Annotated in this window: 39 protein-coding genes and 1 tRNA gene (1 of these 40 running past the window's edge); 8 read left to right on the forward strand and 32 right to left on the reverse strand. The window is 49.1% G+C overall.

Going from position 1 to position 41293, the window contains the following annotated elements; genetic code table 11:
• Positions 1-5604 carry the 5' end (the start) of an SDR family NAD(P)-dependent oxidoreductase gene (locus tag V3O24_RS09295; RefSeq protein WP_331307044.1) on the reverse strand. The gene continues 9363 nt to the left of window position 1, outside the view, so only the first 5604 of its 14967 coding nucleotides appear in the window; the start codon lies at positions 5602-5604; its stop codon lies off the left edge, out of view.
• A 727-nt stretch (positions 5605-6331) separates the two neighbouring features.
• Between V3O24_RS09295 and V3O24_RS09300 the strand changes: the two genes are divergently transcribed.
• The 3 genes from V3O24_RS09300 (at position 6332) to V3O24_RS09310 (ending at position 9046) form a co-directional block, all read left to right on the forward strand.
• Positions 6332-7936: an NAD-binding protein gene (locus V3O24_RS09300; protein WP_331307045.1), complete on the forward strand. Its 1605-nt coding sequence runs from the start codon at positions 6332-6334 to the stop codon at positions 7934-7936.
• Complete coding sequence (locus V3O24_RS09305; protein ID WP_331307046.1) at positions 7933-8625, forward strand: NAD-binding protein; 693 nt, start codon at positions 7933-7935, stop codon at positions 8623-8625. The genes V3O24_RS09300 and V3O24_RS09305 overlap by 4 nt, the downstream gene beginning before the upstream one ends.
• A gap of 130 nt (positions 8626-8755) precedes the next feature.
• On the forward strand, positions 8756-9046 hold the full coding sequence (locus V3O24_RS09310; RefSeq protein WP_104425057.1) for a cupin domain-containing protein: 291 nt from the start codon (positions 8756-8758) through the stop codon (positions 9044-9046).
• A gap of 162 nt (positions 9047-9208) precedes the next feature.
• On the opposite strand, the gene V3O24_RS09315 is transcribed toward V3O24_RS09310, so the two are convergent.
• From V3O24_RS09315 to V3O24_RS09330, 4 genes are all read right to left on the reverse strand, one after another.
• Positions 9209-9697 (reverse strand): hypothetical protein, encoded by a 489-nt coding sequence (locus tag V3O24_RS09315; RefSeq protein ID WP_331307047.1) that lies wholly within the window; start codon positions 9695-9697, stop codon positions 9209-9211.
• Between the two features lie 29 nt (positions 9698-9726).
• Complete coding sequence (locus V3O24_RS09320) at positions 9727-11019, reverse strand: Hsp70 family protein (RefSeq protein WP_331307048.1); 1293 nt, start codon at positions 11017-11019, stop codon at positions 9727-9729.
• 159 nt (positions 11020-11178) lie between these two features.
• Positions 11179-13527, reverse strand: coding sequence for a dynamin family protein (locus tag V3O24_RS09325; RefSeq protein ID WP_331307049.1), 2349 nt, complete (start codon positions 13525-13527; stop codon positions 11179-11181).
• Positions 13528-13787: 260 nt separating this feature from the next.
• Entirely contained in the window at positions 13788-14294 is a 507-nt protein-coding gene (locus tag V3O24_RS09330) for a DUF1993 family protein (protein ID WP_331307050.1), read from the reverse strand.
• 260 nt (positions 14295-14554) lie between these two features.
• Between V3O24_RS09330 and V3O24_RS09335 the strand changes: the two genes are divergently transcribed.
• Positions 14555-15550 (forward strand): tetratricopeptide repeat protein, encoded by a 996-nt coding sequence (locus tag V3O24_RS09335; RefSeq protein ID WP_331307051.1) that lies wholly within the window; start codon positions 14555-14557, stop codon positions 15548-15550.
• A 61-nt stretch (positions 15551-15611) separates the two neighbouring features.
• Here V3O24_RS09335 and V3O24_RS09340 read toward each other — a convergent pair whose 3' ends face one another.
• The 10 genes from V3O24_RS09340 to V3O24_RS09385 all read right to left on the reverse strand — a co-directional run bounded on the left by V3O24_RS09340 (position 15612) and on the right by V3O24_RS09385 (position 25589).
• The gene (locus tag V3O24_RS09340) at positions 15612-16286 is read right to left on the reverse strand and encodes an amino acid ABC transporter permease (RefSeq protein WP_104425050.1); all 675 of its coding nucleotides are present in this window, start codon (positions 16284-16286) and stop codon (positions 15612-15614) included.
• Entirely contained in the window at positions 16286-17020 is a 735-nt protein-coding gene (locus tag V3O24_RS09345; protein WP_104425049.1) for an amino acid ABC transporter ATP-binding protein, read from the reverse strand. Before V3O24_RS09345 ends, V3O24_RS09340 begins: the two co-directional genes overlap by 1 nt.
• Before the next feature lie 13 nt (positions 17021-17033).
• Positions 17034-17702, reverse strand: coding sequence for an amino acid ABC transporter permease (locus V3O24_RS09350; RefSeq protein WP_331307052.1), 669 nt, complete (start codon positions 17700-17702; stop codon positions 17034-17036).
• 18 nt (positions 17703-17720) lie between these two features.
• Entirely contained in the window at positions 17721-18479 is a 759-nt protein-coding gene (locus V3O24_RS09355) for a transporter substrate-binding domain-containing protein (RefSeq protein WP_219820897.1), read from the reverse strand.
• Between the two features lie 121 nt (positions 18480-18600).
• On the reverse strand, positions 18601-18933 hold the full coding sequence (locus V3O24_RS09360; RefSeq protein WP_104425046.1) for a HipA family kinase: 333 nt from the start codon (positions 18931-18933) through the stop codon (positions 18601-18603).
• 3 nt (positions 18934-18936) lie between these two features.
• Positions 18937-21594 carry a DEAD/DEAH box helicase family protein gene (locus V3O24_RS09365; RefSeq protein ID WP_331307053.1) on the reverse strand — a complete coding sequence of 886 codons (2658 nt, stop codon included), beginning with the start codon at positions 21592-21594 and terminating at the stop codon, positions 18937-18939.
• Positions 21595-21599: 5 nt separating this feature from the next.
• Entirely contained in the window at positions 21600-21980 is a 381-nt protein-coding gene (locus tag V3O24_RS09370; RefSeq protein WP_104425044.1) for an endonuclease domain-containing protein, read from the reverse strand.
• A gap of 260 nt (positions 21981-22240) precedes the next feature.
• Positions 22241-23809, reverse strand: coding sequence for a site-specific DNA-methyltransferase (locus V3O24_RS09375; RefSeq protein ID WP_331307072.1), 1569 nt, complete (start codon positions 23807-23809; stop codon positions 22241-22243).
• Between the two features lie 134 nt (positions 23810-23943).
• Complete coding sequence (locus tag V3O24_RS09380; protein ID WP_331307054.1) at positions 23944-24588, reverse strand: hypothetical protein; 645 nt, start codon at positions 24586-24588, stop codon at positions 23944-23946.
• Positions 24585-25589: an ImmA/IrrE family metallo-endopeptidase gene (locus V3O24_RS09385; RefSeq protein ID WP_331307055.1), complete on the reverse strand. Its 1005-nt coding sequence runs from the start codon at positions 25587-25589 to the stop codon at positions 24585-24587. Before V3O24_RS09385 ends, V3O24_RS09380 begins: the two co-directional genes overlap by 4 nt.
• A gap of 421 nt (positions 25590-26010) precedes the next feature.
• Here V3O24_RS09385 and V3O24_RS09390 point away from each other — a divergent pair, with 421 nt between their 5' ends.
• The 4 genes from V3O24_RS09390 to V3O24_RS09405 are packed head-to-tail and all read left to right on the forward strand — an operon-like array spanning position 26011 to position 27304.
• A complete protein-coding gene (locus tag V3O24_RS09390) occupies positions 26011-26253 on the forward strand; it encodes an Arc family DNA-binding protein (protein ID WP_331307056.1) in 243 nt (80 codons plus the stop codon).
• On the forward strand, positions 26250-26663 hold the full coding sequence (locus tag V3O24_RS09395) for a type II toxin-antitoxin system VapC family toxin (RefSeq protein ID WP_331307057.1): 414 nt from the start codon (positions 26250-26252) through the stop codon (positions 26661-26663). The genes V3O24_RS09390 and V3O24_RS09395 overlap by 4 nt, the downstream gene beginning before the upstream one ends.
• A 37-nt stretch (positions 26664-26700) precedes the next feature.
• Positions 26701-26979 (forward strand): hypothetical protein, encoded by a 279-nt coding sequence (locus tag V3O24_RS09400; RefSeq protein WP_331307058.1) that lies wholly within the window; start codon positions 26701-26703, stop codon positions 26977-26979.
• Complete coding sequence (locus V3O24_RS09405) at positions 26963-27304, forward strand: DUF6868 family protein (protein ID WP_331307059.1); 342 nt, start codon at positions 26963-26965, stop codon at positions 27302-27304. The genes V3O24_RS09400 and V3O24_RS09405 overlap by 17 nt, the downstream gene beginning before the upstream one ends.
• A gap of 89 nt (positions 27305-27393) precedes the next feature.
• On the opposite strand, the gene V3O24_RS09410 is transcribed toward V3O24_RS09405, so the two are convergent.
• The 17 genes from V3O24_RS09410 to V3O24_RS09490 all read right to left on the reverse strand — a co-directional run bounded on the left by V3O24_RS09410 (position 27394) and on the right by V3O24_RS09490 (position 40979).
• Positions 27394-27469: transfer RNA gene (locus V3O24_RS09410), tRNA-Lys, on the reverse strand.
• Positions 27470-27518: 49 nt separating this feature from the next.
• Positions 27519-28196, reverse strand: coding sequence for a 7-cyano-7-deazaguanine synthase QueC (gene queC / locus V3O24_RS09415; protein ID WP_331307060.1), 678 nt, complete (start codon positions 28194-28196; stop codon positions 27519-27521).
• 6 nt (positions 28197-28202) lie between these two features.
• Complete coding sequence (gene queE / locus V3O24_RS09420; RefSeq protein WP_104425438.1) at positions 28203-28844, reverse strand: 7-carboxy-7-deazaguanine synthase QueE; 642 nt, start codon at positions 28842-28844, stop codon at positions 28203-28205.
• A 9-nt stretch (positions 28845-28853) separates the two neighbouring features.
• Positions 28854-29696, reverse strand: coding sequence for a tol-pal system protein YbgF (ybgF, locus tag V3O24_RS09425; protein ID WP_331307061.1), 843 nt, complete (start codon positions 29694-29696; stop codon positions 28854-28856).
• On the reverse strand, positions 29697-30272 hold the full coding sequence (gene pal, locus V3O24_RS09430) for a peptidoglycan-associated lipoprotein Pal (RefSeq protein WP_331307062.1): 576 nt from the start codon (positions 30270-30272) through the stop codon (positions 29697-29699).
• A 65-nt stretch (positions 30273-30337) separates the two neighbouring features.
• A complete protein-coding gene (gene tolB / locus V3O24_RS09435; RefSeq protein ID WP_331307063.1) occupies positions 30338-31621 on the reverse strand; it encodes a Tol-Pal system beta propeller repeat protein TolB in 1284 nt (427 codons plus the stop codon).
• Positions 31622-31702: 81 nt separating this feature from the next.
• On the reverse strand, positions 31703-32983 hold the full coding sequence (gene tolA, locus V3O24_RS09440; RefSeq protein ID WP_331307064.1) for a cell envelope integrity protein TolA: 1281 nt from the start codon (positions 32981-32983) through the stop codon (positions 31703-31705).
• Between the two features lie 6 nt (positions 32984-32989).
• Complete coding sequence (gene tolR, locus V3O24_RS09445; protein ID WP_027147837.1) at positions 32990-33418, reverse strand: protein TolR; 429 nt, start codon at positions 33416-33418, stop codon at positions 32990-32992.
• A gap of 11 nt (positions 33419-33429) precedes the next feature.
• Positions 33430-34107, reverse strand: a complete 678-nt coding sequence (gene tolQ, locus V3O24_RS09450; RefSeq protein WP_104425443.1) for a protein TolQ — start codon at positions 34105-34107, stop codon at positions 33430-33432.
• Positions 34097-34519 carry a tol-pal system-associated acyl-CoA thioesterase gene (gene ybgC, locus V3O24_RS09455; protein ID WP_331307066.1) on the reverse strand — a complete coding sequence of 141 codons (423 nt, stop codon included), beginning with the start codon at positions 34517-34519 and terminating at the stop codon, positions 34097-34099. The genes tolQ and ybgC overlap by 11 nt, the downstream gene beginning before the upstream one ends.
• A 13-nt stretch (positions 34520-34532) precedes the next feature.
• Entirely contained in the window at positions 34533-35564 is a 1032-nt protein-coding gene (gene ruvB / locus V3O24_RS09460) for a Holliday junction branch migration DNA helicase RuvB (protein ID WP_331307073.1), read from the reverse strand.
• Positions 35564-36172, reverse strand: a complete 609-nt coding sequence (ruvA, locus tag V3O24_RS09465; protein WP_331307067.1) for a Holliday junction branch migration protein RuvA — start codon at positions 36170-36172, stop codon at positions 35564-35566. Before ruvA ends, ruvB begins: the two co-directional genes overlap by 1 nt.
• Positions 36169-36666 (reverse strand): crossover junction endodeoxyribonuclease RuvC, encoded by a 498-nt coding sequence (gene ruvC / locus V3O24_RS09470; RefSeq protein WP_331307068.1) that lies wholly within the window; start codon positions 36664-36666, stop codon positions 36169-36171. Before ruvC ends, ruvA begins: the two co-directional genes overlap by 4 nt.
• Before the next feature lie 16 nt (positions 36667-36682).
• Entirely contained in the window at positions 36683-37429 is a 747-nt protein-coding gene (locus tag V3O24_RS09475) for a YebC/PmpR family DNA-binding transcriptional regulator (RefSeq protein ID WP_331307069.1), read from the reverse strand.
• 158 nt (positions 37430-37587) lie between these two features.
• Positions 37588-38229 (reverse strand): HAD-IB family phosphatase, encoded by a 642-nt coding sequence (locus V3O24_RS09480; RefSeq protein WP_331307070.1) that lies wholly within the window; start codon positions 38227-38229, stop codon positions 37588-37590.
• Positions 38226-39809, reverse strand: a complete 1584-nt coding sequence (gene serA / locus V3O24_RS09485; RefSeq protein WP_331307071.1) for a phosphoglycerate dehydrogenase — start codon at positions 39807-39809, stop codon at positions 38226-38228. The genes V3O24_RS09480 and serA overlap by 4 nt, the downstream gene beginning before the upstream one ends.
• A gap of 102 nt (positions 39810-39911) precedes the next feature.
• Entirely contained in the window at positions 39912-40979 is a 1068-nt protein-coding gene (locus V3O24_RS09490; RefSeq protein ID WP_104425457.1) for a L,D-transpeptidase family protein, read from the reverse strand.
• Between the last annotated feature and the right edge of the window lie 314 nt (positions 40980-41293).

Below are 41293 nucleotides of genomic sequence, written 5' to 3' on the forward strand. Positions count from 1 at the left end.
CGTTTTTTGCTGCCGGACAACCCCGTCGCTTTCCGCAACGATGACCTGCTGCCCGAGTACATGCGCATCCGGCGCCGGAAACAGCACGTTGGCAAAGCCTTCCTGCCCCAGAACCTGCTTCCAGGTTTCAGGATACAATCCGGGCGCATCGGGAATGCGCAACGGCTGGTCTTCCGACAGCCACCATCCTTCCAGCAAACCGAACGTCAGGTGCGCGAACAGCGACTTGCCGCTGATTTCATTCAGCAGCAACAGACCGTTTTTGCGTAACGCCGCCTTGGCGTTCGACAAGGTCTGCCGGATATTTCGCGTGGCATGCAGCACATTGGTGGCTATCACCAGATCGTAGTGCTGCGCGGCTATGTCCTGTCCGGCAAGCGGTTTTTCGACATCGAACAGTTTCGGGCGGACATACGGATAGTCCTTAACAAACTGTTCTTCGGCATGAAACAGAAACGCCTTGGACACATCGGTATAGGCATACTCCGCAATATGCTGCCGGTACGGAGCCAACAGCGGCAGGATCATCGCGGTAGTGCCGCCCGCGCCCGCTCCGATTTCCAGGATGCGCAACTGTGCATCCGGGTCTTTTTGCAAGCGGATCCCGATGGCCGCAACCAGGGATTCGCCCAGAATGCGGTTGAAATAATCGGCAACCGCGTTGTTCCGGTAAATGCCTTCGACGCGCCGCATCGATGAGTCGGGAAACAGAATATCGGTCGCGCGCCTGCGGCCGGACAGAATATCCGGCAGCGCCCGCAAACAGGCTTCCGCCAGCTCGATCGCGGCCGTTAAGTCGGCATTACCGAAACTATCCCGCTTGGCCTTTTCCCATTCCTGCCATAATTGCTCGGGATTGCCTGATGCACCCCGGCTAAGCCTCTGTTCGGCCAGTATTTTTCGGCTTGCCTCCAGCCACTGACTGTAAAAACCGTGCGGACTTTCGCCGGACTCGTCAAGCAGACCCAGCGACTGCAACGCATCGGCAAACAAAGGCAATAACTGCGCTTCCAATTCCGCGTTGTTGAAAATACTTAACGGTTTAAGCGTTTCAACCCGCTTGTTCAGTTCTTCTGAAACCGGCGGAATCAGGTCAACACATTGGGGAACGGTTTCCGCGTAGATACTCAGATTTTGATCCGGGTCGATCATCGGTAGTACATCGAGCCGTGAAGTTTTCAACAAGGCCAGCTGGTTTACCGGTGCGGTCAGCAGTCCCTGCAACACGGACATGGCCTCGTCCGGTTGTATTGGAATAATGCCGCTGAGTTGCAGACGGATTTTCGTGGCCGCGGAAATGGCATCGCCGGTGCCGATATCCCAATGCCCCCAGTTAATGACTTTAACCGCGCAAGTCCGTTGTTTGGCCAGATGCAATGCAAACGCATCTTCAAATGCGCCGCCAGCGGCATAACCGCTGAGGCCGCCGTTTTTCTCCAATGCCACGACGGAGGAAAAATACAGCATGAAATCCAGCGGTTCGTACTTGAACACCTGCGCCAGATTCACGCTGATGTCGATTTTGGCCGAAAGAATGTCCCTGAACCGCTGTTCGTCCATCTCGACCAGACTATGATCGAACAGCCCTACCGCAGAATGGATGACCCCGTGAATGACCGGCCAGCGTTGCTTGATTGTTGCATAGGCTGCCCGCAACGACTCAGGGCTCGACGCATCTGCAACCACATAGACCGGCGCAGGGCCGAAGTCGGCCAGCGCATCCAGCTTCGCCTGAATCGCAGCATCCGGCCGGCGTCTACCTATCCAGATAACCTGCGCCTGATAATGCTGTATCACATGACGCGTCCACGCCTCGCCTATGCCTCCGGCTCCACCGGCCACCACATAAACGCCGCGCTGCCGATAAACAGGTGTCGATTCCGGCAGTTTTTCGACAGGACTCAGGAAACGCTTGAACCACTGCCCGCCGCGACAGGCCAGCACATCGCCCTGCCGGTCGGCCGGTAAGCTCATCAACTCGCGCACGGGCCAATCCAGATGATTTTCCATATCCAACGTCCGAATCGACCAGCGGGGATATTCCTTCGCCAGCGCACCGGCCAAGCCATGCACACCCGCATGCGCGGGATCCGGCGCATCTTCGTTGAACACCGATTGCGTCCGGCAGGTTATCAGCGTCCAGTTCAGATCCCTGTTACCGTATGACTGGGCCAGCAAGGCCTTGACCAGTTTAAAAACATACAACAGCCCGGAATTTTGCTGCTCGACCAGCGTCTCGTTAAACTCGGATGCGGCATCCGGCTTTGGCGCTATCCAGATAATATGATCCAGATTGCCAAGCTGCCGGAGTTGACGGCTTAATGACTCGATGGTGACCGCAGGATCGATGGCTATCGATTGCGCAGCCGTATAAACCGACCGTATGGCCTGTTGTTGCTCTAAGCTTCCGCCGATAATCAGCACGCCGTCGTCATGATTGGGGAACAAGCCTGCATTTTTACTGTCGATAACAGGACGCCACAGCGGAGCCAGTACGGTTGGAAGCACGTTTTCAACTGCCGCCTCAACCCAGGCTTTACCGGCAGTATTGCGTTCCTGCGGTAACTCGGCATTCGGCAGCCAGTAGGCATGCTTCGCAAAAGGATAGGTGGGCGCTGCAATCCGCCGCGGCTGCCTGCCCCCGACAGCTTGATCACCATCCAGCAACGACCAGTCCACTTCAACGCCGGACAGCCAAAGCAATGCAATTCTGTCCCAGTCGCGCTGCGCGACCAGCGAGCGGATAAACGCCCGCCCTGCATCGCCTTCGGTCAGTTCCCTGAATTGGGCGGGAACCGTCTTGCTGTTGAACTGGTAAACCTGGGCATCACGCTCCTGATTTAAGCAGAATGCAGCCAGCTTGCCGATCAGATCCTGACGATCCGTAATCACCAGCGCTAGGCGCTCCTCCATAGCCTGACGGCCTGTCTGCAAGGTATAAACCAGATCGGTCATCGATACCGACCGGCTGCTGACATCGCTCAGCCAGTCGATATATTTCTGCGCATAAACCTGCAATTGCGGCCTCGTCTTGGCCGACAGCACAAACACCAGCGGCCTAGCCACATCGTCGGCAACTGCGTCAACATCCAACGGGGACTCCGCCAGAACCGCATGCGCATTGGCGCCGCCGGAACCGAAACTGCTGACTGCGGCGATTCTCGGCCCACCATCTGTCGGAGGCGTCCAGGGTTGCAAGCGGTCAACCACATATAAGCAGGAATCGGATAATTCAATATGTTCATTAAGCTGATGGAAATGCAAGGAGGCAGGCAACTGGCGATGTTGCAGGCACAGTACCGTTTTCAACAACCCGGTGATTCCGGCCGCCGCTTCCAGATGTCCCAGATTGGTTTTTACCGAGCCCAAACCGCAGCTTTTTTCGGCTTGCATGCCGGACTGTGCAAAAGCCTGTTTCAGGCCTTGAACTTCAATCGGATCGCCCAGCGAAGTGCCTGTGCCGTGCGCTTCAATGTATCCCAACGAGCGTGGGTTGATTTTTGCCGACTGCCACGCGGTTTGCAATAGCTTGGCTTGCTGCTCGGGGTTGGGAACGGTCAGTCCGCCAGCCTGCCCGCCGTGGTTACAAGCCGTGCCTTTAATCACGGCGTAGATTCTGTCGTGATCGGACACCGCCGAGGCCAGCGGTTTCAGCAGCAGCATGACCGCGCCTTCGCTACGCACATAACCGTTGGCCTGTTGGTCGAAGGTTTTGCAGCGGCCGTCTTTCGACAGCATGCCGGCCTTATAATAAGCGATACTGTTGGCCGGATGGCAGATCAGGTTGATGCCGCCGACCAAGGCCTGCGATGACTCTCCGGTCTGTATCGACTGCACCGCCTTATGCACCGCCACCAGCGAACTGGAACAGGCAGTATCCAGCAACAGGCTGGGGCCATGAAAATCGTAAAAATAGGAAATCCGGTTAGCCAGCACCGCCATTGAATTGCCGGTGCCGTAATGCGCATCGACCGGGCTGCGGGACTGATCCAAAAGCCGGGCGTAATCGGAACCGCTGGCGCCGATAAAAACCCCGGTATTGCTCCCTGCCAGCAAATCCGGCGCATACCCTGCCTGTTCGATCGCCTGCCAGCCAAGCTCCAGCAAGATACGCTGCTGGGGATCCATGGATTCGGCTTCCGCGGGCGATATACGGAAAAAAGGCGCATCGAATGCCGCCACGTTATCCAGAAAACCGCCCCGGTCAATACCCTGATGCTTATGCGCCGGATCGATTTCGTCGGGCCACTGCCAACGCCCTGCCGGTAACTCGCCAACAACTGAAGCGCCGGTCTGCAAACACCGCCAAAACTCCTCGGGCGTGTCGATGCCGCCGGGCAACCGGCAGGCCATGCCGACGATTGCGACATCCTGCGTACTGGCCTGGCCCTGCGGTTTTGTTACTACACATTTTGCCTGCTGCGCTTCGCGCTTATGATCCTGCTTTTGCTCCGGGACAACATGCTCACAGAGATACCCGGCTATTTTGTCGGCCGTGTTGTACTGAAAGAAAAAGGCCGGGGTTAGCGGCAGTTGGTACCTGAACGCGATTTTCTCGTTCAGCTCAAGCAGGTCGGCGGAATCCAGGCCCATCTCCATCAGCGGCCTGTCGAACGAAAACGCCGATTTCCGTTGTTCGCCCAGGCAATCGCTAAGCGCATTTTGCAGATAGCCGCGAATTTCGGAGCGCGTAAATCGTGTGTTTTTTGCAGCATCAATGCGCATGTCATTACGGCTTCGATGATGAATATCGTAGCTGACCAGCACGCCGCAGCCTTCGTTTTTGTGGTCGTGGGGCCTGTAGCCCGGCATCACCCGCTGAATTGCCGCGCCATGCAGCTCATGGAAGCGCAAAATAGGATCCGACAGCACGCCATGCTCGTTACGCTGCCGAATATAGTCTTCAAGCGCAAGCCCGGCGGTCCGGTCGAAGTTTTTGCACAACGTAATCGCCACCACGGCTTGCACGTCTTTTTGCAGACTGCGGTAGATCAGCATAAATTCCAGCAGCTGATCGCCCAGGTTTTGCTGTTGCATGTCCGGCAGGATATTGACCGCGAGCAGTTGCACTACCCTTGCCTCTGGATTATGCAGCGAATCAACCTGTGCGACGGCTATTCCATCTAACGCATCTGCACTATCGATGCGTTGGGAATAAATGACGCCGACAACCGCATCACCGACTGTCAGCACCAACTGTCCTTGCGGGTAGCGGGCGATTCTTTGTGTTAAAACATCTTCAGGCGTGCGCAGCTGTCCGGCCCAGCAACGCTCCTCCAGTAACAGCAATGCCGGCAAGTCATCGGACTGTGCGGCTCGAATGCAGTATCCCCTGCGCTCCAGATGCTGTAATAGGTATTGATTGCAGGATATGCCGTCGAAAAAATGCGCAGGCGGCTGGTGAGAAGGGACCAACCCTGCGGCTGAAGCGGCCATCAAGCAGTCAGCAGGGGCTATGGCTGAATGTTGCAATAACCGGCTGATATCATGTTCAGCCGTGGACGCAACGCCGGTCGAAATAAAGCAATCTGCAAACCGCGTCTGACCGCGCTTTATCATTTCAATAGAACACTGTTTAAACAGCTCTGATAAGTTGTCGATCATGATCTGTTCGGAGGTTTCCCTGGTCGATGGTTATCGTAATAAACAGCATTTTTGTCTGTCCGATTTATGCACGACCAACATTCGGAACTCAACCGAAGCCAATCGCTCTTCCTTTGTTAGAAACTAACACGAAACAGCCACCACACTCAAGGTAAAGGGTATAAAAAATCGGTGTAAAACGCCGCCGCATAAAGTCAGGCTTTCTGTTCCGATACATTATCAGGGCTGAGAGAACCCTCTTTATATAACAGGGTTCATGCTTATAGAGACCGTTTGTAGCAGACTTTCAGCTTTCAACGCACTTGTTCGCAAATGTCGCAGCATCACGGCTTCGTCATCAAATCCGACACAACCCACGAGAAATTCTGGCTGGTGTTGCCTTTTACTGAAGGCTTCGATTAAGCTACGAGCTCAAGCCGAAGCGCTTTGGGAGTTTTGCGTAGTTCCCCGTTAAGCCAAGGAAATAACGCGGGATGAACCGTCGAGATGATTTTCGTGATACGGCGCCGGTTGTATCCTGCACCGGCCCTGAATTCCCGCAAATCTTCCCGTTCTAACCAACGTTACCTTAACGTCAAGCCTGAAATCAGTACGCCTCATGAGTGAATTACATCTGCGAGACAACTGCTTGATCCCATTGTTTCTGGATGGGGTCTACTGCAAGGAAGTTAAAGCCGCGCCCTATTACACAATCATTAATCATTGAACAACACTTGCAGGCGACAAAATGTTTACACGACTGATTGTTTATTTTGCTTACTTCCTGAAAACATCAAAGCGTTACCAACGCGCCAAGCTGTTTTTCTATGATTTGCTGGAGAATCCAAACAGCCGGCTTAAATCCTATTTTGATGTTTTTATGATTTGCCTGGTAATGCTCAGCGTTTTTCTGCTGATTTACGAAGTGGATCATAAGTTGGATGCCGGCGCAGTGCTGTTCGAACACTGTGTAATCAGTCTGTTTATCGCTGAATACCTGTTGCGGGGCTGGTTGTACAGCGACAATCATAAGATCATTCTCGAACATTATGAAAAGGCCGACTATTTAAACCTCTCTTTTCGTCCGGGCAAAGTCGCCATGATCATTCTTGCCAAAAAAATCGAGTATGTTTTTACGCCTCTGGCCTTGATTGATTTGCTCGCTATTTTGCCTACATACAGGCTGTTGCGGGTCATGCGGATATTGCTTCTTTTCCGATTGTTTAAGCTTTTCCGTTATTTTAATAGCATTAAACTGTTTGCCAACATATTAGCCAGTAAACGTTTCGAACTCATTACGCTGGGCATTTTTCTCGGTTTCCTGGTGTTTGTCGGCAGTACAGCGATTTATTTATTTGAAAATCCCGCCAATGGCGGACAAGTTAAAAACCTGTTCGATAGTTTTTACTGGGCGATAGTGACTGTGGCAACCGTCGGTTATGGCGATATATCGCCGCAGACGACCGGTGGCCGAATCGTTGCGATGGTATTGATCTTGGCCGGTCTGGGCGTATTGTCTTTTCTTGTTTCCATCATTGTCACCGCATTTAACGAGGAGATTGAAGCGTTGCGTGAAAACAGCATCTATACCGAACTGAACCGGTTTGATCACTTTATTATCATTTGCGGTTTTGGCCGGGTTGGGCAGCATATCGCCCGGCAACTTGAAAAAGACAAACAAAATTTTGTTGTCATTGATCCCAGAGAATCGTACATCTTGAAAGCAAAGCGGCTGGGTTTCCTGTTCATTCACGCGGATGCCAGCAAGAATGACGTGATGCATAATGCGGGCATCAATAATGGCGCAACAACTGTTATTTGTGCGACCGGCGATGATGTGATCAATGTTTATATCACGCTGACCAGTCGGCATTTAAACCCGGAGATCAGAATTATCTCCCGTGCTAACAACCAGGATAACGTAAAGAAACTCTACCAAGCCGGCGCCAGCAATGTGATTCAGCCGTTTGAAATCGCCGGGATGGCGGTCGCCGAATACATCGGCCAGCCTGTGGCTTTTGAGGCTATTTTGGGCATTATCCGCGAGGAAAGCCATATCATCATGGAAACATTGTGCGTACATCCCGGTTCATTGATCGAGGGGATGAACATAGCCGAGGTTGGCTTTGAACAACGGAAATTAATGTTGATGGGTATTGTCAGCGCCAATCCGGTACATCAAAAACATAAGAACAGCTATCCGATAAAGAATCAACATTTTTACTTTAATCCCGAGCCGCACTTTGTATTGCGGGACGGCGATCTGTTGGTCGTTATCGGCAGGGAGTACGCCATCGACTATTTTCGCGATCAAATAGAAAAGAGCCGGCTAAAAAACGGGAGAAAACAATGAAGCGCATTGCCGTATTCGGTTACAGCGTGATGTCTTTGGAAGCGATGAATCGATTGAATCCAGAGCAATACAGCATTATCTTTATAGCAAAAGACGATGCCGAAGCCTCGCTGGTCGCGGAAAAAGGTTTTGATACCAAAGTCATCGATTTTCGCAATGATGATGCGCTCAGATCAGTCGGCATAGGCACGGATATCGACACCCTATTCTGTTTTTATCCCAGGGATTTCGACAATGTATTTTTAACTATTTCGGCGCGGGCGATTGATAAAAATCTTACCATTGTCGCGATTGTCGACGACCCGGAGTCGGCTGAGAAATTATTGGCCGCAGGCGCTAACAAGATCATTGACCCTTATGAAATTTGCGGCAGAAAAACCCACGAAATGTTAACCAAACCGGATATTACCAACATTCTGGATAATACGGTTTTCGGTCGGCATGACTTGAATATGGCGCAAATAGAAATCCCTAAAGGCTCTTGTCTGGAAAACACCAGAACCAGTGATTTAAAGTTGAATGAAAAGCACAATCTGATTCTGATCGGTGTTGTAGACAGGGAATTAGGCGATCAACTGCATTTTGCAATCGGAGAAAAAGAGCACTGCTTGAATGCGGGCGATGTGCTGGTGGTCATGGGACCTGCCAGGGAAATAAAAGCGTTCAAAAAAGAAGTCGAGCAATGTTGATGTCGGTGTAAAGCCTGAATTTATATCAATAGGCGGTTAACCCGCTATTTTTCCGGTAAGTTTTGCATGGCGATTAACAGAGCTGATGCTAAAATCGCTGCTCCAACACGTTTAATTTTTTAGGAACAACATGAGCAAAATTACCATCGAACACAATCCGAGTGAAGAACGCTTACAACAACTGGGGGTTTCCAACTGGGAAATCTGGGAAAAAGAAGTTTCAAAATTCCCAATCGATTTTGATGAAACTGAATGCGCCTATATCCTGGAAGGCGAGATTTTGGTAACCCCGGCAGAAGGCGAGCCGGTACGCATTCTGCCGGGCGATCTGGTAGCGTTCCATGCAGGCCTGGACAGTCAATGGGAAGTGGTCAAGCCGCTGCGCAAGCATTACAGCTACGATTTTCCCAACGGCATTTAGCCGGTGGCTGCGCCTCGCAAAAGCACTCGATAGAAGCGGCTTGGAATAAAAAACCGATAGGCTGAATTTGACCCGACAGATGCTTCTGTTAACACGGTATCTGTCGGGTTAAGTCTAAACTGCAATCTCGTTTTTCAGCTCTGGAAAACAATACATTATCCGTCAATTAAGCCAATGGTATCCATGCGCCCCTGCCACGGCGCCGAAAACCGTCAGCAAGCTAAGCGCCAGTAAAACCTTGTGTATTTGATGAACCAGGGCAAAAGCTTTGATGCTGTTTTTTTCCGCCTGTTGATGAAACCAACGATGCAAAAACAATGGCTCCAGCACAAATAAAACAAGCGTGAATAAAAACCAGATTAACGTCATCAGGTGCATCCACCAATATTCCAGCTGCTGATAACGCTCCCAAGCGTTCATAACGTCCAGCATGTAGAAGCCGGAAATTCCGGTAATCACTGTTGCCAGCTTTGCCTGAACGGCAAATTCCCCTTCAATTTGTTCGAACAGCTCCAGCTTGTTAGTTGAATCCGTTCTTTTTTTCAGTGCGGGAATCAGCACGGTCGTGACAAACGCCATACCGCCGATCCATAACACCACTCCAATGACGTGAAAAGAACGGGCAAAGATAAAATAATTGAAATTTTCCATAGTCGTTTCCCGATAGACCCTTAATGAAGTCAATTAAGCCCTAAATAATACCGTCTGGCGTCGCACGCCAAACCGAAGCCAACGCTGGACAAGCGATTGCCGTCAGAAATTCCGGCCTGTGGAAATATCCGTCGAGTGATTTTTTGGATCAGCGGAATAGCGGTGCCGCCGCCGGTCAGGATGACCAGGGCAACGTCGTCCGCTTTCACCCCCGCCATCATAATGCAATCGTTGATAGTTGTTTGAATGCTTTCAAGACTCCCATGCAGACTATCCTCAAATTGCGCCCTATCGGCATGCGATTGCAACCCGGCTTCAATGAAGGAAAGGTCGGCCGTTGTCCGCTCGCATGAACTCAGGTTAATTTTGCTTTCCTCAACGGCTGCCATCAAGGCATGCCCCTGCTCTTCCTCTACGATGGACAGCAATCTATGGGTCAGAATCTTGTCATTCGATTGAGCGATTAACGCTCTTAAATCCCGCTTATATTTTTGCGTATACATGTACTGAATTTTGCTCAATTCCGACAGGTCAAAGAAAGGCGTTACCGGAAAACCCAGCCCTTTGGAACCCCAAAGCGAACCCAGCCCCAATAACGGCATAAAGCATTTCAAACTCAATGCCCGGTCAAAATCATTACCGCCGATTCGAATCCCGGCATTAGACAGAATGTCCTCATGACGGTCGGGCTTGTTGATATAGCGCTCCGATAACCGCATGATCGTAAAGTCGGATGTGCCGCCGCCAATGTCCATAACGACCGCTAAACGCTCTGTATCGCCCATATTTAATTCATGGGCAAACGCGGCGGCAATCGGTTCATATTGGAAGCGTATGTTTTTAAACCCGGCGGCTGAAAATATAGCTTCGAGCTGGCTTTGCGCCTCTTTATCCGCTTTGTCATTGCCGTCGACAAAATGTACCGGCCTGCCCGCAACGACATTGTGGATGTCCCGGTCTGCCGATAACTCTGCTTTATTTTTTATATCCTCAATAAAATGGCCAATGATATTCTCGAATTTTGTTTTTCTTCCGCCGATATGGGTTCCTTCTTTCATCAGCGAAGTGCCAAGCACCCGCTTAAAACTCCTCATAAACCGGCCATCTTCTTGGGCGATATGGGCGTTAATCGCTTTACGGCCGAAAACAACAGCCGGGCTTTCTGCCGGAAAGAAAATGGTCGAAGGAATGGTTAAATGCTCGTCTTCGACCGGAACCAAGGTTATTTGATCGTCATTCTGCCGGGCAATCGCCACCGTTGTGTTCGAGGTGCCAAAATCGATGCCGCACGCAATCGATCCATGCATTGTAGGTGTTTTCATACTGAGTTTTATCGTGAACGAGCGGCCGCTGTTGAACAGCAGCTTGGGATTGAACGGGGAAGTTTGATATTGGGGAATTAAATAACTGGAGCAGCAGCTCGGCTTTGCTCCAGTCTATTCATTTAAAGATGCAGGCTTATAGCTTAGCCTTATGATAATTTAGAAGACATTCGTGCATGTATCTCGTACTTCTTTAAGCTCCAGGGCAATTTCTCTACGCATACGAAAATCGCGGCGCGTGTGCGCAATACTGTATGGAATATTTGGATTTCTTTCATATTTAACAGCCGTGCGAATAATGCCGATCCATTGCCGGTCATTGTCTTCCATTTCTTTAAACCGGTTGCGGATGCGCTCCAGCTCCTGATTACAGTAGGTGATAAACCCTGCGGCATAAAATACGCTGTTTTTCAGATAGTCTTGCAGCGCGTCTATATCGCCGGTGATCTCCTCGACTACTGATTCAAAATTAGCCGGCTCCAACATTTTTTCCGATCCTTCCTGCACTTTTTTAATCGGCGCCGCTTCTTGAGCCGGAGTTTTAGCGCCAGGTTTTTCCTGTGCTCTAGTGCGGCTAATATCGGCATCGGTATTCGCCGCGGGTTCCGTCCAGACGCCATGACGCAAGTAACAGGTCAGGCCGCCCTCGCGTTTGACCTTATCGCTGCCTTGATAAAACGCTTCCAACGTCTTGATTTCCGCCGACCGTTCGTTCAACAAGCGCTCTCTTGCCTGCAAAGGCTTAGCGATAAACGCTTCTACGGCTCCGCGGCTAAAGCGCAAAAAAAGCACTTGGAAGCCGTTGCGTATCCGCGCCTGTTCCAAAGCTTCGTCCGCGTCTGAGTGCAGCAGGGTTTTGCGCACTTCTTCGGTCTCCCAAAGCAGAGTTTGAGTTTTACGGGCGATTTGATCAATCAAGGTTTGCAGCGCCAAGGCCAGTTGGTCGGTCAATTCAGTTTCAAATTTTTTCTGGATTTCCCGAAACAGCTCTTCCCGGATTTTATAATTGCCTTCCCGAGGATCGGGCATGGAAATGGTGCCTCCGGCCGTATAGATGCGCTTCAGCTCATCGGGTTTGGCTGTCTGGAGGTTCGATAATATCGCTTCGATCTTTTCGTCATAAGCCGCGCGCAACGCAATCAGCTCTTCATGCTCGGAGCCTGCGGCATCGGCTTCTTTGCGCCCTTGGATGACTTCGGCATACCAGGTATCGAAATCCTTTTTAATGCGTTGCCACTCCCGCCCCCACCATTGATTAAACTCTTTGCCGAGCAGATCGTCTTCATGCAGCTCGGTTTCATCAAATACGCCGTAGATCGGTTCCAGCTTGAATAAAACTTCATTGGCAATCTGGCGTATGGCGCCGACCAACGCATCGCAACGGCGTTCCAGCACGCCTGCTCGCTCATTGTCGATGTAATAGTTGATCGATTCTTTTAAAATCGCCATGCCGTCGGTAATGCCCAGCTTTTTCATCTTGGCTTTATCGTCAGCGCTTTTGGTGCGTCTGAGCGTGTCTTCGGACGGTATGCCAAACTCGACTAAATGAGCGCGGGCGCAGACCGGAATCATGCGGCGTTCAGGAACGGAAGGCCAGTAACTGCGATGCTTGTCATAGGTGTCTTTGAAGTCGATTTGATCATCCATCGCATCGGCTTGTGTCAGCACCACAAACACTTTATCGGAGACTTTAACACTGGGGTCTTCGGAATCGGCAATGGCCAGCATTTCTTTTTCCGGGCCGGTCACCGAGGGTTGTTTCATTTCTTTGGCGTAAATAATCGCATCGCAGTTTTTCAGCCGCTCGATGGCCTGTTCCGCATGCATCAATATCCCGGAGTTAAAACCGGGAACATCGTGAAAAATAATGTCGCGGTCGCTACGCAAGCGTACTGTTTTTAACTGGATGCGTTTAATCGCTAACGATTGGGCGCGGTTTTTAAATACCGCCGATTGCAGTTGCTCGCTGATTTCGCCTATATCGATAAACTTCTGAGTAAAGCCGGCTTTTTGTTTGCCGAACTCTAAGATTTTGCTTAGGTGTTTTTCGGTGTCGTCAAAATCTTCCTGAATTTCCTTGCGCTCGCGCTCGCTCAAAGTGCCCAGCAACGCATCGCGGCGTTGTAATTGCAGCTTGCTGATTTCTTCTTTGCTGTAGTACTGGATAAAAAGCGCTTGGTCCTGCTCGGTTTGCGCCGACCAAATTTCGGTGCTGGTAAACGTGCAACGCTCTCTTGCCGAGGGCAAAATTTCCTGTTCCAACCACGCATTGAGTAACGCGCTTTTACCTGCTTTTTCCAGTCCGATGACCGCCACCTCGAAACGATTGGCATGCAGCCTGTCTAATTGCCGATTCAGGCGGGGCCTTTCAATATTGAGCCGATTTAATAAATCAGAAGGAATATCAACTCCGGTTTTATTAGCCAAAGTAATCAGCTTATCGGCCAGCACCGAGGTTTTCTCCAGCCTGAGCAATTGTTGTTGACAGGTTTCTAACCAAGTAGTCATAAGTATTCCGACGTTATAAACAAAAATAGGTAATTTTACTGCATTGTTATACTTAGCGCCTAAACAAAAAACGATTCGTCATAACCGTCCAACAGCGTTAAGCCATTTTAAATCAATATGTTGAAATATCACCAATTTGCAGGCCATCCCATGCGGTTTGTAAGCAAATGATTTTTAAGATTTACTTAAATAATTATTAAATCATTCCTTTAACAGTCAATATGCGTTGGCTTCATTTGCAGTGACCGATTGAAAAATAATCAGTAATCGCCGGTATAATCCTTTTTCCCTATTTCCACGCCATTATGCCGGAGTATCGCGTAAGCGGTGGTCAGGTGGAAATGGAAATTGGGCAGTACAAAATCAAGCAGGTAAGCTTGGCCTAAAAGGTTGAGTTCCCTGCTGCCGAATTTGAGGGTGATTTTGCGATCTTTAGAACCGTCGATTTGCTCAGCGCTCACACTTTGTAAAAATGCTTTAGTCTTCGCGATACGCGCTTGCAACTCGGCAAAGGTGGTTTCGTTATCTTCATACCGAGGTACTTCGATGCCTGCCAGCCGGGCTGCGCAACCTTTAACCATATCGGTCGCAATTTGTACTTGGCGGCTAAGCGGATACATGTCCGGCGTTAGACGCGCATTGACGAAGATGGCCGGATCGATTTTCTTCGCTTCGGCGTGAGCGGCCGCTTTATCGAGTATCGCGGATAAATTTCCCAGCATACGCACAAAAACAGGGATAGAGGCTTGGTACATGGTCAGTGACATAATGATTGCTCCAGTGAATGATGAAATATTGCGGCAAATATTGGCAAGCGATAGCAGAAAATGTCAGGCGGTTACACGTTAACCGGGTTCAGTCATCAGAGCGTTGTTGAAAAAGGAATCAAGCAAATCCTGATAACGCCACTTGGACGGGATCATTATAAAACCAACTTCAAAACGCAAACCAACTACTGACAAGCTATTTTTACAATATGTTATTATTTATCCCATATTTTTAAGCAAATGACTTTTTCGTGGTGAGTATGCGCAGTTCATTACCGGTTGTGGTTCTCTCAGCCTTCTTATTCATATTGTTCGCCGGTCACGCCGGCGCTGAGCCAAACGCCGTTGAAAATATAGAGCGGCAAATACGCATCAAGGCGGAACAGGGCGATGCATCGGCTCAAACCGATCTTGGTGTGATGTATGCCAGCGGCAACGGCGTGATCCAAGACGATAAACAGGCCGCGTTTTGGTTCCGCAAGGCGGCTGAACAAGGTTATGCGAAGTCGCAACTGATCCTCGGCTTGATGTATAACGAAGGCCAAGGCGGCGTAGCCCAAGACTACAGTCAGGCCGTCTCATTGTTCCGTAAGGCGGCGGAGCAAGGTTTGGCTACGGCGCAATATAATCTCGGCGTGATGTATGCCAGAGGCGAAGGCGTAACGCAAGATAACGAACAAGCCGTTGCTTGGTATCGCAAGGCCGCCGAACAGGGCGAAGCTATCGCTCAAAATAACCTCGGTGCAATGTACGCCAATGGCGAAGGCGTGGCGCAAGATGAGAAACAAGCCGCAATTTGGTATCGCAAAGCCGCAGAACAAGGCTTGCCAACGGCTCAAAACAACCTCGGCGCGATGTATGTCAAGGGCGAAGGCGTGGTGCAAAATGATAAACAGGCGGCCGAGTGGTATTGCAAAGCTGCGGAACAGGGCGATGCAGAGGCGCAAAACAATCTCGGTGTGATGTATGCCAATGGCAAGGGCGTCGCGCAAGACGAAAAACAAGCCGTGTTTTGGTTTCGCAAGGCCGCCGATCAAAACGAAGCTATGGCGCAACTCAACCTCGGCCAGATGTATTTCAACGGCACAGGCGTGCCGCAGGACTATGCTCAAGCTTATATATGGACCGACCTCGCCGCGGCGCAAGGTTTAGAAAAAGCGGTTAAGGCTAGGGACAGCTTGGCCAACATGTTGACACCGGCGCAAATCGAAGAAGGGCAAAAGCTCGTCCGTGAGTGGGTAGCCACACACCCATAAACAGGGCAATAATTCCAGATATTACAAAGTCCTTAAATTTCACCCCTGGACCTGTAGCCGATTATGAAGTAAATCCCGGAATGACAAGGCGTTTCTCTATCAGACGGGCTGCAATCACAATCACCGACACCAAGGCGAGATAGACAATGGCTGCCAATAAATACGCCTTAAAGAACTGAAAGTTGGTGGCAGCCAGCTCTTGTATCCGGGCAAAAAATTCAGTGTACTGAATCAGGAATGCCACCGAACTGTCTTTCAAATTACCAATCACCTGATTTGTCAGCGCCGGTACTGACAAGCGCATGACTTGCGGCAAGGTGATCAATTTAAAAATTTGCCGGGGACTGAATCCCTGGGCTCTGGCGGCCTCCATTTGTGCGTGATCCAGGCCGTTATAAGCGCTGGTCAGGTAGGCCGCGTTATAGGCTGCGACATTCAAGCTGAAGCCAAACACGGCGACCTGAAAAGGAGACAGCTTAATTCCCCACTGAGGCAAGCCAAAATAGATTAGAAACAGCAATACAATCAGCGGCATGCCGATAAAAAACGAAATATAGGCATTGATAAAACAACGTAGCGTATTGTTCCGGCTTAAGGAAGCATAAAAAATCACAATGCCCAAAAGCAGACCGCTCAAACTAATGATTGCCGTCAGCTGTAAGGTTTTAGTCAGCCCCATCAGAATTAGCGGACTCTGCTCAAGCAAATCGCTGTGGAATGTCGCCCATCCGTTCATTAATAATCCGCCTCACGACCAAAGAAAGCGCGAATACGCTCATCGGCATGATCCTGGGAAAGCGTTTCTATCGAAGCTTCGGCCCGCACAACGCCTTTATCCAAAAACACCACTTTATCCGATATTTGTCCGGCCAGTTTCAGGTCGTGTGTCACGCAAAGCATGGTAACCCCCTCATCGTGAAGACGATTCATCATGTCCGCCACTTCACGCGTCATCAAAGGATCGAGCGCCGAGGTAGGCTCATCAAAAAAAACCACCGCCGGGTCCATGGCCAAGGCACGCGCAATAGCAACCCGCTGTTTTTGTCCCCCCGACAACTGACTGGGATATTTACCGGCATGGGAAGCCATATTAAGACGCTCTAATTCGGCCAGCGCTTTATCTTTCGCTTCCGCAGCCGGCAATTTCTTAAGCTTACGCAAGGCCAAAGTGACATTTTCTAAAACAGAAAGATGGCGATAAAGCGCAAACTGCTGAAACACAAAGCCTATGCTTTGTCTCAGCGCCCTTACGTCGACATCCGCAGCCATAATATTTTCACCGCGAAAAACAATCTTGCCGCCGGTAGGTTCTTCAAGGCGGTTCAGGCAACGCAGTAAAGTTGACTTTCCGGAGCCTGATGATCCCATCACGACTTTCAAATCGCCTTCGTAAATATCGAGATTCACGCCGTTAAGGATAACCTGGTCGCCGAATTTCTTGACTAAGTCGCGCACCTCGATTAATGCCATGACAAATTCTCCATTAGATACTGCTGCGCTGCTCCAATACCAGCCCAGGGATGCGATACCGCTTCTCAATAAATTGCACGGCAAACAATAAGATACGGAAGGTCAAAAAATATAAAACCCCCACCGCAAAATAGATTTCAACGCCGTGCAGCGTCACCGCTGAAAGCGTCATCGCTTGTTTGGTAATTTCAGGAATACCAACCGTGTACGCGAACGGAGAATATTTCAAAACCGTCGTAAATTCATTGATCATTCCCGGCAGGGAAAAGCGCAACATCTGCGGCAGCTCGATACAATTAAAAACCTGGAGTCGGCTCAGTCCTATCGCCTCGGCGGCCAGAATTTCATCAGCATCGACAGAATTTAAGGCGCCACGAAATACTTCCGAGAGGTAAGCGGCGGAAATCAACCCCAAACTAAGCACCATGGCTAATAAGGGGGTGACTTTCAGCCCGATGCTGGGAAAGCCGAAATAAACGATGAACAGCAACACCAGAACCGGAATGCCGCGAAAAATATAGGCATAGGCGTCCAATAATGGCCTGAGCCAGTAAAAACCTATCCTGCGAATACAGGCAATGACCAGCCCCGCCAATACCCCTGTCACGCTACAACATAAGGTAACAAGGAGTGTATAGCCGAGGCCGCGCCCAAGCTGAATGACTATATCGAGAAAACTCAAAGGTAATTAACCGATCCTTTATTTCATCCATTTATCCATGATGGCTTTGATTTTTTCCGGGCCAAGTTGGTTAAGATAAAGATCAAAATCCTCCCGCATCTTTGAACCTTTAGCAAAAGCAAAACCGTATTTGTCGAAACCGGTAAAAACATAGCTGCTTTCAAAGGGCAAATTCAGCTTGGATTTATAGTTGGCCAGAACCGGTTCTTCAATAAAGGCAAGATCAAGGTTGCCGTTTTGAAGATCGGCCGCCACTTCGGTGTAAGTAGGATAGAGCTTGACTTGGCTGAGGCTGTAATAGCCTTTAGGCTCCAGCTCATTTTTAATCAAGTCGTTATAAGCCATTCCCCTGGGATAACCGATTGAATATTTCTTAAGCTCTGCAAGATCGTTAATTTTAATATTGCGGCTTTTAAGGCTAACCAGATGCCAGGCATTGTCGTAATAGGGTTGTGAAAAATCCATCGCCTCTTTGCGTTTATCGGTAATAGAGATGCCGGAAAATGCAACATCGGCCTGTCCGCTGGAAACCGCACCCAGCATGCCCTGCCAATCATAAGCGGTCACCTGCATGGCAAGTCCCTTGGACTGACAATAACCATCAAAAATTTCCAGATCGGAACCTTTGATGACACCATTTTCCTCATAGAGCATAGGGGGTGACGTCGATGAAACCGCCACCTTAACTATATTCGTTTGTTCCTGCGGCTGTTCACAACCGATTAATGCCAAAACGCAAAGACTCAGCAAACCCATCAGCCAATATTTCTTATTCAACCCAAACACTCCAATCCAAAAATGATTTATCCCGCTCAAATTCTAAAATTCGCACCAGATTTATACCAAAATAGCACCGCATAGCCCATATAGCAAACGCTACTGCTCATGAATCTCACGATCAGTGATTTAAAAATCGGCTTTTCACACCGAACACAGCGGCTGAGTAAGTATTTCCAAAGAGGACTTTCAGAAAATCAGGATTTATGACGCATTCACGCATAGTTCGCCAAAATGATTCCTTATCTAATTTTTCTACAGCATCGTATTGTTTATTGATGAGCACGGATTTAAAGGCCTGCGCTAAATAGGCGCCCAACCACTCCTTCATCAATCCGGCAACTGAAGCCGCATAGCCTTTGACATAGTAAGCATTACCATCGGATGCATTGCATAGAAAAGGAGTGGTTCTGCCTTGGTCGGCTGGTCTGATAATTTCTTCGATTTCCAGCATTTACTAGCCGATCTGCTCATCAATCTGCTGAAAAACGCCCTTCCCTTGAGCATTATTCTTTTCCGCCATTAAAAACAGACATTGACCACCGCTTTTCTTGGCCCACAATTCGCCAACGGCGCGTTTTTCTCTGGAATCGTCATTCGTTGCATACACCTTGCCTTTGTACTCAACGACCAATAACCTGCCGTCAACCAACTCCACGACAAAATCAGGATAAAACCAACCTTTAGCCAAAGGCAAACGGAACGCCGCGCCATCCCGATTCACTAAATTTCTAATCCAGTATTTAACTTTAGGATGACTGTTGATTAACTTGGCGCATTCAAATTCTTCGCCGCTTTCCTTCAAATCCTCAATCACCGGATAAAAATGCTTGTCCAATTGATAACGGCCCTGATAAAAAGGCGGCCTAGCCGGATAATAACCGGGGGAAAACTCAAACACATGATCGAACCGCGTTTCCAGATCATCCGTTTCCTCGAACAATGCATATTGAAAACCCTTATCCGCCGCTTGTTGCCGATAGTTTTCAATTTGTTCGCGAACCGCCCGCGCCAACACATATTTACTGCGTACTAACCCTGTCAACGGTAATCCGCGCGATTTAGTCAGATTGGGAATCAGCTTAGCCAAGAATCCGCGTAACTGTGATGGAATCAACCCAATTTGTCGAACTTGAGGCTCCAACCAAAACAGTAAATCGTTTTCGGTATAACCGCTTTCCACCCAATCCAGGTTATAGGCTTGATTTTGGTCGGCCAGCCGATAACTCAATTTTTTGCCGTCCATATCAACTTCAAAGGTATGCGCGGTTTGAACCAAGTTAAAATTCGGCAACTCAGCCGGAAAATCCAGTAACGACCATTCCCCGCGCCAATGCAAGAAAGCATCGGTATCAAGCAACTCCCACAATTCACCTTGTTTGCAACAAAGTTGCGGCAATGGCGCAAAGAATTTACCCGATTGAGACGGCGCACGAGCCACCGCTACCCGTAAATTATGATGCTCAATTTGCGCACTCAGTTGTTGTTTTTGTGTGCCGGTGACGGTTTTCAGTAATTGCGTCTTGGTTTCGGGCGAAACTTCGCCTTTGATCTCAATACTGAACGTGTTGTGCGCTGTGGGCGTGATAATTACGTTGGTTGAGGTTGCTAACGTTAAATCCGGCTTTGCTTCCACTTCAAAATGAATGGTCGGCTCTGTCCGTACAACAACGTCGTCTTGGCCGTCAAACACATCGCTTTGATTCGGATTACCTTGCGTAATGTTTGCAGCGGCTTCCATTGCCTCAAAACCCATTTCAATCAATTTATCGGTAAGCTGTTTGGCAACCACAGCAAAATCCGGTGAAGCCAAATGTGCATAAGCGCGATTCAACGCATCACTGGTGCGCCGCTTGGCGTGAGGCATCCGTAACACCCGCCCTAATAACTGCTCGGCATCCTTGCTGGATCGAACGTCTTTCACCGAACAAAACACATAGGCAAACGAACAATCCCAACCTTCTTTTAACGCTTCGATGGTAATGATGTATTTGATTGGGCAGGTTGGAGAAAACAGATTCAACCCGTCCAATTCGCGTTGCTTGCCGGTGGCTATGGCTATTTCCCGTTCATCGACATGCAGTTGCCCGATTAAATGCGTTTTTAACACCTCAACCGGCACTTCGCCGTTTTTGGCGTCGGCCTGAAACAACACAATAGGCCGCACAAAGTCGCTTTCTTTTTGTGCTTCCAAGGCCAGTTTTTTACCGGTTAACACTGCATCGCGCACGGCGGCTTGCCAATCCTTGTGCTCGGTCAACACAATCGGCAGTTTAATCATATTTTCGGCTTTTAATTCCGAAGCCGAACAACGGTAAAGGATATTTGAGGCTGACGTAAGGCTGCTGTCCGGCGTTGCGGTGAACTCCACGATACAAGCCGGATGCAATCGTTTTAAGGTATCAAAGGTCAGCTTCGTCCGGGCGTTATGCGCCTCGTCCATAATCACCAACGGTTGATGCAAGGCCAGCAAATTAGCGAACGAGGCTTTGATTTTGCCTATGTCCTCGCGCCGCAAACCGTTTTCCTGTAAATCCTTTTCGCCGATTCGTTCCAACCGACAGTCCGGGTCGGTAATACCGACAAAATGCGGTTCAAAGTCTTCATGATGCACATACACTTTACGGCCGCTGGTATCTTCCACCCGTAACGCGGCCAAGGTGCCGACGATAACCAAGGTCTTGCGGCCTATATCTTGGCGGCGAATCTGGGGAACCTCCCCGACATCAAACACCCGTAGACGATCCAAGCCGAATTCGTTTTCCAACGCCTGCCGGTACGGATGCCCCACGGTTTTCAACGCCTCCAAAGTTTGCTCACGGATAGTATTGGTTGGCACCAGCCATAGCACCACCGGATAATCCTGTTCCAGATAAGCTTTTTGCACCACACTGACAGAATAAGAAGCCAGCACGGTTTTGCCGCCGCCTGTCGGCAAACGCATACAAACATAAGGCATTTCACCAAAATCATAATGACGGTAAGGAATCGGCGGCAATTGTTGTTCGAGATAGCTTTGCTTAAACGCCTCTTCAACCGTGCCGCTGCGGGCTTCGGTTAAGAAATGCGACAAGGCGGCCAAGGCGCGGGTTTGATAGTCTTTTAATGTGAACATAATTCTCAAAATGTAGGCCCAACTCCCTCTCCCTCCGGGAGAGGGCTGGGGTGAGGGGATAAATCAATAACAGCCAACCGAATGGCTTCCAAAACAGCTTCCGTTTCTTGCAACACTTCGTTATTCCAAAAGCGCAATACCCGATAGCCGACAGACTGCAAATACCGACTGCGTTGCTCGTCATATTCCTGTTGCTCCCAATGCTGGCTTCCATCAAGCTCGATAATTATCTTCGGCTCCATGCACAGAAAATCGGCAATATAAGATCCAATCACCTGCTGCCTACGGAATTTGCAACCCAGCATCTGCCGGTTTCTGAGTCGGCCCCACATTACCTGTTCGGCATCGGTTTGGTTTCTGCGTAATGATCTGGCTAATTCTTTCATTGGATGGACTCCTGTTTGCAGCCCCCTCACCCCAACCCTCTCCCGGAGGGAGAGGGAGTTTTATTCGTGCCATAGTTTTTCTCTCCACAAGATGAATCTAGCGGCACTAAATTCCTTCTCCCTCAGAGAAACGGAGTTTCATTCGCAGCACCGTTTTTCTCTCCACAAAATGAATGCAATCGCAGCACATTCCCTCTCCCTCCGGGAGAGGGTTAGGGTGAGGGTGAGGGAATCAAATAAAGGATTCTTCCTCATTAATTTCACACCGCCCTTACATCATAAGGAATTTGCTTGAACACGATATTTTCCGCTTCCAGACGCGGCTTACCGAAACGGCTGGCTTCGCCGTAAATGATCTTGCGCCCGTTATGCTTCGGCAAGCTGTCCAGCACGGCTTGAGTCAGCACATTGCCGCTTTGCGGCCTGCGGTCGCCGAGAATGCCGTTATACAGCAGGTAATAGGCGGTATCGTTATGAATACCCAGCAACGGCGAATCGGCGCGACTTGCCAACGGTGCGCGGGTTTCGCAAAACCAGATATGCGCGGCTAACGCGGCAAATTTCACGTTGTGATGGATCGAACCGACTTCATCGAAAATCGTCTCGCCCAAGCGGAAATAATGGAAGCCGCCACCACCTTGCCAGTTAACCGCCTTGGAAATTCCGCCCTGTTCGCCTTCGACGACTTTTTTTAAGCGCGGCTGGCAGTGGGTTTTTGCATGATCGCCCATTTCTATGCCGATGTAACGGCGGTTCATTTTGTGAGCGACTGCTGCGGTTGTGCCTGAGCCTAGAAAGCTGTCAAGAACAAGATCATTTTCGTTGGTGCTTAACAGTAAGATTTTCTGAATTAGCGCTTCTGGCTTTTTACCATTTGGAAACCTTACATCCCCTTCTTTTGTCAGATTATTCAATGCCAACCCTTGCCAGTATGTCCCAGTCTTTTCTTTCTTAAACAGCAATTTGCCTCTTTTTTCGGCAGTATCTTTAAGCCAAATTATTCTGCGTATTGATGGACTGATATAGAAATGAGCAACTTCTGTATTTTTTTCACGTCCTGATTTTGGGACATACGAAGCCACAAGTAATTCGTCTTTTTCTAAAGACTTAAATTCATCAATAATACGGGTTCTGATGCTAGTTTGCGCATTGGTGTCGGAAAACAGGTTTTCGTAATTATCTATGTAAATGTCATCTCTGTTTTGCCCGTTTTTTGTAAAATCATTGACCGTCGTCCTTTTCAGACCTTTGTATTTCTTAATTCTAATTGGTTCGCCTGATCCGTCCATTATTATTCTTTCTTCTATGAATGTTCCTTTATCGAGCAAAATACTTGTGTATTTCCAGCTTTGCTCATTTGCTTCCATTTCATCAATTAGATCGAATAAATTTTCTTCTTCATAAACATCATTAAATTTCTTGAAACCGTTATCATAGTTTTTTGCATACGCAATTAGGGACTCTATATTTTTCTTTAATTTTTTGTCTTCTCCACCACCACTTGCGCCAGCAGTGAGCTTCATTTTCACACTAACCTGATTGATGAAATTTTTTCTACCAAATATTTCGTCCATGATAACTTTAAGATAATGCCCCTCATTGTCATCAATGGACACCCAGATACTGCCGTCTTCAGTCAGCAATTCCCTGAGCAGTTCCAGACGCGCATATATCAAGCTCAACCACAGCGAATGTTCCAGATTATCGTCATAATATTCAAATGCTGAACGTGTGTTGTAAGGCGGATCGATATAAATACACTTCACCTTACCGGCATACAACGGCAACAACGCTTTCAAGGCTTGCAGGTTGTCGCCTTGTATCAGCATGTTTTCCGTGTTGCTGTCGCCCGCGCTAAACTCCGGCACGGCCTCCAGCAAACGATACGGCACTTTCTGTACGGTGCGCACGGCATCCGATTTGTTTAACCAATCGAGTAAGGGCATGACTTAGGTTTAATCCTTTAGTTTTGATTTAGTTGTACTGGCAAATACTGTTTAAAAGCCAATAGCGGCGCGATTTCTTTGGAAAACGAACATAAGCCTTCGACAAAGTCTGCCTCTCCGGTTTCGCTTTTCAGCACCAACCGCAACATGCCGTCGGGCTTGGGTGAGCCAAGTAATTTTTGTTTGACGATAGCAAAACCGAATTTGTGCATTGCCAATAAAATCGCACTTTCAAAAGTAACCACGGCATTCTGCAACGCTGAAAAGACGGTGGGCAATTGATCTTGATGTTCCAGTAAAGCCCGTAACGCTCTTTTGTCGCCGGTTATCAGCAAGGGATTTTCGGTTTCAACGGCGGCGGCAAATAAGAATTTTTCGCCGCCGTCTATGCCGTCAATGTCTTCAAGTTGGGCTAATAACGCGGTATCGTTAACGGCTGGTAAGGTTTGTGTTGTTTCGAGAAAAGCCTTAAGCCTCGCCAGGGTTTCTTCATTGCCGCATTTGCTCAGGGCTTTGGCAGGATTTTTAGGCAGCAATTGGTATTTTGCCGTGTCGGTGATAAAAACTTCCGTCCATTCCTGACCTAGACTATCCGGCAGAACCTCTAACAAGTCACATTGCGCCAACTTGAGTATGATGTCGTTATCGGCAAGAACGATCAATCAACTTTCCCTTGTAGGTGGGTTTGTAGCAAGGTGTAGTCGTCTTCGTTCAGGTCATCCAACTCTAGCGATTGCAATAAGGCGGCGCGTAGAATTTCTTGGTCAGTTAGCGCATTTTTGGCGATTTTATTAATCGCGACATTAGCTGCACCCCAATGATTTTTTGAGTAGGCATAATTTAAGACAATGTGTAACGGGTCGATTTTGTTTTTTTCACCGTAATGTAGGGCCGAGGTTGCTAATTCATCGCCATTAAGGTTTCGTCCCGTTGGAACAATTTTACATTCGGGATCGCCGGTTAATAGCTCCAGTGCAAAACGGTTAGCTGCACGTTCGTCCTCATCGTCGGCTTCGGCATCAATTTTTTGATCGACGATGGAATGTTCGGCAGTGACATGACCTAGGGTAATATGTCCCAGCTCATGCGCCAAATCGAACAATGCGTAGCCGTGCGGGTGATTTTGAGTCAGTACGATGACCGGACGACCACTTTGCTCAAACGCCAAACCTTCCATTTTTTTAGCTTTTTTGGGTAAATGATGGAGATGAATAACAGGAATGCCATCATCAAGGCAATATGTCAGCACATCTTCAAAGGTAATCCACTTTTTGCCGACAAGAAGCTGTTTACGCAATTCACTGGCATCAAGATAAAAACCAGACTGTGGTTTAGCAGGGAAAGCTTTTAAGACAATACTAGCAAGTGAACGCGCTACCGCACAGGCAACGTTCAAATCATCATCAGCGATATTTTCACGATGCTTAAAACGAATGCCTTGCGGTAATTTTAAGGCGGGTTCTGCGCTTTCTGTCCACAATGTTTCGGCGCGAACGCCAAACGTTTGCCCTAAAATCAGACTGGCTTGTTGCAATCCGGCGGGTGTTTCAGCTATCTCGTTATCCCACCAATCAGGCAGCAACGATTTAATGTATTTTGGATTGTAGCCGACTGTTTGTAACTTACTATACAGGCGTTTCATTTGAGGATTTGTTACCGTCATGATTCACCCCGCTGTATGTTTATGATTATTGAAGTTTATCTTCCCTATCCGGCAAAGTTCTAAAGCCGATTTTTGGTGCGAATTATAGTCTTTAAGCACCCTGAAAGCTATCACGCAAGTTTTCAAGCATCTCATTGTTCGAGGACGATTACTTTTTATAATCGATGTGTCGTGGCGTTCCGTTTTTGGTGTCGGAATAACATCGTCAGGCCTTTATCGAAGTCTATGTCATGCCAACAGTTCACCTTTACGCATCCCGGTCGTGAACGCCATCAGGGCTTTTAGATAAAACTTGCCGCCAATGTCTTTAGCCGCTTTAATTTTCTGCGTCTGATAAATAATATTCTTGTTGTTATCGCATATTGCTCAGATTGCAATAAGCAACCATAATGCAACCCTAGTTATTTTCCGAGGTCAAATTATGCCAGCCCTGACGATCAAAAATATCCCAGACTCTCTATATGAACAATTGAAATCCGCTGCTGATTTGCATCGTCGCAGTATTAACAGCGAAGTTTTAGTTTGTCTTGAAAAGGCGTTGGTTGCTAAGAAAACCAGCCCAAATGACCGTTTACAGCGAATAGAACAGCTACGTGCCGGCATTAAGCCCAATAACATTACAGTAGATGACGTCGATCAAGCTATCGATAATGGGCGTCCATGATCGTTGCCGACACCAATATCATTAGCTACTTGTTCTTGCCGACGCGTTATTCCGAGAAAGCAAGTCAGTTGTATCGAGTTGATCCAGAGTGGGCGGCACCTGAACTTTGGCGGAGCGAGTTTCGTAATGTGCTTGCGCTTTATATTAGGCAGAACATTGTTTCCTTGACCGAGGCACTGGCTTTGCAAGATGAAGCCGAATCGTTGATGGCCGACCAGGAGTTTACTATGCCCTCTGCCGCTGTCATGAATCTCGTCGCCAGTAGCTCTTGTTCTGCTTATGACTGTGAATTTGCGGCTCTGGCTCGACAGCTATCCGTTAAGCTGGTCACGCAAGACAAAAAGCTATTAAAGGAATTTCCAGAAACGGCGGTGAGTCTCGACGAATTTTTATTCCGAGCAAATTCGTAGTAATCGTAGCGTACTATTTCAGCCTTTGATCTTGCCCATGTTCAAAATTTACAAACGAACCATTCATATCGGTACATTGCAAAATCCTCAAGGGCGACTCGAATATCATGTCGAAGAAAGTTCGGGTTCCAGTCTTTCTAAAATCATGGCTATTCCGGCGATGATTGCCGGCGCTATCGTTGGCACGCTGGTCTTTTCCGTATTTTTTGCCGTTCTGTTGATTCCATTGGGGATTGTTGGCTACAAAGCATGGCGATTGATGAAAACGGCGCAGCAACAAAACGTCCGTCAAACAGACAGTGAAGTATTTTATTAGCGATAAAAAAGCTGCAAACGTAATCCAAGAATCAGCGTCAGTCGCCGCAATTCAAAGCTTTCTAATTTACAGCACGTTGCTGAATTACAGTATAGTGGCTGTCTGTTTTTTAGTCTTTCGCTTCGTACACAGTTGGTTGTATCAACTACATAGCCGCTGGTTCTCTGTATCGGCAGAGACATTTGATGTGATTCGTTATGCGGGAATGGCTGTCTACAAAGTAGGCATTCTCTATTATTTAACCTTGCCCCATATTTGGCTCTATGCCTTGATGCAATTGCGTCAATGTGCAATTCGGAATCGGCCAAAGCAGGACGCGGCATAACGAGCCATTACGCTAAGTCGCGTAAATCTCGCGTAACGAAATTTCAGGAATAAAAAAACCAGCTAAGTGCTGGTTATTTATAGTCTTTGTGGTGGGTCGTGCGCGATTCGAACGCGCGACCATCGCATTAAAAGTGCGGTGCTCTACCGGCTGAGCTAACGACCCAACAAAGACTGCCTATTATAATGACTAATTTAATAACGTCAACTTTTTTTTAATTTGATTGGTATTGCGTTGGATCTTTTATTCCCGCATCCATAAATCCGGCCGCCCTCAAACGACAAGCATCACATACTCGACATGCGCACCCCCGCTCATCAGCGGAATAACAGGAGACTGTGCGCCGGTAATCGACGCCTAATTCAACGCCTTGCTTAATGATTTCCGCCTTGCTGAGCGCGATCAGCGGGGTATGTATGGTGAAATACTCGCCTTCTACACCCGCCTTAGTAGCCAGGTTTGCTAATTGCTGAAATGCTTTGATAAATTCAGGCCTGCAATCCGGATAGCCGGAATAATCTACGGCATTAACACCGATAAAGATGTCAGTTAACTTTAAAACTTCCGCCCAGCCTAAGGCAAAGGACAGAAAAATCGTGTTTCTTGCCGGCACATAGGTTACCGGTATGCCTTCCTGTGGGGCGTTGGGTACCGCAATATGCTCATCGGTCAGTGCGGACCCGCCAATCGAACTTAAGCCCAGCTTGATGATTTTATGATCTTCGACTTGATAATCCGCCGCTATCTGCGTAGCGGCTATAAGCTCGGCATTATGCCGCTGACCGTAATCAAAGCTTAAGGCGTAACATTTAAATCCCTGTTTTTTCGCAAGAGCAAGTACGGTAATTGAATCCAATCCCCCGGAGAGAAGGACTATGGCTTTTTTTTGCATATCGGTTTACTTACCTTGGGCATCATCCCAAAGTATTTTATGGAGTTGAAGTTGGAATCGAACAGGTAATCTGTCCTTAAGAATCTTTTCGGCAAGCTCGGTCGGGTTTTGCCGCCCCATCATCGGTGAAAACAATATGTCACAACGATCAGACAACGCATATTCGGCCAAAATGCCTTTAGACCAGTCGTAGTCCTTATCATTACCGATAACAAACTTGACCTGATCTTTTGCGGTCAGGTGTTCGATATTTTGATAGCGGTTTCTGCTTAATTCGCCCGAACTGGGTGTTTTAAGATCCATCACTTTAACAACGCGTGGATCGACTTCAGACACATCGAGCGCACCGCTGGTTTCAAGCGAAACGACATAGCCTTTATCGAGGAGTTTGGTCATTAACTCGATACAGCCCTGCTGCGCCAAAGGTTCTCCACCGGTTACGGTGATATATTTAGTGTCGTACTGCTTAACCTCTGCCATAACGGCATCAATCCCTATTTTTTTACCGCCGGTAAAAGCATAGGCCGTATCGCAATAAACACATCTTAGTGGACAGCCGGTGAGCCGAATAAACACCGTGGGCAGACCCACGGTATTCGACTCACCCTGTAACGAGTAAAAAATCTCAGTTATGCGTAATAAAGTCACAACTGCGATTTATTTAATATCATCAAGCAAAAGTATTTTTTTTGCCGCCAAACGGGCCGCTGTCGAGCCAGGAAAGTCCGTGGTAACGCGTGTTAAATATTCTCGCGCCTTTGCTGCATTTTTCTGCTCAACCTCGATGTAGCCCAGTTTCAGCAAAGCATCAGGCACTTTTGAACTGCCCGGATAATTTTCAATCACGCTGTTAAAGGCTTTACGTGCCGACTCAATGTCCTGGTTAACCCTATAGGCCTCGCCTAGCCAATATTGGGCGTTATTCGCATATTCACCTTTCGGATTTTTACCTAACAAAGCATTAAATTCGGCAATAGCCTGGGCAGTATGCCCGTTCCTGAGCGCTTCATACGCTTGTTGATATTGCTGCTTCTCATCTCCTGAGGCCTTCACAACATCCTGTTTTGGCGCGGGAGCCTGCTGCTTGGCGTCTGGAGCCGCCGCAACTGGAGGCTCCGCCGTCTTGGCGTCAGATATAACCGAACCTTCCTGTGCTTGGGGATTTTCAGCAGCCGCAGATTTGACACCCTCCGCTTTTTTCTCAAGGCTCTGCATTCGCCCATCAAAGTCTGAATACATCGTACTTTGAGACTTTTTCATCTCGGCAATAAGATAAGCTTGCTCCTCCACCTTGCCTGTAAGCTGTCTCACTTCGACTTGCAATTGCTCCAACTGCTTCATCATTTCATACAGCGCATTGTTGGCCGACGAAGGCTTTACAGCAGCACCGACCTCGGTCTCTGGGTACATTGAGTTATCGACAACTGACGGGAGCTCTGAAGGTTCGGCACTGACAGCGCTGCAAACAAGCAGCAACGGCATGATAAGACGAGCTTTCATTTATTTGCCTTGATAATCCAATTCAACGCGACGATTAAGCTCCCAGGATGCTTCGTCGTGTCCTAATGACGCAGGCTTTTCTTCGCCGTAACTGACGATTTCCAACTGCCCATCAGCAACGCCTTGAACTCTCATCATGCTGGCTACCGATTTTGCGCGCTGCTCTCCCAGAGCGATATTGTACTCGCGCGAACCACGCTCGTCGCCGTGACCTTCCATCACAATGCGTTGACCGGGATGCGCGACCAGATATTGTGCGTGCGCTGCAATAACCGGTACGAAGTCGTTCTGAACTTGGCTGCTATCCAGCATAAAATAGATAGTGCTTTTTGACAGCGGGTTGTTAGGATCGCTGAATTCAGGGCCTATGCCGGCATTCGGATACATTCCCGAAGCATTCATTTCCGACCCGGATAACCCCGAACCATTATTTAATCCGCGGGTTGAAGCATCGTTGATGCCGCTGGCCGCATTTTGAGTACCGTCGATCAGGCTAGCGTCTTTTTCATCCTCGCTACAAGCCGTCAGGATTACCGCACTTATTGCCAATGCCAATACTGTTTTATTCAATTTCATTTTTAATTCCCAAAAAAGTAATCTATTAATTTAATTTTACAAAAAAACCGTGTGCGCCCAGCCGACTAGGGTGACCATGCCGGTTCGCGAATTTCATTGCTATCGAATACCAGCTTCTGCTGCATTTTACCATCCAATGATACGGCCGATAAGTAACCCGCATTGCCTTTTCGCGAAGCATATAAAATCATACTGCCATTCGGCGCAAAACTAGGGGATTCATCCGACCGCCCGTCAGTTATTACATTAACCGCCTTGGTCGCCATGTCCATCACGGCAATACGGTAATCGCTGCCATTCCCGTGTACCATCGCTATACTTCTGCCGTCCGGCGAAAAACTGGCTCTGGCGTTATAATTTCCTGAAAATGTCAGCCTTTTTTCGTCCCCGCCTTGGCTCGACACAATATACAGCTGCGGCTTTCCGCCTCGATCCGAAGTAAAAACAATGCTGCTTCCGTCAGGAGACCAGGTGGGCTCGGTATCAATTGCGGAATTGTTAGTCAATTTAGTTAAAGAGCGCGTCACCAGATTTAAGATGTAAATATCAGGACTGCCGTCTTTGGATAACGTCAAAGCCAATTTTCCACCATCGGACGACCATGAAGGCGCGCCGTTGATACCGGGGAATTCCGCAACTCTGACTCGCTCGCCGGTAGCCAAAGTCTGAATATAAATTGCGGCTGATTTTTTCTCGAAGGACACGTAGGCTATTTTTCTGCCGTCAGGCGACCACGCCGGAGACATCAACGGCTCTACAGATGAGGCTATGGTTTGTGCATTAAATCCGTCCGCATCTGAGATTTGCAGTTTATGGTTACTTTGCCTGCCTTGCCTGCTGCTGGTAATGTAGGCAATACGTCCACTGAAAACACCTTTTTTACCGGTTAATTTTTCAAAAATAAGATCGCTGATATGGTGAGCGGTTCTTCGCAACTCTCCCGCTGAGGACGCCATTCGGTACCCCATTATTTGTTGCCCCTTATAGACGTCAAACAACTGAAATTGGACATTGTATTGACCGTGATCTTCGATCACCTGACCGATAACCATATAATTCTGCCCTAAAGCCTGCCAATCCTTAAATTGAATCGCCTCGGCAGTACTGGGTCTGGCCGGCATACTTTGTTTGTCCAGCGTTTTAAAATAACCGCTACGCCCTAAATCCGCATCAACAACAAAACTGACGTCAACCGGAACGCCCGACGCTCCTTGCATAGCGAAAGGAACCACTGAAATAGGCAATGCGCTCTCAATACCCTCAGTAATCTCGATCGTCATCTCTGCGTAGCTACTGGGCGCATAGAAACTGACCAGACCAATCAACAAAATTTTTCTAAAAAAACTCACTTGTTTACCTCAGTAACTTAACTGAAAAAAGACCATAAATAATCGCGGCGCCCATCTTTGTGATGATCGCACTGTCGCCGATTATCTGGAACGATCTGGATCAAACAAAAACTTAAATGACTTAAATTCTTTGGCCGCCAATTCTTTATCTTTGGGTACCGGAAGCGGCGATGCTCTGTGAACGGCGGTTTCTGCCGATCGATCAAAAACCTCATCCCCGCTGGAAGTAACAACCTTCGCATCTACCACTGTGCCATCGGACATCAACGTAACCTGAATTGTACACTTTAAACCCTCTGTAGCGGAAACCGGTCGAATCCAGCTCCGGGCTACTTTTTGCCGTATCGCTGCGGCGGCTGTTTTTATCGCCAGTTGGTCTTGCTCTGCATCCATTCTGGCCTGTTCCGCTTCCATCCTTGCCGCTTCGGCTCTTTCCGCTTCTGCTTTGGCTTGTGCGGCAGCGGCTTCAGCTTTCGCTTTTTCGGCCGCCGCTTTGGCTTTGGCGGCCTCCGCCTTTTCCGCTTCGGCCTTGGCTTGGGCGGCGGCTTCAGCTTTCGCTTTTTCTGACGCTGCTTTGGTTTTGGCGGCTTCCGCCTTTTCCGCTTCGGCCTTGGCTTGTGCGGCGGCTTCGGCTTTCGCTTTTTCTGACGCTGCTTTGGCTTTGGCGGCTTCCGCCTTTTCCGCTTCGGCCTTGGCTTGAGCGTCGGCTTCGGCTTTCGCTTTTTCTGACGCGGCTTTGGCTTTGGCGGCTTCCGCCTTTTCCGCTTCGGCCTTGGCTTGAGCGGCGGCTTCGGTTTTTGCTTTTTCTGACGCGGCTTTGGCTTTGGCGGCTTCCGCCTTTTCCGCTTCAGCCTTGGCTTGAGCGGCGGCTTCGGTTTTTGCTTTTTCTGACGCAGCTTTGGCTTTGGCGGCTTCCACCTTTTCCGCTTCGGCCTTGGCTTGAGCGGCGGCTTCGGCTTTCGCTTTTTCCGCCGCTGCTTTGGCTTTGGCGGCTTCGGCCTGTTTTGCCTCAGCCTTGGCTTGTGCCGCCGCTTCGGCTTTAGCTGCTTCAACCTTCTCTGCTTCGGCCTGTGCCGCAACTTCAGCTTGCTGCGCTGCCTGCTCAGCCGCTTGATTGGCTTCCGGCTTCACTTTCTCTTCGACGGGACGTTTATCCTGCTTGACTGGCTCTGCGGCGGCAACCTCGGCAGGATTTTTAACCTTGGAGTCATCGATAATTTCCGCATGAATAATTTCCGGCGCGGCGTTCGACTCCGGCTTATCGGGCTTGAACAGGGCGCTTAACGCAAACAAGCCTAAGATCGTCAGATGTAACGCCAAGGCCAAAATGAACGGCCATGAAAATCTCTTTTTGCTATCCATCGAAATCTATTGTTCGCCCGACTTGGTCATTAAACCCACACTGGACACTCCGGCATTTTTTAATCCCGCCATCAGTGTAACCACAACGCCATAATCAATACCCTTGTAAGCCCCGATTAAAACCTGGGTTTTCGGTTTCTGGCTTAATACCGCCATCACACGGGCCTCCACCTCTTCAGGCTGCACCAATTCAGGTTCTTTGTCATCAATGGTAATGAAATATTGGCTTTGTTCATTAATTGACACAACAACCGGTAAATTATCGCCTTCCGATTCCACGGTTGCGGACTCGGCTTGCGGAAGCTCGACTTGAACACCGGTTTGCAGCATCGGCGTTGTTATCATGAAAATAATCAACAACACTAAAGTTACGTCAATGTAAGGAACGACATTGATTTCCGCCATAGGCTTCCTGCGCCCATTTTTTCTACCCATTTGCGGCGCGCTCATTTTTGATGCGCCTGTCTTTGCAATAACACGACGAACTCTTCAACAAACAGCTCATACCGCCCTGTCAATCTATCCAACCGAGTCGAAAAACGGTTATAAGAAATAACGGCCGGAATCGCGGCAAACAGACCGATGGCTGTTGCAATCAACGCTTCGGCAATGCCCGGAGCGACTTGCGCCAAAGTCGCCTGCTTGACATTTCCCAGCGACATGAAGGAATTCATGATGCCCCATACCGTACCGAACAGACCGATATAAGGACTGATCGAGCCGACCGTGGCAAGAAATGCCAAATGCTCATCCAGCCGTTCTAATTCACGAGACAATTCGATACGCATGACCCGTTGCGCGCTTTCCACCTGCACGCCGGGCTCTACGTTGCCGGCTTGGCGCATCCGGGAGAATTCTTTGTAGCCGGCCAGGAATATTTTCTCGATGCCTTCCGGTTCGAAGTCCTTGGCTGCCAGCTTTCTGTATAGATCGGCCAACACCACACCGGACCAAAACTGCTCTTCAAATTCGTCGGTGATTTCAACCGCACGATTAAGCTCTTTGCGCTTGGTGAAAATAAAGGTCCACGATGATACCGATGCCGTCAGCAATATCAGCATTACGAATTGAACAACAAAGCTGGCTTCTTTAATTAAATGGAAAATCGATAAATCAGTGTTCATTTCTTGTGTGCTCTAAAATTGATCTAAATAAGGTTTCAGGAATCGCTCTAGGACGCATGGTTTGTGCATCCAAACAGGCAATTCGAACACTGCCCCTGCATAAAACATCGTCACCTCGTGTAATAACTTGCTCGAAAGTCAGGCTGGCTTTTTTAGCAAGACTCACTTCTGCACTCACTTGCAGTTGTTCATTAAACCGGGCGGGACTCAAATAATCGACCTGCACCGAACGCACGACAAAAATAATGCCTTCGACTGCGATTAGCTGATCCTGCTCATAACCGATTGCCCTGAGCATTTCGGTCCTTGCCCGCTCAAAAAACTTCAGGTAGTTGGCGTAAAACACCACGCCGCCAGCGTCGGTATCTTCGTAATAAACGCGTACCGGCCAGCTAAATTTTCCGTTCAGCACGCCTTGCGCCTGACTATTCAAACAAGTCCTCAGTCATGCCCAGGTGTTTGGGTGGTTGCAAACCAAAATGCAAATAGGCATTTTGTGTAACCACGCGACCTCGGGGGGTCCGCATAATAAACCCCTGTTGCAGCAAATACGGCTCCACGACATCTTCAATGGTGCCACGTTCTTCACTGATCGCAGCGGCCAGCGTATCCAATCCTACCGGCCCGCCGGCAAAACTTTCAATCATCGCCATCAGCAGCTTGCGGTCCAATGAATCAAAACCGTTATTATCGACTTTCAACATTTCCAATGCCTGAAAAGACAGCTCCTCGGTGATCGTGCCGTTGCCTTTTACTTCGGCATAATCCCGCACGCGGCGCAACAATCGGTTCGCAATCCGGGGCGTACCGCGAGAACGCCGGGCTATTTCATAAGCGCCTCGTTGTTCCATCGCAATACCCAACACCTTGGCTGAACGCGCCACAATATTGGCCAGCTCGTCAATCGTGTAAAACTCCAATCTCTGAACAATGCCGAAGCGATCGCGCAACGGCGATGTCAGCAATCCGGCGCGGGTCGTTGCGCCAACCAGCGTAAACGGGGGCAAATCGAGCTTGATGGAACGTGCCGCCGGGCCTTCGCCGATCATCAGGTCGAGCTGGTAATCCTCCATGGCCGGATATAAAATCTCTTCAACCGCAGGGCTCAAGCGATGTATTTCATCGATAAACAACACATCATGGGCTTCAAGATTGGTCAGCAATGCCGCAAGGTCACCCGCTTTATCGAGTACAGGCCCCGATGTTTGGCGAATTTTAACACACATTTCAGCGGCTATGATATTAGCCAGCGTCGTCTTGCCCAAGCCGGGAGGTCCGAAAATCAACACGTGATCCAACGCTTCCTGCCGCGCCGTCGCCGCCTGAATGAAAATCTCCATTTGCTCTCGCAACTCTTTCTGGCCGACATAATCGGCAAGGCGCTTGGGGCGGATAGCCCGATCCTGGCGCTCTTCATCCGAATGACTGTGAGCTGTCACCATGCGGTCGCTTTCAATCATCTTACCGCGCCTTGTAACGCCAGTCTGATAATGTCTTCACAACTTTTGCCTGCACTGCTGATATTTTGCACCATTTTACCGGCATCCAACGGCTTATAACCCAGCGAACACAAGGCGCTGATAGCCTCCTGCTTTGGGTTATTGACCGGACGGGCTCTGTCACTGATCACCGCTGAATCGATGGAACCGCCTGAATCACTTAGACCCGGCAATCTGTCCCGCATTTCAATAATCAGCCGTTCGGCGGTTTTTTTACCCACTCCCGGCAAGCGTACCAAAGCTTGAGTGTCATTGTTATGAATACAACGATGAAACTCTTCAGCACTCTGCCCCGATAAAATCGTCAACGCCAACTTGGGGCCGACGCCATTGACCTTGATCAGGGTTCTGAACATCGACCGGTCCGCTTCAGTCGAAAATCCGAACAAAATATGCGCATCCTCACGAACCACCAGATGAGTATGCAGCGTTATCTCGGAACCGATAGCGGGCAGATTATAAAACGTCGTCATCGGCGCTTCGACTTCATAGCCGACGCCGTTCACATCAAGCATTAACGTCGGCGGCGCTTTAAACGCCAGCTTGCCGCGCAGAAACCCGATCACCGCAACAAGCCTTGCTGCAAACGCTGTGCAGTTTGCTGATAATGGGCATGACAAATACTGATGCCCAGCGCGTCGCCCGCATCGATTTGTAACTCGCCTTGAATATTTAACAGAATTTTCACCATGTGCTGAACCTGAATTTTCTCGGCGCTGCCCTTGCCCACGATAGCCTGCTTGACTTGCCGGGCCGCATATTCGAACACCGGCAAACCGGCGACCTGAACCGCGCAAATCGCCGCGCCCCGAGCTTGACCGAGCTTAAGCGCGGAGTCGGCATTTTTATGCATAAACACCTGTTCTATAGCCATTTGCTCCGGCTGGTAGCGTTCGACGACTTCTACAATGCCGTCAAAGATTTGTTTGAGCCGATCGGGAAAATAATCGGCTTTGATATGAATACTGCCGCTGGCTATGTATTTATAACCGCGCGCTGAATCTTCTATAATCCCGTAACCGGTTATTCTCGAGCCCGGATCTATCCCTAAAATTCGCATCCGCTACCGTAAACTATCAATCCAGTCCTTCCATAATTTCGTCGCTGATATCCGCATTGGAATAAACATTCTGAACGTCGTCCAGATCTTCCAATCGGTCTACCAGGCGCATCATTTTTTCCGCGTCATCGGCATCCAGCTCGGCCATTGTAGCCGCCTGCATCGTGACTTCGGCATTATCCGGCTCAAAGCCTGCGGCAACCAACGCTTCTTTTACTTCCAGATAATTTTCCGGCGTGGTCATCACATCGACCGAGCCGTCATCATTGACGATGACGTCTTCCGCTCCGGCTTCCAAAGCGGCCTCCATCAAAGCATCTTCATCGACGGAAGGCGCATAACTGAGGATGCCGATCTTGCTGAACATATAGGCCACAGAACCGTCTGTGCCCAAGTTGCCGCCTGCTTTGGAAAAAGCATGGCGCACTTCGCCGACGGTACGGTTGCGGTTATCGGTCAGGCAATCGACCATAACCGCCGTACCGCCGGGGCCGTAGCCCTCATACCGGACGACTTCGTAATTGACGCCTTCCAGCGTGCCGGACGCTTTTTTGATCGCAGTATCGATAGTATCGCGGCGCATATTCGCACCCAAAGCCTTATCCACCGCAGTGCGTAAAGATGGATTGCTGGCTGCATCCGGCCCGCTGGTTTTTACCGCTACGGTAATTTCTCTGAGCAATTTAGTGAAAATTTTTCCACGTTTAGCGTCCTGTCCGGCCTTACGATGCTTGATATTAGCCCATTTACTATGCCCAGCCATTGTCCCTCTCTAAAGTACAGTTAAATTAATTACTCGTCATTACTTAGCAATTTGAAAAATATATTGAAGGCGCAAGGCGAAAGACAAAGGGTGCAAAAACCTTTCGCCCTTTGTCTTGTTTTATCCGCTTAAATCCGTCTAATCATCAATTACCAAGCTTATAAAATATACGCCAATATCGAAACCAAGCTCGGTTCGGCGCTGTAAAAATCGGCCTGCTCACGAACCACCGGCCGGTCGGCCACGCCGCCAAAGCCGATTACAACGGCTCCGGCCTGCCTGGCTTCCATGTCGGTCTTGCCGTCACCGACCATAACCAATGCGCCTTGCGCTTTAAGCAAGCGCCTGCAAATCTCGGCTTTTCCGCCCGATCTAGCCAACGGCGAATTCCGGTCATAATCGCGGTAACTGCCGTTTTCATTGAAATAAATATCGACTGCGTGGACCTGGGTTTCGGGCAAACCCAGATACCTTGCCAGCGGCAAAATAGCCTGACGGATTCCGCCGCTGACAATATGCACTTCTCTGCCCGGCGCGGTTAAAGTTTCAAACACCTCTTTAACGCCATCGACTATCTGCTCAATATACAAATCGGCCAGCCAGTCGATGCTGTCCCGATCCGGCCTGATCAGCGACAGACGCTGCTCGTAAACCGCTTCCAGCAGCACCTCGCCATTCATCGCCGCATCGGTCAGTCTGGACATTTCCTCGCCCAAGCCGACGCGTCCGGCGAGCTCGTCGATACCTTCTATTTTGCTTAAGGTACTGTCGCAGTCAAAGCAGATGACATCGAAACTCATAAGTTAATCTGGATAGCCTTATGTACGGCAGGAATATGGCAGAGCTGCTGTAACAAATCTTCCGTCAACGGTTCGGAAACGCTGATAACCGCCATCGCCAACTGCTGTTCATCCGCGGTACCCACCTGCATTCTGGAAATATTGATATTGGCATTGCCCAGAACACTGCTGATTGCCGAGATCACACCCGGCTTGTCGTCATGCTGAGTCACTAATAAAGTTCCTACCGGCACCACTTCAATATCGAATTGATCGATACATACCAGCCGGGGATGACAACCGCCCAGCAAGGTTCCCGCCAGCATAATCGAATGATCCGCGCAATGCCCGGTTACCTTGATCAGCGACAAATAATCCTGAGTTTCTTCAGTTTTCGATTCAACCAGCGCAATACCCTGGCGTTTGGCAATATTTTCGGCATTAACCCGGTTCACCGGTGTAGAAAATTGGCCGCTTAACACGCCGATCAACGCAGCAACAGAAACCGGCCGCGCCTCAACTTCCGCCGCGCGGCCCATTAACGTCACTTCTATTTTTTCAATCGGCTTGGTTGCCAAACCCACCAACACCTTACCCAAGATATTGGCCAGCGTGATAAATTCGTGCGATTTTTTCAACTCTTCCGCAGACACTCTGGGCAGGTTTAACGCATTAACCGCTTCGCCGGTCTTCAAAAACGTAACCGCCTGCCGGGCAATTTCGACACTGACCGCCACCTGCGCTTCGGTAGTCGATGCGCCCAAATGCGGGGTAAAAACGATATTATCCAGCTCCAGCAACGGCGAGTTGGCGGGCGGTTCGTTTTCGTAAACATCCAGCGCCGCACCGGCTATTCGCCCGTTTTTCAACGCATCATACAGCGCCGCCTCGTCAATCAAGCCGCCTCTGGCGCAGTTGATAATCATCGCCTCTTTTTTCATGACCGCCAGCTGAGCACTGCCGACCACGTTGCGGGTCTTTTCAATCAACGGGCAATGCAGAGTCAAATAGTCCGCTCGGGTCACCAGCTCGTCCAGACTGACCGACTCAACACCCAAATCTTCGAATATTTCCGGCGCGACAAACGGATCATACGCAATCACCTGCATTTTCAGGCCCAAACCGCGTTGCGAGACGATCCGCCCGATGGTGCCGAATCCGAGTATCGCCAAGGTTTTATGGGCAATTTCCGATCCCATCAGCTTGGAGCGTTCCCATTTTCCGGCGCGAACCGAACGGTCTGCGGTCGGCAAATGACGGCTCAGAGACATCATGTGCGCAATCGCCAATTCGGCTGTCGTTGTTGCATTCGCATCCGGCGTATTCATTACAATAATCCCCAGCTCGGTTGCTGCGGGAATATCGACATTATCGACACCGATGCCGGCGCGGCCTATCAGCTTCAGGTTCTTTGCCGCCTGCAAAACCTTTTTTGTTACCTGAGTATCGCTACGGATCAACAGTGCATCGTAATCGCCGATGACGCCGCATAGCTGGTCCTCATTGAGCCCGGTCTCTATATGTATTTGTATGCCGGACTGATCATGTAAATAATTGATGCCGGCTTCTGCTAATTTGTCGGAAATAAGGATTTTTTTCAAAGGAATGTACCGGAAAAACTATACGTTAAAAATCAAGTGGTTTAACAGATTTACCCGCAGGGCGCGGCCCTACGGGTATAAACAGTTTCCAAGACGCCAGCCTTAATTGCCGTGATAATAACCATCTGGAGAGGGTTTTCGCGCGGGGGGCTTCGGTGCTGGCGCAGCCTGTACCGGCGATTGCATCGGCATAGACGACGCTGACGCTTCACCCAGTGGAGGCAAGCGCTCATAGATTGGCGTAGGCTCCCCACTCTGATTCTTAAGCGCCAAATTTAATGCTTTTTGATCATAATCAGGCATTTCCTGATTATTGGCTTTTTGAATCAATCTTAACGCTGTAGCGAAGCGCTGATCCAGCGTCGTTTCTTCGCCCTCAAGATCAGGATGCGCTTCTACATAAAGAACATTGTTCAGCCAGCCAACCTTGATCGGCTGTTTGACAATATAGACCGGCGTCCCGACTGCAACCAAATCGTATAACTCCTCGACATCCTTGGGATACATCCGAACGCAACCATGCGTTATCTGCATGCCTATGCCGTGAATCTTGTCAATATCGGTGCCGTGTATCCGGTATTCTCCGGGCAAGTCAAGATGCAGCGCCCGCGACCCCAGAGGATTGTGCGGTCCCGGCGGAACAATAAGCGGTAAAGGGTCGCCGTTCGCGGCATGTTCGCGCCGTATCGACTCAGGCGGATGCCAAGAAGGATTCATGATTTTCCGTGCAACTTTGGTTTTACCCAACGGCGTCTTCCAATCCTGTCTGCCGACGCCATGCGCATAAGACATGACCTGCCGGGGCTTTTCGCCTTTTTTGGTCGGCGGGTAATAATACATGCGGTATTCGGAAATATTTAAGGTAATGCCGTTATGCGGCGAATCCGGCAAAATACGCATATTGGATAAACGGACAATCTCGCCTTTTCTAACCAGCCAACGATCGACATCCGGGTTTAACCTGACTATTTCAGTTTGCCCCAAAAGAAAGCGGCGCGCCACGTCCAATAAGGTTTCGTCCTGCTCTGCGCGGGTTAGAGCCATACCATCAGGATACTGGACGATTACGCTATCATTGCTATTTTCCGGCATTTCATAAGTCGTAGCATTGGCATGACCGCCAATGACGGACAGCAAGATAGTAAAAACGAGTAGTGCGCGAATATTCATTGCGATAAATTTCTCAAAAACCATATAAAAATAATAATTCTTTTCAAGCGCCAGCAATGTTTGCTGGTCCGGGCAGGGACAGATCCGCAACCCAATCGGCAATACCCAGCTAATTACTCAAGATCTGCCAATCTAAAAAAGTTCCTATATTATCATGCAAGGCCGATTCGAGCATAGTTTAGCTGATTTACTGGACAGGGCAATCGCGCTTAAAAGTGCTTGAAAATATAATTTAGATGAGGTAATAATCCTATCATTTTGATTTTCAATGACAGCAAAACCAACACCTTCTATTATCCATCACTTTTCAAGCA

The organism is Methylobacter sp. Wu8, assembly GCF_036440755.1.
GTDB lineage: Bacteria > Pseudomonadota > Gammaproteobacteria > Methylococcales > Methylomonadaceae > Methylobacter_A > Methylobacter_A tundripaludum_A.

Coding starts and splice junctions, on each gene's coding strand:
- V3O24_RS09300 (WP_331307045.1), top strand. CDS start 6,332: ATGTTTACACGACTGATTGTTTATTTTGCTTACTTCCTGAAAACATCA.
- V3O24_RS09305 (WP_331307046.1), top strand. CDS start 7,933: ATGAAGCGCATTGCCGTATTCGGTTACAGCGTGATGTCTTTGGAAGCG.
- V3O24_RS09310 (WP_104425057.1), top strand. CDS start 8,756: ATGAGCAAAATTACCATCGAACACAATCCGAGTGAAGAACGCTTACAA.
- V3O24_RS09315 (WP_331307047.1), bottom strand. CDS start 9,697: ATGGAAAATTTCAATTATTTTATCTTTGCCCGTTCTTTTCACGTCATT.
- V3O24_RS09320 (WP_331307048.1), bottom strand. CDS start 11,019: ATGAAAACACCTACAATGCATGGATCGATTGCGTGCGGCATCGATTTT.
- V3O24_RS09325 (WP_331307049.1), bottom strand. CDS start 13,527: ATGACTACTTGGTTAGAAACCTGTCAACAACAATTGCTCAGGCTGGAG.
- V3O24_RS09330 (WP_331307050.1), bottom strand. CDS start 14,294: ATGTCACTGACCATGTACCAAGCCTCTATCCCTGTTTTTGTGCGTATG.
- V3O24_RS09335 (WP_331307051.1), top strand. CDS start 14,555: ATGCGCAGTTCATTACCGGTTGTGGTTCTCTCAGCCTTCTTATTCATA.
- V3O24_RS09340 (WP_104425050.1), bottom strand. CDS start 16,286: ATGAACGGATGGGCGACATTCCACAGCGATTTGCTTGAGCAGAGTCCG.
- V3O24_RS09345 (WP_104425049.1), bottom strand. CDS start 17,020: ATGGCATTAATCGAGGTGCGCGACTTAGTCAAGAAATTCGGCGACCAG.
- V3O24_RS09360 (WP_104425046.1), bottom strand. CDS start 18,933: ATGCTGGAAATCGAAGAAATTATCAGACCAGCCGACCAAGGCAGAACC.
- V3O24_RS09365 (WP_331307053.1), bottom strand. CDS start 21,594: ATGTTCACATTAAAAGACTATCAAACCCGCGCCTTGGCCGCCTTGTCG.
- V3O24_RS09370 (WP_104425044.1), bottom strand. CDS start 21,980: ATGAAAGAATTAGCCAGATCATTACGCAGAAACCAAACCGATGCCGAA.
- V3O24_RS09375 (WP_331307072.1), bottom strand. CDS start 23,809: ATGCTGATACAAGGCGACAACCTGCAAGCCTTGAAAGCGTTGTTGCCG.
- V3O24_RS09385 (WP_331307055.1), bottom strand. CDS start 25,589: ATGACGGTAACAAATCCTCAAATGAAACGCCTGTATAGTAAGTTACAA.
- V3O24_RS09390 (WP_331307056.1), top strand. CDS start 26,011: ATGCCAGCCCTGACGATCAAAAATATCCCAGACTCTCTATATGAACAA.
- V3O24_RS09395 (WP_331307057.1), top strand. CDS start 26,250: ATGATCGTTGCCGACACCAATATCATTAGCTACTTGTTCTTGCCGACG.
- V3O24_RS09400 (WP_331307058.1), top strand. CDS start 26,701: ATGTTCAAAATTTACAAACGAACCATTCATATCGGTACATTGCAAAAT.
- queC (WP_331307060.1), bottom strand. CDS start 28,196: ATGCAAAAAAAAGCCATAGTCCTTCTCTCCGGGGGATTGGATTCAATT.
- ybgF (WP_331307061.1), bottom strand. CDS start 29,696: ATGAAAGCTCGTCTTATCATGCCGTTGCTGCTTGTTTGCAGCGCTGTC.
- pal (WP_331307062.1), bottom strand. CDS start 30,272: ATGAAATTGAATAAAACAGTATTGGCATTGGCAATAAGTGCGGTAATC.
- tolA (WP_331307064.1), bottom strand. CDS start 32,983: ATGGATAGCAAAAAGAGATTTTCATGGCCGTTCATTTTGGCCTTGGCG.
- tolR (WP_027147837.1), bottom strand. CDS start 33,418: ATGGGTAGAAAAAATGGGCGCAGGAAGCCTATGGCGGAAATCAATGTC.
- tolQ (WP_104425443.1), bottom strand. CDS start 34,107: ATGAACACTGATTTATCGATTTTCCATTTAATTAAAGAAGCCAGCTTT.
- ruvC (WP_331307068.1), bottom strand. CDS start 36,666: ATGCGAATTTTAGGGATAGATCCGGGCTCGAGAATAACCGGTTACGGG.
- V3O24_RS09475 (WP_331307069.1), bottom strand. CDS start 37,429: ATGGCTGGGCATAGTAAATGGGCTAATATCAAGCATCGTAAGGCCGGA.
- V3O24_RS09480 (WP_331307070.1), bottom strand. CDS start 38,229: ATGAGTTTCGATGTCATCTGCTTTGACTGCGACAGTACCTTAAGCAAA.
- V3O24_RS09490 (WP_104425457.1), bottom strand. CDS start 40,979: ATGAATATTCGCGCACTACTCGTTTTTACTATCTTGCTGTCCGTCATT.